General features: G+C 70.7%; 51 protein-coding genes, 2 rRNA genes and 3 pseudogenes (2 of these 56 running past the window's edge). 19 read left to right on the top strand and 37 right to left on the bottom strand.

Annotation, left to right across the window (positions count from 1 at the left end):
* Positions 1-257: the final stretch of a hypothetical protein gene (locus tag OG552_RS21120; RefSeq protein ID WP_329135215.1), read on the top strand. 532 nt of this gene lie to the left of the window's left edge; the window shows 257 of its 789 coding nt (coding positions 533-789); the start codon falls outside the window, past its left edge; its stop codon occupies positions 255-257.
* An 86-nt stretch (positions 258-343) separates the two neighbouring features.
* Here the strand turns inward: OG552_RS21120 and OG552_RS21115 are convergent, their stop codons facing one another.
* The 3 genes from OG552_RS21115 to OG552_RS21105 are packed head-to-tail and all read right to left on the bottom strand — an operon-like array spanning position 344 to position 3,286.
* The gene (locus OG552_RS21115) at positions 344-976 is read right to left on the bottom strand and encodes a hypothetical protein (protein ID WP_329135213.1); all 633 of its coding nucleotides are present in this window, start codon (positions 974-976) and stop codon (positions 344-346) included.
* Positions 973-2,586, bottom strand: coding sequence for a sensor histidine kinase (locus OG552_RS21110; RefSeq protein WP_329135212.1), 1,614 nt, complete (start codon positions 2,584-2,586; stop codon positions 973-975). Before OG552_RS21110 ends, OG552_RS21115 begins: the two co-directional genes overlap by 4 nt.
* Positions 2,587-2,596: 10 nt before the next feature.
* On the bottom strand, positions 2,597-3,286 hold the full coding sequence (locus OG552_RS21105) for a response regulator transcription factor (protein ID WP_329135210.1): 690 nt from the start codon (positions 3,284-3,286) through the stop codon (positions 2,597-2,599).
* Between the two features lie 236 nt (positions 3,287-3,522).
* Between OG552_RS21105 and OG552_RS21100 the strand changes: the two genes are divergently transcribed.
* Positions 3,523-4,428 (top strand): DUF3152 domain-containing protein, encoded by a 906-nt coding sequence (locus OG552_RS21100; RefSeq protein ID WP_329135207.1) that lies wholly within the window; start codon positions 3,523-3,525, stop codon positions 4,426-4,428.
* Positions 4,429-4,514: 86 nt separating this feature from the next.
* Here OG552_RS21100 and OG552_RS36470 read toward each other — a convergent pair.
* The 6 genes and pseudogenes from OG552_RS36470 to OG552_RS21080 form a co-directional block, all read right to left on the bottom strand.
* A pseudogene (locus tag OG552_RS36470) lies at positions 4,515-5,195 on the bottom strand (polysaccharide lyase family 7 protein); the annotation flags it as partial.
* A 51-nt stretch (positions 5,196-5,246) separates the two neighbouring features.
* A pseudogene (locus tag OG552_RS36465) lies at positions 5,247-5,702 on the bottom strand (ricin-type beta-trefoil lectin domain protein); the annotation flags it as partial.
* Between the two features lie 450 nt (positions 5,703-6,152).
* Positions 6,153-6,566 (bottom strand): DUF3592 domain-containing protein, encoded by a 414-nt coding sequence (locus OG552_RS21090; RefSeq protein WP_329135203.1) that lies wholly within the window; start codon positions 6,564-6,566, stop codon positions 6,153-6,155.
* 165 nt (positions 6,567-6,731) lie between these two features.
* Positions 6,732-7,703 (bottom strand): hydroxymethylbilane synthase, encoded by a 972-nt coding sequence (gene hemC, locus OG552_RS21085; protein ID WP_329135201.1) that lies wholly within the window; start codon positions 7,701-7,703, stop codon positions 6,732-6,734.
* Positions 7,700-8,179: an NUDIX domain-containing protein gene (locus tag OG552_RS36460; protein WP_443070985.1), complete on the bottom strand. Its 480-nt coding sequence runs from the start codon at positions 8,177-8,179 to the stop codon at positions 7,700-7,702. The genes hemC (OG552_RS21085) and OG552_RS36460 overlap by 4 nt, the downstream gene beginning before the upstream one ends.
* Positions 8,176-8,367 (bottom strand): hypothetical protein, encoded by a 192-nt coding sequence (locus tag OG552_RS21080; RefSeq protein WP_329135199.1) that lies wholly within the window; start codon positions 8,365-8,367, stop codon positions 8,176-8,178. Before OG552_RS21080 ends, OG552_RS36460 begins: the two co-directional genes overlap by 4 nt.
* A 243-nt stretch (positions 8,368-8,610) precedes the next feature.
* Between OG552_RS21080 and OG552_RS21075 the strand changes: the two genes are divergently transcribed.
* Positions 8,611-9,672: a helix-turn-helix transcriptional regulator gene (locus tag OG552_RS21075; RefSeq protein WP_329135197.1), complete on the top strand. Its 1,062-nt coding sequence runs from the start codon at positions 8,611-8,613 to the stop codon at positions 9,670-9,672.
* Positions 9,673-9,878: 206 nt separating this feature from the next.
* A complete protein-coding gene (locus OG552_RS21070; RefSeq protein ID WP_329131283.1) occupies positions 9,879-10,670 on the top strand; it encodes an IS5 family transposase in 792 nt (263 codons plus the stop codon).
* On the opposite strand, the gene OG552_RS21065 is transcribed toward OG552_RS21070, so the two are convergent.
* Complete coding sequence (locus OG552_RS21065) at positions 10,627-11,130, bottom strand: hypothetical protein (RefSeq protein ID WP_329131284.1); 504 nt, start codon at positions 11,128-11,130, stop codon at positions 10,627-10,629. The two genes, OG552_RS21070 and OG552_RS21065, sit on opposite strands and share 44 nt — an antisense overlap.
* A 158-nt stretch (positions 11,131-11,288) precedes the next feature.
* On the opposite strand from OG552_RS21065, the gene OG552_RS21060 reads away from it, so the two are divergent.
* Both OG552_RS21060 and OG552_RS21055 read left to right on the top strand, forming a co-directional pair.
* Positions 11,289-11,513: a hypothetical protein gene (locus tag OG552_RS21060; RefSeq protein WP_329135195.1), complete on the top strand. Its 225-nt coding sequence runs from the start codon at positions 11,289-11,291 to the stop codon at positions 11,511-11,513.
* Positions 11,510-12,037: a GNAT family N-acetyltransferase gene (locus OG552_RS21055; protein WP_329135193.1), complete on the top strand. Its 528-nt coding sequence runs from the start codon at positions 11,510-11,512 to the stop codon at positions 12,035-12,037. Before OG552_RS21060 ends, OG552_RS21055 begins: the two co-directional genes overlap by 4 nt.
* A gap of 124 nt (positions 12,038-12,161) precedes the next feature.
* Here the strand turns inward: OG552_RS21055 and OG552_RS21050 are convergent, their stop codons facing one another.
* The 6 genes and pseudogenes from OG552_RS21050 to OG552_RS21025 all read right to left on the bottom strand — a co-directional run bounded on the left by OG552_RS21050 (position 12,162) and on the right by OG552_RS21025 (position 16,259).
* Positions 12,162-12,461 (bottom strand): hypothetical protein, encoded by a 300-nt coding sequence (locus tag OG552_RS21050; protein WP_329135191.1) that lies wholly within the window; start codon positions 12,459-12,461, stop codon positions 12,162-12,164.
* Positions 12,462-12,799: 338 nt separating this feature from the next.
* Positions 12,800-13,423: a hypothetical protein gene (locus OG552_RS21045; protein ID WP_329135189.1), complete on the bottom strand. Its 624-nt coding sequence runs from the start codon at positions 13,421-13,423 to the stop codon at positions 12,800-12,802.
* A gap of 76 nt (positions 13,424-13,499) precedes the next feature.
* Positions 13,500-13,907, bottom strand: a pseudogene (locus OG552_RS21040) (RtcB family protein); the annotation flags it as partial.
* Positions 13,908-14,056: 149 nt separating this feature from the next.
* Positions 14,057-14,443, bottom strand: coding sequence for a type II toxin-antitoxin system death-on-curing family toxin (locus OG552_RS21035; RefSeq protein ID WP_329140969.1), 387 nt, complete (start codon positions 14,441-14,443; stop codon positions 14,057-14,059).
* 22 nt (positions 14,444-14,465) lie between these two features.
* Positions 14,466-14,663 carry a hypothetical protein gene (locus OG552_RS21030; RefSeq protein ID WP_329135187.1) on the bottom strand — a complete coding sequence of 66 codons (198 nt, stop codon included), beginning with the start codon at positions 14,661-14,663 and terminating at the stop codon, positions 14,466-14,468.
* A gap of 339 nt (positions 14,664-15,002) precedes the next feature.
* Positions 15,003-16,259, bottom strand: a complete 1,257-nt coding sequence (locus OG552_RS21025) for an RtcB family protein (RefSeq protein WP_329135185.1) — start codon at positions 16,257-16,259, stop codon at positions 15,003-15,005.
* Between the two features lie 300 nt (positions 16,260-16,559).
* Between OG552_RS21025 and OG552_RS21020 the strand changes: the two genes are divergently transcribed.
* From OG552_RS21020 to OG552_RS36455, 4 genes are all read left to right on the top strand, one after another.
* Entirely contained in the window at positions 16,560-17,435 is an 876-nt protein-coding gene (locus OG552_RS21020) for a hypothetical protein (protein ID WP_329135183.1), read from the top strand.
* 192 nt (positions 17,436-17,627) lie between these two features.
* The gene (locus OG552_RS21015) at positions 17,628-18,455 is read left to right on the top strand and encodes a DUF3558 domain-containing protein (protein WP_329135181.1); all 828 of its coding nucleotides are present in this window, start codon (positions 17,628-17,630) and stop codon (positions 18,453-18,455) included.
* Positions 18,456-18,623: 168 nt separating this feature from the next.
* Entirely contained in the window at positions 18,624-20,228 is a 1,605-nt protein-coding gene (locus tag OG552_RS21010) for a DUF2637 domain-containing protein (protein WP_329135179.1), read from the top strand.
* A 151-nt stretch (positions 20,229-20,379) separates the two neighbouring features.
* Positions 20,380-23,946 (top strand): discoidin domain-containing protein, encoded by a 3,567-nt coding sequence (locus OG552_RS36455; RefSeq protein ID WP_443070984.1) that lies wholly within the window; start codon positions 20,380-20,382, stop codon positions 23,944-23,946.
* Between the two features lie 39 nt (positions 23,947-23,985).
* On the opposite strand, the gene OG552_RS20995 is transcribed toward OG552_RS36455, so the two are convergent.
* The gene (locus OG552_RS20995) at positions 23,986-24,756 is read right to left on the bottom strand and encodes a TetR/AcrR family transcriptional regulator (RefSeq protein WP_329135177.1); all 771 of its coding nucleotides are present in this window, start codon (positions 24,754-24,756) and stop codon (positions 23,986-23,988) included.
* 122 nt (positions 24,757-24,878) lie between these two features.
* Between OG552_RS20995 and OG552_RS20990 the strand changes: the two genes are divergently transcribed.
* The gene (locus OG552_RS20990; RefSeq protein WP_329135176.1) at positions 24,879-25,871 is read left to right on the top strand and encodes an alpha/beta hydrolase; all 993 of its coding nucleotides are present in this window, start codon (positions 24,879-24,881) and stop codon (positions 25,869-25,871) included.
* A gap of 59 nt (positions 25,872-25,930) precedes the next feature.
* On the opposite strand, the gene lysS is transcribed toward OG552_RS20990, so the two are convergent.
* Positions 25,931-27,661 carry a lysine--tRNA ligase gene (gene lysS / locus OG552_RS20985; RefSeq protein ID WP_329135175.1) on the bottom strand — a complete coding sequence of 577 codons (1,731 nt, stop codon included), beginning with the start codon at positions 27,659-27,661 and terminating at the stop codon, positions 25,931-25,933.
* A gap of 150 nt (positions 27,662-27,811) precedes the next feature.
* On the opposite strand from lysS, the gene argS reads away from it, so the two are divergent.
* Both argS and OG552_RS20975 read left to right on the top strand, forming a co-directional pair.
* A complete protein-coding gene (gene argS / locus OG552_RS20980; protein ID WP_329135173.1) occupies positions 27,812-29,596 on the top strand; it encodes an arginine--tRNA ligase in 1,785 nt (594 codons plus the stop codon).
* A 115-nt stretch (positions 29,597-29,711) separates the two neighbouring features.
* Entirely contained in the window at positions 29,712-30,587 is an 876-nt protein-coding gene (locus OG552_RS20975; RefSeq protein ID WP_329135170.1) for a DUF4253 domain-containing protein, read from the top strand.
* 43 nt (positions 30,588-30,630) lie between these two features.
* Here OG552_RS20975 and OG552_RS20970 read toward each other — a convergent pair whose 3' ends face one another.
* Positions 30,631-31,452: a helix-turn-helix transcriptional regulator gene (locus OG552_RS20970; protein ID WP_329135168.1), complete on the bottom strand. Its 822-nt coding sequence runs from the start codon at positions 31,450-31,452 to the stop codon at positions 30,631-30,633.
* 151 nt (positions 31,453-31,603) lie between these two features.
* Between OG552_RS20970 and OG552_RS20965 the strand changes: the two genes are divergently transcribed.
* Positions 31,604-33,043, top strand: coding sequence for an aldehyde dehydrogenase family protein (locus OG552_RS20965; protein WP_329135165.1), 1,440 nt, complete (start codon positions 31,604-31,606; stop codon positions 33,041-33,043).
* Positions 33,044-33,324: 281 nt separating this feature from the next.
* Here OG552_RS20965 and OG552_RS20960 read toward each other — a convergent pair whose 3' ends face one another.
* The 8 genes from OG552_RS20960 to OG552_RS20925 form a co-directional block, all read right to left on the bottom strand.
* Positions 33,325-33,867, bottom strand: a complete 543-nt coding sequence (locus tag OG552_RS20960; RefSeq protein WP_329135164.1) for a hypothetical protein — start codon at positions 33,865-33,867, stop codon at positions 33,325-33,327.
* A gap of 70 nt (positions 33,868-33,937) precedes the next feature.
* The gene (hemB, locus tag OG552_RS20955) at positions 33,938-34,924 is read right to left on the bottom strand and encodes a porphobilinogen synthase (RefSeq protein ID WP_329135162.1); all 987 of its coding nucleotides are present in this window, start codon (positions 34,922-34,924) and stop codon (positions 33,938-33,940) included.
* Between the two features lie 165 nt (positions 34,925-35,089).
* Positions 35,090-36,766: a uroporphyrinogen-III synthase gene (locus tag OG552_RS20950; protein ID WP_329135160.1), complete on the bottom strand. Its 1,677-nt coding sequence runs from the start codon at positions 36,764-36,766 to the stop codon at positions 35,090-35,092.
* Positions 36,763-37,746: a hydroxymethylbilane synthase gene (hemC, locus tag OG552_RS20945; RefSeq protein ID WP_329135158.1), complete on the bottom strand. Its 984-nt coding sequence runs from the start codon at positions 37,744-37,746 to the stop codon at positions 36,763-36,765. Before hemC (OG552_RS20945) ends, OG552_RS20950 begins: the two co-directional genes overlap by 4 nt.
* The gene (locus OG552_RS20940; protein WP_329135156.1) at positions 37,743-39,098 is read right to left on the bottom strand and encodes a glutamyl-tRNA reductase; all 1,356 of its coding nucleotides are present in this window, start codon (positions 39,096-39,098) and stop codon (positions 37,743-37,745) included. Before OG552_RS20940 ends, hemC (OG552_RS20945) begins: the two co-directional genes overlap by 4 nt.
* On the bottom strand, positions 39,095-39,805 hold the full coding sequence (locus tag OG552_RS20935; RefSeq protein ID WP_329135154.1) for a redox-sensing transcriptional repressor Rex: 711 nt from the start codon (positions 39,803-39,805) through the stop codon (positions 39,095-39,097). Before OG552_RS20935 ends, OG552_RS20940 begins: the two co-directional genes overlap by 4 nt.
* 131 nt (positions 39,806-39,936) lie before the next feature.
* Positions 39,937-40,638 (bottom strand): 3'-5' exonuclease, encoded by a 702-nt coding sequence (locus OG552_RS20930; protein WP_329135152.1) that lies wholly within the window; start codon positions 40,636-40,638, stop codon positions 39,937-39,939.
* Between the two features lie 336 nt (positions 40,639-40,974).
* Positions 40,975-41,232 (bottom strand): glutaredoxin family protein, encoded by a 258-nt coding sequence (locus OG552_RS20925; RefSeq protein ID WP_329135150.1) that lies wholly within the window; start codon positions 41,230-41,232, stop codon positions 40,975-40,977.
* 83 nt (positions 41,233-41,315) lie between these two features.
* On the opposite strand from OG552_RS20925, the gene OG552_RS20920 reads away from it, so the two are divergent.
* The 3 genes from OG552_RS20920 (at position 41,316) to OG552_RS20910 (ending at position 44,978) form a co-directional block, all read left to right on the top strand.
* A complete protein-coding gene (locus OG552_RS20920; RefSeq protein ID WP_329135148.1) occupies positions 41,316-42,317 on the top strand; it encodes an HAD family hydrolase in 1,002 nt (333 codons plus the stop codon).
* Positions 42,318-42,695: 378 nt separating this feature from the next.
* Entirely contained in the window at positions 42,696-43,499 is an 804-nt protein-coding gene (locus tag OG552_RS20915) for an ECF subfamily RNA polymerase sigma factor, BldN family (protein ID WP_329135146.1), read from the top strand.
* A gap of 204 nt (positions 43,500-43,703) precedes the next feature.
* A complete protein-coding gene (locus OG552_RS20910; RefSeq protein WP_329135144.1) occupies positions 43,704-44,978 on the top strand; it encodes a DUF5667 domain-containing protein in 1,275 nt (424 codons plus the stop codon).
* 112 nt (positions 44,979-45,090) lie between these two features.
* Here OG552_RS20910 and OG552_RS20905 read toward each other — a convergent pair whose 3' ends face one another.
* The 7 genes from OG552_RS20905 to OG552_RS20875 form a co-directional block, all read right to left on the bottom strand.
* The gene (locus OG552_RS20905) at positions 45,091-46,290 is read right to left on the bottom strand and encodes a lysophospholipid acyltransferase family protein (protein WP_329135141.1); all 1,200 of its coding nucleotides are present in this window, start codon (positions 46,288-46,290) and stop codon (positions 45,091-45,093) included.
* Positions 46,291-46,355: 65 nt separating this feature from the next.
* On the bottom strand, positions 46,356-47,393 hold the full coding sequence (locus tag OG552_RS20900; protein ID WP_329135139.1) for an NAD-dependent epimerase/dehydratase family protein: 1,038 nt from the start codon (positions 47,391-47,393) through the stop codon (positions 46,356-46,358).
* A gap of 160 nt (positions 47,394-47,553) precedes the next feature.
* Positions 47,554-47,652 (bottom strand): 30S ribosomal protein bS22, encoded by a 99-nt coding sequence (locus OG552_RS20895; RefSeq protein ID WP_003948845.1) that lies wholly within the window; start codon positions 47,650-47,652, stop codon positions 47,554-47,556.
* 137 nt (positions 47,653-47,789) lie between these two features.
* The gene (locus OG552_RS20890; protein WP_329135137.1) at positions 47,790-48,005 is read right to left on the bottom strand and encodes a helix-turn-helix domain-containing protein; all 216 of its coding nucleotides are present in this window, start codon (positions 48,003-48,005) and stop codon (positions 47,790-47,792) included.
* A gap of 127 nt (positions 48,006-48,132) precedes the next feature.
* Positions 48,133-48,957, bottom strand: a complete 825-nt coding sequence (locus tag OG552_RS20885) for a phosphatase (RefSeq protein ID WP_329135135.1) — start codon at positions 48,955-48,957, stop codon at positions 48,133-48,135.
* A 180-nt stretch (positions 48,958-49,137) separates the two neighbouring features.
* On the bottom strand, positions 49,138-50,310 hold the full coding sequence (locus OG552_RS20880; protein WP_329135132.1) for an acetoin utilization protein AcuC: 1,173 nt from the start codon (positions 50,308-50,310) through the stop codon (positions 49,138-49,140).
* Positions 50,279-51,613 carry an MFS transporter gene (locus OG552_RS20875; RefSeq protein WP_329135130.1) on the bottom strand — a complete coding sequence of 445 codons (1,335 nt, stop codon included), beginning with the start codon at positions 51,611-51,613 and terminating at the stop codon, positions 50,279-50,281. Before OG552_RS20875 ends, OG552_RS20880 begins: the two co-directional genes overlap by 32 nt.
* Before the next feature lie 121 nt (positions 51,614-51,734).
* Here OG552_RS20875 and OG552_RS20870 point away from each other — a divergent pair, with 121 nt between their 5' ends.
* Positions 51,735-52,439, top strand: a complete 705-nt coding sequence (locus tag OG552_RS20870) for a TetR/AcrR family transcriptional regulator (RefSeq protein WP_329135128.1) — start codon at positions 51,735-51,737, stop codon at positions 52,437-52,439.
* Positions 52,436-53,584, top strand: coding sequence for an FAD-dependent oxidoreductase (locus OG552_RS20865; protein WP_329135126.1), 1,149 nt, complete (start codon positions 52,436-52,438; stop codon positions 53,582-53,584). Before OG552_RS20870 ends, OG552_RS20865 begins: the two co-directional genes overlap by 4 nt.
* 52 nt (positions 53,585-53,636) lie before the next feature.
* On the opposite strand, the gene OG552_RS20860 is transcribed toward OG552_RS20865, so the two are convergent.
* The 3 genes from OG552_RS20860 to OG552_RS20850 all read right to left on the bottom strand — a co-directional run.
* Entirely contained in the window at positions 53,637-54,287 is a 651-nt protein-coding gene (locus OG552_RS20860; RefSeq protein ID WP_329135125.1) for an HAD family hydrolase, read from the bottom strand.
* A gap of 83 nt (positions 54,288-54,370) precedes the next feature.
* A 5S ribosomal RNA gene (gene rrf, locus OG552_RS20855) occupies positions 54,371-54,487 on the bottom strand.
* Between the two features lie 93 nt (positions 54,488-54,580).
* Positions 54,581-57,329: ribosomal RNA gene (locus OG552_RS20850) — 23S ribosomal RNA — on the bottom strand (it continues 393 nt past the right edge of the window).

Genomic DNA, 57,329 nt, shown 5'->3' with positions numbered 1-57,329 from the left:
CCGCCGAGCGCGATACGGTGACGCGTCCGCTGGGCGGGCTCGGGGACCGCGCGTTCCTCTCCACCAGCGCCAACCGCCGGACGCTGGAAGTCCTGCACGGCGGCGCCGTCTTCACGCTCGACATCAGCTCTTCCATCGTCCTGGCCGGCACCGCGGACCCGTCGGGCGGGTCGGCTGCGCCGCCGGCCGACGGTGCCGGTGTCGACGCGGCGCTCCCGGCGACCATGCGGCACCTGATGAGCGTGCTGTCGCGCTGACCGCGGCGGCCGGGGCTCAGGCGGGCGGTGCGTCCTCGGCGGCCGTGGCTCAGGCGGGCGGGCGGTGTGTCTTCGCCGGCCGGGGCTCAGGCGGCCGGGCAGCTGTCCGCCGAGCGGGTCACCCGCCATCCCTCGCCGACCACGCTGACGGTCACGGCGCCCGGGTCGGCGATCCGCGGGGCGCCCGGAGCGGTCGGCACCGCGGTGGGAACGGCCTTCCCCGGGACGGTTTCACTCGGGAAGGTCCTCCTCGGGACCGCGCCGAGGCGGGTCGGTGCGGAGTCCGCCGCCTTCCCGGACGCGGTATCCGGGCCTGCGGTGAAGGCCGCGCCGGCCGTGCAGACGAGTTGCAGCACCGCGATCGCGCCGAGCCGGGGGGCGTCCTTGGGCAGGGTGACAAGGACGCCGCCGGAGGTCGTGAAGACGCTCGGCGGGGCGGAGAAACGGGGCAGCTCGGTGCCGAGCTTCGGCTGCTCGTACTCCTCGGGGCCGCCCAGCAGCAGGGCAACGGCGGTGGCCGGGTCGACGGGAGCGGCCGTACGGCGGGGGACGGCGACGAGGGTGGCGTCCTCGCCGCGGGCGACGAAGTAGAGGGTGGTGGCCGGAGACATCCCGGTGGCGGGCGCCCCGGCCTGGATGACGCCGGAGGGCGGGACACCGCAGGCGGTCAGGCCCAGCAGGACGGCGAGCCCGAGCCACTTCAGCAGCGGGCCGGTCATGACAGGTCCAGCGGGAATTCGACGGTGAAGACCGCGCCGCCGCCCGGACGGTTCGCGGCCCGGACGCTGCCGCCGTGCAACTGGACGTTCTCGGCGGTGATCGCCAGCCCGAGCCCGCTGCTCTCGCTGCGGGTCCTGGTGGTGTCCGCCTTGTAGAAGCGCTCGAAGATCTGCGGCAGCGCGCCCGGCGCGATGCCGGGGCCGTTGTCGGTGACCTCGATGACGACCCACGCCCCTTCCGGTCCTTCGTCCCTGACGCCGAGCGAGAGCCGTACCGGCGGCGCCCCGTGCCGCAGCGCGTTGCCGACGAGATTGGCCACGACCACGTCGAGCCGGCGCGGATCGACCCTTGTCCGCAGCGCCGCGGGCAGCTGCGTCTCCACCTCGCCCAGCCAGCCGCGCGACGCCAGCGTGCGCCGTACGGACTCGGCCAGGTCGATCTCGTCCAGGTTGAGCCGGGCGGCGCCTGCGTCGAAGCGGGAGATCTCCATCAGGTCGTTCACCAGCCGGGCGAGCCGCCCGGTCTCCTGGCTGATCAGCCGCACCGCGTCGGCGGTCTCCCGGTTCAAGTGCGGCGCCTCCTCGTCGAGTACGTCGGTGACCGCCGACATCGCGGCCAGCGGGGTGCGCAGTTCGTGGGAGACGTCCGCGACGAATCTGCGGGCCTGCGCCTCCAGCCGGCGCAGCTCGGTGACGGACTGCTCCAGCGCGGCCGCGGTGTCGTTGAACGACCGCGACAGGTCGGCGAGCTCGTCGGAGCCGTTGACCGCCAGCCGTACGTCCAGGTGCCCTTCGGCCATCCGCCGGGTCGCGCGGCGCAGGGCGCGTACCGGCCGCAGCACCCCGCTGGCGGCGAGCAGCGCCAGCAGGACGGCGACCAGCAGCGCGGACAAGGTGGCGTGCTCGATGGCGGTGATCATCGCCCGTACGTACGCCTGTTCCGTGCTCTGCGGCACGATCAGGTAGAACACGACCCCGGAGAGCGCCGAGACGCTGGTGTCGTTCCCGCCGTAGGCGACCGGCAGGCCGACCACGAGGACCGGCTGCCCGTCCGCGTCCACCCGCTGGAAGACGGCAGCGCGCCGGGTGGCGACGGACTCGCGCAGTTCCGGGGTCAGTTCGGCGAAGGCGTCCGCCGGGGCGGCGAGCGCGCGGGTGCCGCCGTAGGTGGCGAGCACCTGCCAGCCCTGCGACTGGTGGGCCCGGGCCACCGCGGACACCAGATTCTGCAGGTCGTTCTGGGTCGGGGCGGGCGGGATGCCGGGGGCCAGGCTGTCGATGCTGTCCCGGAACTGCTTGATGACGGCGTCCTGGCTCTGCTGCAGCACGCCGGTCCTGGCCTCGCGGAAGGCGAGCAGGCCGGTGCTCAGGGCGCTGACCACGGCGACGATGGCGAAGCCGACGACGAGGCGGAAGCGGAGGCCGCGCAGGGCGAGCAGGGTTCTGGCGGCGAGGCTGGGTTCGGCGGGGGTGGCGTTGATGGGAGCGCCGTTAATGGGGGTGCCGTTGGCGGGGGCCGGGCCGGCGGGGGCGGTTGACGCGTGCGCGGCGGGTGCCCGGCCGGTGGGGGCGGGGGCCGGCCGGCCGGGGGTCACGGTGCGGGGGGTCATCGTGCGGGGCTCACTGGGAGCGGAAGCGGTAGCCGAAGCCGCGTACGGTCTGGATGTAGCGCGGGTCCCCGCCCAGCTCCCCGAGCTTGCCGCGCAGCCGCTTCACGCAGGCGTCCACCAGCCGGATGTCCCCGTGGTAGCTGTGCTCCCAGACCGCTTCCAGCAACTGCTGCCGGCTGAGCACCTGTCCGGGCGCCGCGGAGAGCGTCAGCAGCAGCCGCAGCTCCGAGGGGGCGAGCGGGACGCGTTCGCCGTGGTGGGAGACGACCAGCCCGGCCCGGTCGATGGTCAGGTCGCCGTGGGTCTCCGGCCGCGGCCGGACCGCCTCGGACGGGGACGGGTTGAGCCGGCGCAGCACCGCGCGTATGCGGGCGTCGAGCACCCGGGCCTGGACCGGCTTGACCACGTAGTCGTCCGCGCCGGCCTCCAGGCCGACGACCACGTCCACGTCGTCGCCCCGGGCGGTCACCATGATGATCGGGACCTGGTCACGCTCCCGGATCCGCCGGCACACGTCGAGCCCCGCGATGCCGGGGAGCATCAGGTCGAGCACGACCACGTCGGGGCGGAAGGAACGGAGCCGTTCCAGGCCCTCCTCGCCGGTCCCGGCGGCGCAGACGTCGTGTCCCTGGTGCCGTAGCGCGAGCTGTACGCCCTTGCGGACGGCAGGGTCGTCTTCGACGAGGAGGACTCGGGACATGCGGCCAGTATGCGCGAGCGGGGTGAAGGGGTGACCGGAAGATGCAGCTCAGGGGGCAGCCGTTACAGAAGGATCACACTCGGGCGGGGGCGGGTACGTCGGACGGGGCGGCAGCGCGGCGGGAGCCGGGTGAGGGCGGGGTCGGGGCGGGGCGGCGGCCCGGGGCCGGTCGGCGTTACCGTCTCGTGACCCTTTGCGCCACGGGCGATCACCTCGGGCCTCCACCGTGAACGGTCATGCACTCCGCACCGAAACCGCGCTCCGCCTCGCACGCGCACCCTCGCAGACGTCCCCGCCGAGCCGCCCTGATCGGCACCCTGCTGGCGCTCGGCCTGCTCGGCACGGTGATCGTCTTCTTCAACGGCGGGCGGACCGACGCGGCGAGCACGTCCGCGGCCGGCGCGGTGCCGACGGGCCCGGCGACTTCTCCGGCCTCTCCGGCCTCTCCGCTCTCTCCGGCCTCTCCGGCTTCTCCGGCTTCTCCGGATTCGGTGAGCCCGCGACCGTCCGGTACCGGTGCGGCGCCCGGCACCTCCTCGCCGGCGCCGTCGCGGAAGCCCACTCCGCCGGGCGCCGGGCCCACAGCCGGCAACGGGAAGTTCCGTACCGCCCGGGCGGCGGGCACCTCCGTCGGCCGGGGGACGGTCCGCCGTTACAAGGTCCAGGTCGAGGACGGCAGCGGTGTCCCGGCCACCGCCGCGGCCGACGAGATCGCCGGCATCCTCGCCGACCCCCGCGGCTGGACCGCCGACGGCCACGACGCCTTCCAGCTGGTCTCCGGCGGCAGCTACGACTTCGAGATCAAGATCGCCACCCCCGGCACCGTGGACGCCATCTGCGGCGCGGCCGGCCTGCACACCCACGGCGAGGTCAACTGCGATGTCGGTGACCAGGTCGTGGTCAACCTCAAGCGCTGGAACACCGGCTCCCCCGAGTTCCCCGGCCCGCTCCACGAGTACCGCGCGCTGATCATCAACCACGAGGTCGGCCACCGTATCGGCCACGGCCACGAGGGCTGCCCCGGCCCCGGCCGCCCGGCCCCCGCGATGATGCAGCAGATCGACGGCCTCCACGGCTGCACCCCCAACGCCTGGCCCTACGACCGCCAGGGCCGCTACCTCTCCGGCCCACCCGTCCCGTAGGCCGAAACGGCTCGGGGCGGGTGGGCCGGGTGGCGGGTGGCCGCGGGTGGGGGGATCCGGGGTGCGGACACCCGCCGGGTGGGGGGTCAGCTGTGGGAGACGGTGAGGGTGTAGAAGGCGACGCGGGCGCCGTTGGTGGTGCTGTCGGAGGAGGACTGGTTGTAGGAACCGGCCTTGAAGTACTGCTTGTAGGGGTTGAAGGAGGACGGGATCGCGTAGTGCGTGGTGGTGCCGTTGACCGTCAGGTCGATCGTGTTGCCGCCGGAGACACCGATCGTGTAGCTCCACTTCGTGCCGACCGCGACGTGGCCCACCGGGTGCGTCGTCTGGCCGCCCGAGGGCGAGTTCTCGACGCCCGCCACGATGTCGCCGTTGGAGTGGTAGTACAGCTCGATCAGCGGCTTGGTGGACGTGCCGCCCGAGCCGAGGTGGATCTGCCCGACGCAGACGTTCGACGTCACGGACACCACGCGGAGCGACGCGTTGAGCCGGTGCGTACCGGCCAGCGACCAGTCGGCGGCGCTGCCGTTGGTGTTCATCTCCCGCAGCTCGGACCGGGCGTAGTTGGAGTTCGGCGTGGTGACGCCCTTCTCCGGCGCCCAGAACGTCATCGCGCCGTCGGACCCGTCGGTGTAGAAGTACTGGTCCTGGAAGCCGCCCGCCCCCTGCAGCCGCGACGACGAGATCGTGGTCGGCGAGCCCGGCGACCCCACCGGCTCCTGCAGCTCCCAGACCGACAGGTTGAAGTTGCCGCCGGGCGCGACCGACGTGTTGAGCCCGCCGGACGGAGGTGTGCTGCCGCCGGGCAGCGTCCACAGCTGGTTGGACGCCCCGGTGCAGGTCCAGATCTGGAGCTGGTTGCCGTTGGCCGTGGACTTGTCGGTGACGTCCAGGCACTTGCCCGACGCGGTGTTGACCAGTTCGCCGTTGCTCACGGTCCACTGCTGCGCACCGGTGCCGTTGCAGTCGTAGAGCTGGACCTTGGCGCCGCTGGCGGTCGACGCGCCGGTCACGTCCATGCACTTGCCCAGCGCCCGGATCGAGTTGTCGGAGTTGCCGACCGTCCAGTTCTGCGCGCTGCTGCCGTTGCAGTCGTACGTCTGCACGTGTGTGCCGTTGGCCGTGGACGCACTGGCCACGTCGACGCACTTGCCGCCGAGCCCGACGATGGGGCCCGCGGTTGCCGCGGAGGCACTGCTGTTGCCGAGCACGCTGAGCGTTCCGGCGACGCCTGCGGCAGTGGCCACCGCGAGGAGCTTGGTGCGACGTTTCATGTGGGGTCCTTAGACACGTAGTGGGGGAATGGTCTAGTCCAAGGGTGCGCCACTGTTGAATAACATGCCGGTGCCACGGCGTCAACGGGCCCTGTCGTTCGGTGGGTTCGCGTGAGCGGGGGGCCTGGGCGGTGAGCGGGGGGTCCGCCGGGGCGGGGCGGGCGCGTTCGGCGGCCGGGCGAACAGGTGGACGGCCGCGTGTGGCGGCCGGGTGGGGCCGCCAAACCGGGGGTCCCCGCCCCCCCGAACAACGCCGCCACCTGAACCGGTCGGAACGCAGGGCCGTCCGCGGGCCGGCGCCGCACCGAGCCCCGCTCCATCCACCCACCCGCACAAGGCAGTTGCCACCCCGCGGCCCCGCCGTGGCCGAGCGCGCAGTTCCCCGCGCCCCTGACGGGGCACCGGCCACGCGAACGGTCGACCCGGCACGGACCGGCCCGGTCACAGCTACTACGCCGGGACCAACGAGACGAACACCGCGCAGAAGGCGACCACCGCGCCCAGGAAAGCTAGCGCGGCCACGGTGCTCGCCGCGGTTCTGGCGCCCCGTGGCGGGATCGCCGTGGCCTTCCCCGGCCGGGCGGCGGTGTAGTGCACGGTGACGTAGTCGCCCTCCACGACGGTTGCTGGACCGTTCCGCTCCTCGAAGCGGACCTGAAGGCCCTCGGCGGTGGTGAACCCGTACACATGGTGCCGCGTACTGCCGTTCTCACCGTGCGTGCGGTACGCCCGCAGGCACCGCGCCTCCGCGGTGAGCCCGCTGCGCCACGCAGCGCGCAACTCCATCGCCCGCCGTACCACCCGGTACGCCGTCCCCACCGCCATGACCGCGATCAGCGCGGGCACCGCATGCAACAGCCCCATCCCGCTCCCCCGTTGCTCCCCCGCCCGCCCCAACGGCCCGGCGTACGCGGGTACGTACCCGCGCAACCCGCACTCCCAGCTCAAGAGAACCTCTGAACTCCCGCACGGCCAGGCCCGCGTCGCAGAAGAGCCTCCCAAGCCAAGTTGGGGCTCCGGGCCTGGGCGTCAGTACGGATTGCCGGCAATGATCCCCCGCGCCCCCTGGCGCAGCAGTTCCGCGGAGACGCGAGCGCCGAGAGTGCCGGGGTCGTTGCTGCTCTCGCCCCAGATGTGGGCGTGGACGAATTTGGCGCCGTCCCGGGAGAAGACCATCCCCCGCAGGGAGAGTTGACCGTCCGGCTCGGTGACGCAGTGACCGGCGATGGGGCTGTTGCAGTGGCCCCTCAGGCCGTGGAGCATCACGCGCTCGGCGGTGACCTCGGTCATCGTCCTGTCATGGTTGAGACGACTCAGCAGACCGGCCACGGAGCCGTCGTCGTGACGGCACTCCAAGCCGAGAACTCCGGCACCGACAGCCGGGAGCATCTCCTGCACGGTGAAGACCTGGCGACCTCGGTGGGACAGCCCCAGCCGCTCCAGGCCGGAGGTCGCCAGGATCATGGCGTCCAGCCTGGTGTCGATCTTCTTCTTCCCGTCGAGTTTCTCGATGCGCGTGCCGACAGCTCCGCGTACCCGAACGACATTGAGGTCCGGTCGCACACGATTGACCTGAGCTTTGCGGCGAACAGCCGAGGTGGCAACGGCGGCACCGGGCGGAAGGTCGTCGAGCCTCTGCATCTCGGAGCCTTCCGGGAACAGGAGCACGTCGCGTACGTCGTCGCGCGGCAGGTAAGCGGCGAAGACCAGGCCCTGGGGCATGGGTTGGTCGCCCGGCACATCCTTGACGCAGTGGACCGCCATATCCACTTCTCCACGCTGAAGCATGGTGTCGATCTGTTTGACGTACAGACCCTTGCCGCCGAGCTGAGCCAAGTCCCCCTGCCACAGGTCCGCTTCGGTGGTCACCGGCACCAGTTCGACCTGGATCTCCGCCTCCTCTTTGCGCAGGAGGTCCGCGACCATATGGGCCTGGGCCAGGGCCATCGGGGAGCTGCGGGTGCCGATCCGCAGAGTGCGGTCGGCCGGGAAGTTGTTCATGGGGTCCTCTCGTTCCTGGTCTCAAGGTAGAGCGTTGATCCGGGGAGTTGGAGCGGCCCGCGGACGCGCCGGGCTACACGCGGGTGCAGGATCTCCAGAGCCGTATCCGGACGGACCCAGGCCCAGCGAGTGATCTCGCGACGTTGCAGCACAATCCCCTCAGCGTCCGCTGTGGACAACCGGGGACCCGCGAAGACGAGCGCGAGCCGGGCCCGGCGGCCGGGGGTCACGGCCTCCAGCCACTCGACTGCCATCAAGTCGGTGGTCCGTATGTCCGTCGCGAGACCCAACTCCTCCTGGATCTCGCGCCGCGCGGCCTCCACCGGGGACTCCCCGGCCTCCACAAGGCCGCCAGGAAGGGCCCATTGACCTTCAGGGCGCCGAGCCGGATGGACGACGAGAATTCGGTCGTTCTCGTCCGTGAAGAGGACCGAAGCTGTGATCGGATGACCGGAGGCCGGCCCCTCAGGACTCATCGGCCGACTCCGCGTTCCAGCGGCACGGTGACGGTGAGCCGTTCCGACGAATCGGCCGCCCACTCCCCGGGCCTTGTGAGGGCGCGGAGCCGATACCGGCCGCCCCGGACATCTGTCACGATGCCCTCCCGCTCGGCGTTCTCGTCCCTTACTTCGTCGCCCACCCAGGCCGCTCCGTTGCGCGTCATTCGTCGGTTCTCCCTTCAGGACACCCCGGACCCCCTTGCCGAACGGCAACCGGTCGATTCCCCAGCGCTCGGTCAGCCTGTCCAACTCGGAGACGACGAGGTCTCCGTTACCGCGTCCGTAGTTGAGTGAACGACAGCTGGTACCTGCGCAGGAGGAAAAGTTCCTCCCGCATGCGGTCGGCCCAGCCGGAAATTCCGGTCGTTCGCCTCTGGCGATGCGGACCCTGTGGCTACGTTTGGTCAGTGGAGGAGAACCGAGTCCTCATCAGCGCCTTACGCGAGGCGGGCTTCACTCAGGCCGAGCTGGCCGAGGCGGTGAACGGCTACCTACGCGAGCACGGCCACGACGGGACAGTCAGCGACCGGACAGTTCGGCACTGGCTGACCGGAAAAACCCGCTGGCCTCACCCCCGTCAGCGCGAGGCGCTGCGGGCAGTATTCGGGTGTACCGCCGAGAAGTTGGGCTTTGCCCGGGCGGGCACACATAGTTCCGCCGACGAACCGGAGCAGCCTGTGAGGCGCCGCGAATTCCTCACCGCCACCACCGGCACGACAGCCGCCATCGTGGCTCCGATGCCCGGCGGCAGGCCGACCGCTGTAGGAACCTCAGAAGTGATCCGGCTCCGCAACGGACTGGATGGTCTGGCCCTGCTCGACCAGGACCGGGGCGGTCACGAGACTCTCGAACAGACCGCGTTGGCGGGAGCGGCGCAGGCCCTGGCTTTCCAGAAGTCGGCGGCCTCTCAACGCATCCGGCAGCGGCTGTTCAGCGTGGCCGCCGACTACACAGCCACCGCGGCCTGGTCGGCGATCGACGCCCGCCACCCGAACCAGGCCCAGCAGCACCTGGAACGTGCGCTCTATCTCGCAGGCATGGCCAACGACCCCACGGCAGAACTGCGCGTCTGGATCTCGGTGGCCATGCTGGCCCGAGAACGCGGAAACTTCGCCCAAGCCGTGGACGCGGCCCTCGCGGCGCAGAGCAACACCATTGCCCGTCGCGACCCCTTCTTCGCTTCCCTTGCCCACGTCCGCACTGCCATCGGGCACTCCATGCTGATGGACCGCCAGGCAGCGTTGCGGTCTCTCGGCCACGCCGAAGTGGCTCTGGGGAAGGCAGATTCGGCGGTGCCGCGGCCGAGTTGGGCGACGTTCTACGGGCCGGCCGAGTTGCACGCGCTGACGGCAATCGTCCAGGACCGGGTGGGCAATCCCGCCAGGGCTGAGGCGGCCGGGCATAAGTTGCTGTTGTCGTTCCGGCCTTGGGGAGTGGGCTTCGAACCGGGGTTCCCGTTTGGGTGGTGACGGCATGGTCGGTGCATAAGGGTGGGGCCTTCTGAACAGTTCGATGGTGTCGAATCAACGAACAACGTCAGGAGGCCCCGGTGTTGGAGTGTTCCGTGTCGATGGCTGGGCCGTCCAGTTCGGTCACTCCGGGGTGTGACTGCCTGGCACACCGGTTCGGAAACGCCGCCGACAACGGGGCCCGGCAGCCGCGTTATCCGTCGGACATGACGGACGAGGAGTGGAAGGTGGTCCGGCCGTTGCTGCCGGTGCCGGGCTGGATGCGGGGCCGCGGCGGGCAGCCGGAGGCGTATTGCCACCGGGCCATACTGGACGCGGTCCGGTATCTGGTCGACAACGGAATCAAGTGGCGCGCGATGCCGGCCGATTTCCCGCCGTGGGACCGGGTCTACGCGTTCTTCCGCCGCTGGCGCGACCGCGGCCTGATCGGGGAGTTCCACGACCGGCTGCGCGACCGGGTCCGCACCCGTGCCGGGCGGGACATCGAGCCGACGGCCGCCGTGATCGACTCCCAGTCGGTCAAGGCCGACGCCGTGGTGGGCTCGGACAGCCGCGGCTTCGACGGCGGGAAGCTGATCAACGGCCGCAAAAGGCACCTGGTGGTCGACAGTCTCGGGCTGCTGCTGGGCGTGATGGTCACCGCTGCGGACGTCGGAGACCGCACCGCCGCGAAGGTCCTGCTCCAGCGGGTGGCCGAGGCGCATCACCGTCTGGTCCTGGTCTGGGCAGACGGCGGATACACCGGCAGCCTCGTCGAGCACTGCCTGGCCGTCCTCGCGCTGGTCCTGCAGGTCGTCAAACGCAGCGACGACCAGAAGGGTTTCGTGGTCCTGCCCAAGCGGTGGATCGTTGAGCGCACCAACGCCTGGCTGATGCGCACCCGCCGGCTGGCACGCGACTACGAACGCCGCACCACCAGCGCGGAGGCGATCGTCTACTGGTCGATGACCCTGCTCATGACCCGCCGACTGGCCCGGCCACACCCTTCGCCAGCGTGAACTGGCCCGGTGAGGGCTCGGTCAGCCATCCCCGCGCGACCAGGCGTTTCGCCTTCGCCCGCAAGGCCTCCACCCGCGCCGGCACCACGTCCATCCCGAACACCGCGGCCATCTCCTGGCAAGTCAAGGGCCCTTGATGAAGCCGGGACCGGTCGGCGAGTGCCTGCACGATCCGCTGGTAGTCCACCGACAGGACCGAACAGGCAAGCCCTTCGCGCCACACAGGCACCTGTGACCTCGATTGCACCGCATCCCGCGAGCTTTGGGAGGCTTCCGCCTGGTCATCGCCGCCGGAAGCCAGCACCGCGTCGACTCGCCTGCGGGCGACCGACCACTCCTGCCATTCCTGCTCGGCCTCGGCCAGCTCGGCCTGGATCCGATCAGCCTCCTCCCGCAGCCCGTCGACCCGACGACGAGCAGCAACCTCGTGCTGTTCCAGCAGTCCGACAACCGACGGCATCCCGGCCTCCCCAGCGAGCGACAACCCGACAGGCCACACCTCCCACCGAACTACCCAACCCATGCCTGACCAGTGAAAACGCCGCCCTCAAATTCGGAACGACAACAGCGACTAAGGCACTGGCCCTGATCCCCGAGGAGTTCCGCCGCAACCGTGCCATGACCCTCGTGGACCTGGCGCTCGCCCAACTCCACCAGCGGGACATCGAGCAGGCGTGCGCCACGGCCTCCCAGATCTTCGACCTGATGTCCGGCCATCCGCTTCCAGGACGGCTCCGGTCCCTACTCGGGGACTTCTACCGGGACTTGATTACTCTGGCGCCGACGGTCACCCTCGCGCGAGAGTGGGGAGACCGCTACCGACTCGAATGGATCAGGGCATGATCACTGCCTCCTTGGACCTGCGGCGCTACACACACGAGGACCTGCCGCAGATCCGGCAGACGCTGATCGACGTGCACGCCGACGCTTACGCCGACGCGATGGACGACCCGTTCAACCAGCGCTTCGCCTGGTTCGTGGACCACTGGGGCAGTAAGGACGGCTTCGCCTGTGTCATGGGCTACGAAGGGGACGAGCCGGTCGGCTACTCCTACGGCGCCCCTGCGACAGAAGGACGGGAATGGTGGCGTGAGCACCTCGACCCTGCCCCCGAGAAATCCCGCACCTTCGCCCTCTCCGAGCTGATGGTCCGTCCGAGGTGGCGCAAGACCGGTGCCTCCGTACAGCTCCACCATGCCCTTCTCGCAAGCCGCGACGAGGATCTGGCGGTGCTCACCGTCGACACCGGCCATCCCAGAGTCCAGGCCATGTACGAGTCGTGGGGATACCGCAAGGTCGGAGAAGACCAGCCCTTCCCCGATTCCCCCCTGTTCGCGGTGATGCTCGCTGAACTCCCTCTGACCTGACTCGGGCCGAGCGCGCGACCCAGGATTCCCGAACTCCCCGAGCCCGCGCTGATCGCGCCCTTGCGGGTCACCAGCAGGTCCATCCCCTCGTACCGCTCCTCGGACAGCCGGGCCGTCCGAACGGCTACGGTGGTTCGGGGTCGGCGGCCTGGTGGAGATTCCACTCGGCGGGCAGGTCCGCGTCGCAGAAGACGCAGACGAATTGCGCCTCCCGGACGATGTTGCGCTCCTGGCACCTCGGACAGCGCCGGAAGACCGCCTCCTGTGTGAGGCCGTCCGGGTGCCGCAGGCCGAGTTGGTCCAGCGCGTCCGCCATCGCCGGCCACGTGGCGACATCGGGGCAGTAGCCGGTCGACTGGTTGCTGACCTCGGCGACCACCCACTCTCCGGCCCTGCGCACGAAGGTCATCTCGCCCGCGCTCAAGACAGGTTCCCCGCCCGCGCACGCCACGTGTTCGCTCCGGCGCGGAGCAAGCCGCAGCCTGCCGTCGACACCGATCACGAAGGTGAACGGCTCCCTCAGCTCCTCCGCGGTCCGAGCCGCAAGCCAGGCGGCGAGATCGCTTCCCGTCCGCATCCCGACGGCCGCGTCTTCCGCCCGGACGGCAGCGCTGAGATCCGCGGGCCCCACGTATGAGAAGCACCGTCTCGACGTGTTCACCTCAGCCGGCTCCGGCCGTTGCCGGCACCAGCCGCGCGGACGGCCGCGCAGAGGTCTTCGTCCGGACCGCACACATCGCCGCTCCCGGTCATCGCGCCCTCTCAGTTGTCGAACCAGACCACAAGTCGGACATTGTCGTCGCCGTGCAGCGAGGCCAGTGCCTCCATGACCGTCCAGACCGGCTGCCACTCTCCGCCCGGCCGCACGGCGTCCCTGCGGCGGATCTTCCGCACACGGAAGACCGTGTCGCCGACGGTCCACTCGGTCCCCTCGGGCCGGCCCTCAACCGGATCACTGGTCGCGTCCGGTGACCCGAGCGCCTCCGCGTGCGCGGCGTCCCAGACGGCTTTTCCCACATACCGCAGCCCCTCGTCCGTGCGCTGGTAGCGGTGCACCCGGCGGTCGGTGGTCTCGGCCGGCTCGTCCCAGTCGACCCGCTTCACCTCGGCGCACGTGATCCAGGTGGCCCCGAACACCTCACCGGGCCACCGCCCGAACTCCGCGCGGACGGTCTCCGACGCGTCGGCGGGCAAGCCCCGCTCCGCGGCGAGCGGCTGGAATCCGGCGTAGTTCCGCACACCGAACAGACATCTGAACGCGTCATAGTTCCGGGTGATGTCGAGGAAGAACATGTCGATCGCGGCCCCCCACGTGGACGCCTCCCCGTCCTCCTCGTGGAAGCGCCACGCGCGGCACTCCACGAACCCGCTGATGTCGGTCCCCACCCCGAGCCTCCCCTCCGAAGAGAGAGGCCGCGTGCCGATGCCCGGCACGCGGCCCCCGCCCCCGATCCACTGACGGTCACCCCTTGACGCAGACGACCTGCTTCAGCTTGGCGACCACCTGCACCAGGTCCCGCTGCTGCTCGATCACCTTGCCGATCGGCTTGTACGCGCCCGGGATCTCGTCCACCACGCCGGAGTCCTTGCGGCACTCGACGCCACGCGTCTGCTCCTCCAGATCGCGGACGCCGAACTTCCGCTTGGCCGCCGAGCGCGACATCTTCCGGCCCGCGCCGTGGGAGGCCGAGTTGAAGGAGGACACGTTGCCGAGGCCGCGCACGATGTACGACTCCGTGCCCATGGAACCCGGGATGATCCCGAACTCCCCCGAGCCCGCGCTGATCGCGCCCTTACGGGTCACCAGCAGGTCCATCCCGTCGTACCGCTCCTCGGAGACGTAGTTGTGGTGCCCGCACATCACGGCCTCCATCAAGTACGAAGGGCGTCCGGTCGCTCCTCTCCGGCATCTCGCCGGGGCCGTAGTGGCTCACCGGCTCAGCCCTGGAGTCGGCACGGCAGGCTCCGTGGGAGAAGCAGGGTGGGTGTCTGCGCTGGAGGCCGTGCGCGGCCCGCGCCTCAGTCCAGATCGCCTGACTCGGAGGCGACGAAGGTCTGGATTCGAGCCGCAATCTCCGGCGTGTTCAGTTGGGACTGCGCCACAGCCAGCACGAACTTCTCCGCGGCATCTTCGTCCAGCGGGTCCCTGAGGGCATAGCCGTTGATATCGAGGAAGACGATGGCAGATGCCCAGCCCGTCCTCTTGTTGCCATCAACGAAGCTATGGTTGCTGGAGATGGAGTGAAGGAGCGCTGCGGCCTTTTCGAACAATGTCGGGTAAGCGTCTTCTCCAAACACGCTGGCCCGCGGTCGCGCGACTGCGCTTTGCAAGAGACCCCAGTCCCGTACACCGACGCGTGCGCCCAGGGTGATCTCTGCGATCTGCAGGACGTCACTGGCGTCCAGATACTCGATGATGGCCAGGCTCCTATAGGTCCGCGAGGCGCCTGTTCAGTCCAGCAGAGATACGCGCGGTGCGCATGGCGGCTGCGGTCACCTTGCGCCGGTGGACCTCGGCAAGGATGGCGTCGTGAGCGAGCGCCTTCAGGCTGGTGTCCTCCTTTGCTGCTTGCTGGCGGAGCGTGGCCATTTCCTCGTCGGTGAATGTCACGTTGAGCGCAGGCATCGTCACTCCTCTCGGGTACCAAATCTGGTACCAGACTACCAGCCTAGCGGACGCCAGCCAGTCTCCCTCCTGACTAGATCCGCAAAACTTCAAAACATGCAGGTCAGAGCCATATCGATGCTTCATCGACCCAGCAGCGGCCCTGGTCCGCCTCCTCCGCACGATGCCACGGGTCAAGCACCCCGCCCACCCGCTCGCAGACACCAGAACGGCAGCCGGCCGCGAGGGCTCATACAGAGCCAGGTGCCAGGCGGCCCCCTTCTCCCTCAGACCCCGTCGGAGGACGAGGGGCCGGGTGCCGATACGTGGCACGCGGCCCCCGCCCTGGTTCGACAACGGTCAGCCCTTGACGCAGATGACCTGCTTGAGTTTGGCGACGACCTCGACCAGGTCCCGCTGCTGCTCGATCACCTTGCCGATCGGCTTGTACGCGCCCGGGATCTCGTCCACGACGCCGGAGTCCTTGCGGCACTCCACGCCCCGCGTCTGGTCCTCCAGGTCCCGGACGCCGAACTTCCGCTTGGCCGCGGAACGCGACATCTTGCGGCCGGCCCCATGCGAGGCCGAGTTGAACGACGCGGCGTTGCCCAGCCCCCGGACGATGTACGACTCCGTCCCCATCGAACCCGGGATGATCCCCCACTCCCCCGAGCCCGCACTGATGGCGCCCTTCCGGGTCACCAGCAGGTCCATCCCGTCGTACCGCTCCTCGCTGACATAGTTGTGGTGACAACTGATGACACCGGGGCGGTACTCCACCGTCCTCATCTGACCTTCGGCGTCCTCCTGGTGGCAGGAGATGACCGGGTCGAAGGTGGGGCGGGCCTTGCGCAGCTCGCCGCGGACGACGTCCTGGAGGAGGGACATCATGACCGCGCGGTTGTGCTTGGCGTACTCCTGGGCCCAGAAGAGGTCGTTGCGGTAGGCGGCCATCTGCGGGGTGTCGGAGATGAAGACGGCGAGGTCGCGGTCGACCAGGCCCTGGTTGTGCGGCAGCTTCTGCGCCTCGCCGATGTGGTGGTCGGCCAGCTCCTTGCCGATGTTCCGCGACCCCGAGTGCAGCATCAGCCAGACCGCGTCCTCCGTGTCCAGGCAGATTTCGACGAAGTGGTTCCCGGAGCCGAGCGTGCCCATCTGCTGGGCGGCGCGCTCCGCGCGGAACCGCACCGGCTGGGCCAGCCCGTCGAAACGGGACCAGAAGTCGGACCAGCCGGCCGTCGGATGACCGTGCAGCCGGCCCGGGTCGACCGGGTCCTCGTGCCGACCGCGCCCGACCGGAATGGCCTGTTCGATCTTGCCCCGCAGCCGGGAGAGGTCGGCCGGCAGGTCGCCCGCCCGCAGCGAGGTCTTCACCGCGCTCATCCCGCAGCCGATGTCGACGCCGACCGCGGCCGGGCAGACCGCGCCCTGCATGGCGATCACCGAGCCGACCGTGGCGCCCTTGCCGTAATGGACGTCGGGCATGACGGCCAGCCCCCTGATCCACGGCAGCGAGGAGACGTTACGCAGCTGCCGCATCGCCTCGCCCTCGACGGTGGCCGGGTCGGCCCACATGCGGATCGGTACCCGGACCCCGGGCACCTCGGTGTACGACATGACGTTCCCCCTGGAGAAGCCGGAATGACGACCGGAATGACGACCGGACGGACGGATGGACGACCGGACGGACGACCCGAAAGACGACCAGCTGGACGCCGGACGGACAAGCCGGAAACAAGCGGCCGGAAAGCGGCGCGCATCACCCGTAGAACCGCCCCGGCGGGCACAATCCGTGGGGCGTGCGGTAGACATTGTGTCCAGGGCTCGCTCGTGCGCGCCAAAGGTTTACCGCCGGCACCCCCACGGCCGGGTGAACCCGACCCATGAACAGGCAAAGCGCAGGAAGGGGCCCGCTCAGTGCGGTCTACGCGAAGGCTGCCGGTTCCGGCCGCGGCGGCGGTGGGTCTCGTCGCACTCGCCCTCGGCGCGCTCGGCGCGTGTACGCCCGGAGGCTCTGATCCGAGCGCGGCGACGGACAGCAAGTCCGCGGTGGTCGCGGGCGGCGCCGCTTCTCCGCTGCCGCCGGGGAAGTACCAGACACTCCCCCAGCCCTGCGTGTCGGTGAGCCTGGACGCGCTGAAGAAGCTGGTGCCCGGCGCGGCGGACTACGCGGGCACCGAGGCGCTGACGTACGACACCGACCGCCGGGTCGGCTGCGCCTGGCAGAGCGCCGGCACCGACGGCTCCACGCACAAGCTGAGCGTCGACTTCGAGCGGGTGGTCTCCTACGACCCGGGCATCAGTGACGAGGCGCAGGCCGAGCTGGACTTCGACCGGAGGGCTGCGGCGGCCGACATCCCGCTGATGCCGACCGGCACTCCCGGCGGCAGCGTGACGACCCCGGCCACCACCCCGCCGACCGGCCAGACCGCCTCCACCACGCCGGCCACCCCCAGCGGCAGCGGCAGCGCGACCCCGGGCGACGGCAGCCCCTCCGCCAGCGGGACCGGCTCGGACGGCACCGGGGACGCTCCCGACCTCGCACCGCGCCGCCTCGCCGACGTCGGCAACGCCGCCTTCATCAACGACGTGCTGCACACCCCCAAGAACGCGGCCACCGCGCCGAGCGGCCCGAGCCGGGACGTGACCTTGGTCTTCCGCACCGCGAACGTCGTGGTGAGCATCACGTACACCACTGCCGCGCCGCGCGGCGGCACCGACCCCGACAGCGCTGACCTGCAGAAAGACGCCCAGCAGGTGGCCGGCCAGCTGGAGAGCCGGATCGAGAGCTAGGGCGGCGGCCGCCTCCGGGACCCGTAGGGTGGATGGCCAGCCGGTGCCGGAGCCGCATCGGCGTACGCCCGAGCCGCACGGTACAAGCCGCACGAGCCGCCTCGTACGAGCCGCACCGTACAGGCCGCCCCGCACAGGAAGCCCCCACAGGCCGCCCCGCACGAGCCGCAGAAGCAAAGGACCACCGGACCCATGGAACGACGTCGCACCGCCCCGCGCCTGGCCGGCCTGCTCGCCTGCGCGACCGTGCCCGCGATGCTGCTCGCCGGATGCTCTCCCGACTCCGGCGGCGGTTCGGACGACAAGGCGAGCGGCACCGCCTCGAAGACGACGGCCGCGCCGACCCTCGCCCCCGCGAGGTTCAGCACGCTGCCGGGTTCCTGCAAGACGGTGACGAAGAAGACCGTCTCCGCCCTGGTGCCCAAGGCGAAGTCGAGCGGCGGCACGGAGAGCGAGACCTCCGACATAGCGCTGCGCGGCGGCTGCTCCTGGACCGGCAACGGCTCGGACGGCTACCAGTACCGCTGGCTCTCGGTCACCTTGCAGCGCTTCACCTCCTCGACCGAACTGGGCGGCGCCGAGGACCAGGCGAAGAAGCGGTACGCCGACGAGGTCGCCGAGCTGGGCGCGGTCAAGGGCTTCACCACCACCGCGGTGGCCGGCATCGGCGACCAGGCGAGTTCGGTGAGCGGCAAGGCCACCGTGGCCAAGGTGACCTCGCAGAACGACACGGTGGTGGCCCGTACCGGCAACGTCGTGGTCATCGTCGAGTACAACGGCGCCGGCCTGGTCGGCAAGAAGAACCCGAGCGCCTCGACGGTGAACAGCGGGGCGCAGCGGGCCGCGAAGGACGCGGTGGCGTCGGTCTCATCCGCGAATCCGGCGAACCCGTCGGACCCGTCGGACCCGTCGAACTCGACGGACGGCAGCGGCGGTTCGGGCGGCACCAGCGGCAGCACGGGGACCCCGAAGGGCACCGCCACCAGCTCCTCCAGCGACTCCGACGGCCTGTCCGGATAGCGCTTCCGGGGCCGCGGCAAGTAACAACTGCCGGAAGTTCCCGCCCTCCCGCCCGGCTATCCGTACATTTGTCCGACGGACGGATGCCCACGCCTGCGCGCCCGTATGGCAGTCTGGGGCCGCCAGTTCACGGGGGCAGGAGCTTTTCAGCGGCAGGAGGGGTCGCGGGTGGCCGCGATACAGTTGACCCGGATGCACCGGATCTTGGCCGGCATCGTCGTCACGGGTGCGGTGGTCATTGCCGGGATCGGCTTCGCCGGTTCCTACGCCGCCGTGCGCTCGCTCGCGCTGGACAAGGGGTTCGGCTGGTTCGCGAACGTCTTCCCGGTCGGCGTGGACGCGGGCATCGTGGTGCTGCTCGCACTCGACCTGCTGCTGACCTGGCTGCGCATCCCGTTCCCGCTGCTGCGGCAGACCGCGTGGCTGCTCACCGCCGCCACCATCGCCTTCAACGGGGCCGCGGCCTGGCCGGATCCGCTCGGCGTCGGGATGCACGCGATCATCCCGGTGCTCTTCGTGGTCTCGGTCGAAGCGGCCCGGCACGCGATCGGCCGGATCGCCGACATCACCGCCGACAAGCACATGGAAGGCGTCCGCCTCACCCGCTGGCTGCTCGCCCCGGTCCCGACCTTCAAGCTGTGGCGCCGGATGAAGCTGTGGGAGCTGCGGTCGTACGAAGAGGTCATCCGCCGCGAGCAGGACCGGCTGGTCTACCGGGCAAGGCTGCGGGCGCGGTACGGCGTCGCGTGGCGCCGCAGGGCCCCGATCGAGGCGCTCATGCCGCTGCGGCTGGCGAAGTACGGCGTGCCGCTGTCGGAGACCGCCGACGCGGGACTTGAGGCGGCCGGCATCGAACTCAGCTCGCCGGTACGGCAGTTGGAGGCGGTCAAGGTCGAGCCGGTGACGCCGGCCGCACCGGCCGACCAGGTGGAGCAGGCGCCCGCGGCGGCGACCGGTACGGCCGCGCCCGGCGCCCGGCAGCCCGAGGCGGCGGCCGAGCCCTCGCACGAGCAGGGGTACGACCCCGGGTTCGAGGAGCAGCAGGTGTACGACCAGCAGCGGCTCTACGAGCAGCAGATGTACGAGCAGCAGCCGTCGTTCGAGGAGTGGCAGGGCACCCACGACAGCCCGTGGTTCGCCGCCCCCTACGCACAGGCGTACCCGAACCAGCGGCCGCCCCAGCAGCAGGACCCGCAACAGCCGCAGGGACCGCAGCAGTTCGAGCCGGAGCCGCAGCAGCAACCGCAGGTGATGGTCCCCAACGGCCCGTACCGCCAGCGGCCACTGGGCAACCCGGACATCAACGGCACGCCCAACGGCGCCCCGAACGGCGTCAATGGCGCGAACGGCTACAACGGCAACAGCGCCCAGGAGTTCCGCGAGCCCCCGTACGCGGCCCAGCCGCAGTACCAGCAGCCCCAGTACCAGCAAGCCCAGTACCAGCAGCCGCAGTACCGGCAGGCCGCCCAGTCCGCGGCGCCCGCCCAGCCCGAGCCCGAACCCCCCGCCCCCGGCGGTGACTCCGACGCCGAGACGTATCCGGTGGCCGGCCTCAACCTCCCCGACGGCATCCCCGCCTCCGAGGCCTACTTCGGCGCCTACCGCAACCATGTGCTGAGCACCGGGGAGCGTCCGAACAACGCCCGGCAGCTCGCCCGCATCCTGGAGAACGAGTTCGGCGGCACCGCGCCGGAGCAGCGCGAGCTGATAGGTGCCATCCGCGAACTGCGCACCCGTTTCCAGTCCGAGCAGGAGACCGAGCACATCCCGTAGCCCCCCGGGGTCCTCATCCCCTGACCCCCGGGGTCCTCATCCCGGCCCCCCAACGCATAGCTGCCGCACAGGCATTGACACCCCCAACGGCATCCCACAGACTCCCGGGAGAGCGCTCTCCCAGAGTCGACCCCCCACCGTGGAGATGCCCATGAGCCTGCTGTCCGCACTGCTGCGAAGTACCCGCAAGACCCGAAGGCGCAGACCGCTCATCGCGGCCGGCGTCGCGGCCGCCCTCGCCCTCGGCGGCGCCATCAGCTCCACCGCCGGCACCGCGCACGCCGCCGACACCCTGCTCTCGCAGGGCAAGACGGCCACCGCCTCCTCCACCGAGAACGCCGGCACGCCGGCCTCCGCGGCCGTGGACGGTGACGCCGGTACCCGCTGGTCCAGCGCCGCGTCCGACCCGCAGTGGCTGCAGGTCGACCTCGGGGCCACCGACACCGTCAGCTCCGTCACCCTCAACTGGGAGGCGGCCTACGGCAAGTCGTTCAAGATCCAGGTCTCGGACAACGCCCAGACCTGGACCGACATCTACTCCACCACCACCGGGGCGGGCGGCACACAGACGCTTTCCGTAAACGGTTCCGGGCGCTATGTCCGGTTGTACGGAACCGCCCGCGGCACCGGATACGGCTACTCCCTCTGGGAGTTCCAGGTGTACGGCTCCACCGGCGGCACCGGCCCCGGCGCCTGCGGCACGGCCAACGCCGCGCTGAACAAGACCGCCACCGCCTCCTCCACCGAGAACGCCGGCACGCCCGCGTCCGCCGCCGTGGACGGCGACACCGGCACCCGCTGGTCAAGCGCCGCGTCCGACCCGCAGTGGCTGCAGGTCGACCTCGGCAGCTCGCAGTCCGTCTGCCAGGTGGGCCTCAACTGGGAGGCTGCCTACGGGACTTCGTTCAAGATCCAGGTCTCGGACAACGCGCAGACCTGGACCGACATCTACACCACCACCACCGGCCCCGGCGGCGTGCAGACCCTCAACGTCACCGGCACCGGCCGCTACATCCGGCTGTACGGGACGGTCCGCGCCAACGGATACGGCTACTCCCTGTGGGAGTTCCAGGTGTTCACCACCGGCAGCTCCAGCGGCGGGAACGGCGGCACCACCGGTGGCACCACGAGCCCGCCCCCGACCGGCGGCGGCGGTGACTTCTCCGGCACCGTGATCTCCGCCTACAAGCAGGTCACCGCGTCCTCCTACGAGGGCGCCAACGCCCCGGCCGCAGCCCTCGACGGCCGCACCAACACCCGCTGGTCCAGCCTCTACACCGACGACCAGTGGCTCCAGGTGGACCTCGGCAACGTCGGATCGATCAGCGGCATCGTGCTCAACTGGGAGTCGGCGTACGGCACCGGCTACCACATCGACGTCTCCAACAACGGCACCGCGTGGACGCCGATCTACACCACCACCACCGGCAAGGGCGGCATCGAGAAGCTGCCCGTCACCGGCACCGGCCGCTACGTCCGGCTGACCGGCACCGCCCGCTCCTCCGGCTACGGCTATTCGCTGTGGGAGTTCCAGGTGTACGGCACGGTGGACACCTCCACCGCGACGCCGCCGATGCTCTCGGGCCCGACCAAGGCCCCGGCGACGCTGAACCAGTTCCAGCTCTCCGCGCCGGCCGACAAGGCGATGGTCACCAACACCCGCCGTCCCGCGCTCAGCTGGGCGGCCGTCGGCGGCACCGCGCACTACGAGGTGTGGCTCAACCTCAGCCGCACCGACTACGACTTCACCGCGTCGGGCAACCTCCTCGACCTCTACACCAAGGTCGCCGAGGTCACCGGCACCAGCTACACACCGAGCTGGGACATCACCGACCGGTGGACGTACAAGTGGTACGTGGTCGCGGTGAACGGCTCGGGAACCAAGACCACCTCCAACATCCGCACGTTCAGCGTCTATCTGCCCGACATCGAGCAGGTGGCCGACGGCGTCAACGTGATCAACGGCGCCCGGGACCTGAACAAGGACGGCACGATCGAGCCGTACGAGGACTGGCGGCTGTCGGTCGACACGCGGGTGAACGATCTCCTCGGGCGGATGACGCTGGAGGAGAAGGCGTACCAGATGTTCTACAACGTCCAGCAGTACCCGATGTCCGGCTGGCACTTCGGGCCCGCCCAGCCGGCCGACCTGAACAACGTGCTGCTCTCCACCGCGGCCACCCGGCTGGGCATCCCGCCGGTCTCCGCCGGTGACACCACGGCCGGCTACCAGACCACGTACCCGCTGCAGAGCACGCTGGCGGCGGGGAAGGACTATCCGCTCGACTACAAGCTCGGCGACATGCAGCGCAAGGAGGAGCTGGAAGTCGGCGCCCGCGGCACCCTCTCCCCGCTGGCCGAGGTCGGCACCAAGGTGCTCTACCCCCGCATCCAGGAGGGCAACGGCGAGAACGCGGATGTGGCCGCGGCCCAACTGCGGGCGCTGGTCTCGGGCTTGCAGGGCGGACCGGAGCTGAACCCCGGTTCGGTGCTGGCCACCGTCAAGCACTGGCCGGGCGAGGGCGCCGGCGGCGAGGCGGGCATCGTCTACGACGGGGTCACGATCAAGTACCACATGATCCCGTTCAAGGCGGCGATGGAGGCCGGCGCGGTCAACATCATGCCGGGCTACGCGGGCAGTTCGTATCTCGACCCGGGCGGTCCCGGCGCCGGTGACAGCGCCAAGATCCTCACCTACCTGCGGCAGAACCTCGGTTACACCGGTCTGATCACCACCGACTGGCTGCCGTCGGGGGCCTGGATCAACGCGGCCAACGCGGGCTCTGACGTGATGGGCGGCGCCGACCCGGGCGCGCCCGACTTCACCATGGCGAGCTTCGAGAACTCGGTCCCGCTGGCCCGGATCAACGACGCGGTGACCCGGATCCTCAAGCTCAAGTTCGAGCTGGGCATCTTCGACCACCCCTACGGCGACCCGGTGAACGGCCCCTACCGTTTCCACCAGCCCAGCTACACGCAGCTCGCCAACCAGGCGTCCCGCGAGTCCAACACGCTGCTGAAGAACGACGGGGTGCTGCCGGTCAAGCTCAACGCCGGCGACAACATCGTGGTGGCCGGCGACCGGGCCACCGACAGCGCGGCCTGCTGCATCTGGTCGAGCTACTTCCACGCGGACTACGGCTCGCTCGACCAGCTCGACGCGCTGAAGGCGAGAGCAACCCAGGCGGGGGTGAACGTCTACCAGGGCACAGGACCCACGCCGAAACTGGCGGTGGTCTACGTCGGTGAGCCCTCGTACACGCACGCCACCGCCTGGCCGGACACCCAGCCGTATCTGCCGGCCGACCAGGTCGCCCTGATCCAGAACTACAAGAACCAGGGCATTCCGGTGGTCGTCGTCCTCACGCTGCCACGACCCATCGTCATCAGTGACTGGCAGAATCTCGCGGACGCCGTCGTCGTCACCTACCGCGGTGGCGAGGAGGTCGGCCCGGCCACGGCGAGCCTGCTCTTCGGGGACTACACCCCGCGCGGCAAGCTCCCCTGGCAGCTCCCCCGCAGCCTGGACCAGGTGCTCAAGCCGGGCGGCGGCGATGTCCAGGCCGACGCGAACGAGGCGTGGGACCTGCCGTACGACCTCGGCGCGACGGCCGCGGAACGGGCGGACATCCGCGCCAAGATCGACGCGGGCCAGACCGTACCGCCGACGTACGGCAATCCGCTGTACCAGTACGGATCGGGGCTGACGAGCTGGTGACGCCCCACAGCGGGCGGTAACGCACGGCACGTCGAACGGTCAGGGCGGGCCGGGGTCCTCGGACTCCGGCCCGCCCGCACGCCGTCCGGGGGCCTGCGCGCCGGCTGCCCCCTCGCGTTCCTCACGCTCCTCGGCTTCGTCCCAGCCCTCCCGCTCCTCCCGCTCCAGGGCGCGGACCAGCGCCTCCAGGCCGGCCTCGGCGCCGTCCGTGCTCCCGGTGGTGAGCCAGTCGATGAGGAAGCCGCGCATGGCCGCCAGGATCAGCTCGGCGACCTCCAGCTTGCGCCGCTCGGGCCAGTCGGGCGGGCAGATGGAGAGCAGCAGCGGCAGATACTGCCGGGACGCCTCCCGGCCGAGTGCGGCGTAGCGGTCGGGGTCGTACATCGTCAGCCCGATGGCCTGGTCGAGCACCCGCAGCCCGGACTCGGCACCGGTGAGGACCGGCCATATGGCCCGTACCCGGGCGGCCAGCGTGCGCGGTCCCGGCCCCTCGACCGCGCCGGCCAGCACATTGCCGACGCGCCGCTCGCGCAGCCGCAGGATCGCCTGCCGGAGCAGGTCGTCCACGCCGTCGAAGTGGTAGAGCAGCACCTTGTGGGTGGTGCCTGCCGACCGGGCGGCGCGCCGGAGCGAGAAGTCCACCAGACCGTTGGCCGCGAGGTCGTCGGTGACCCGCGCCAGCAGTTCCTGGCGCCGCGCCTCACCGCGGGTGGATCCGGTCGAACGCCGGTAGGCCGCCCGTCCGGGCGGGCCGTGCTCCTCGCGGGGGTCCGCCCCGTCACCGTCGCCGTCACCGTCGCCGGCATCCATCGTCAGTGTCCTCTCCGTGCCGCCGCCCCGTCCGAAGGTATTCCGCGGAGATCCAGGGCGGTGAAGTGATCCACGTGGTTCACTTCACACAGGATGAAGTGTGACCCAACGGGGAGGTCGATGTGCACGGATCCACGGAACGGGAGAAAGTCCGCTTCACGAGCGGCGGCACCGCATGCGCCGCCTGGTACTACCCGGGGACCAACGGCGGGTGCGTGATCATGGCCGGCGGCTTCGCGGTCACCAAGGAACCGGGCACCGACCGCTTCGCCCGGCCGTTCAACGAGGCCGGGTTCGCCGTCCTCGCCTTCGACTACCGCCATCTCGGGGAGAGCGGTGGCCGGCCACGGCAGATCGTCCGGATCAAGGAGCAGCTCGCCGACTGGCAGGCCGCGATCGACTTCGCCGCACGACTGCCGGGCGTCGACCCCGACAAGCTCGCCATCTGGGGCTTCTCGGCCTCCGGCGGCCACGTCTTCCGGGTCGCGGCGCGCAACCCGCAGCTGGCCGCGGCCATCGCGCAGACCCCGAACGCCGACGGGCGGGCCGCCGCGCTCAACATGATGCGCCACCAGAAGCCGCTCGCCGCGCTGCGCCTGACCGGCCGCGGCGTCCTGGACGCCCTCGGGGGCCTCGCCGGCCGCCCGCCGCGGCTGGTGGCGCTCGACGGGGAACCGGGCGAGGTCGCGCTGCTCACCACGCCGGACGCCATCGGCGGCGGCCGGGTGCTCGACCCCGACGGCCGGTACGCCGACTGGCAGCAGGCGGTGGCCGCCCGGTCGGCGCTGCCGCTCGGCTTCTACCGGCCGGGCCGCGACGCGGTCCGGGTGCGGTTCCCGCTGCTCGTCGTGGTCTGCGACCAGGACACCGCGGCGCTCGCACCGCCGTCGGTCGCCGCACAGCGGCGGGCACCGCGCGGCGAGCTGGTCCGGCTGCCCGGCGGCCACTACGCGCCCTTCAAGGAGGCGCACGAGGCGGCGGTCGCGGCCGAACTCGACTTCCTGCGGCGGCACTTGCTGGGCCCCGCGGAGACCACCACCGAAACCACCGACACCGGCACCGACACCGGCACCGACGCCGACACCGACGCCGACACCGACGCCGCGGACACGTAAGCGGCGGCGCGGCGAACGGGCGGCCCGGAGCCGTACAACTGCGGGCCGCCCGACAGGGGTTACGCCGCCGGGCCGCCGCCGAGCAGTTCACGGACCCGGTCCTGGCCCACCGCGAGCAGCAGGGTGGGCAGCCGCGGGCCGGTGTCCCGGCCCACCAGCAGCTCGTAGAGCAGCGCGAAGAACTTCCGCTGCGCCACCTTGAGTTCGGGCGTCGGCTTGGCGTCAGGCGCCAGGCCGGCCTGCACCTTGGGCACCGCGTAGACGTGCGTGGTCAGACCGTCCAGCGACCAGTGCGCGTCCAGCCCGTCCAGCAGCAGTTTCAGCGCGCCCCGGTCGTCCTCCTCCAGCGACGCGAGCCGCTCCGCGTCCGGCAGCGCCCGCACCACCGTGCGCTGTTCGGCCGGCACCTGGGTGGTGATCCAGTTGACCGCCCGGTCCAGCCGCGGCCGTACCTCGTCCAGCGACGCCAGCGGGTGCTCCGGGTCCAGTTCGGAGAGGATCCGCAGCGTCTGCGCCTCGGCGCCGGCCGTGATGTCGGCGACCGACGCGAGCGTGCGGTACGGCAGCGGGCGCGGGGTACGCGGCAGCTCACCGGCCGCGGTGCCGGCCGCCCTGGTGTACGCGGCGAGGTCGCCGGGCAGCGCCGAGCCGTCCTCGACCTTGCGGACCAGCGCGTCCCACTCGTCGTAGAGCCGCTGGATCTCCTGGTCGAAGGCGATCTTGAAGGACTGGTTCGGGCGGCGGCGGGCGTAGAGCCAGCGCAGCAGCTGCGGCTCCATGATCTTCAGCGCGTCCCCGGGGGTCGGCACGCCGCCCTTGGAGGACGACATCTTCGCCATCCCGGAGATGCCGACGAAGGCGTACATCGGCCCGATCGGCTGCTTCCCGCCGAAGATCGGCCCCACGATCTGCCCGCCGACCTGGAAGGAGGACCCCGGCGAGGAGTGGTCGACGCCGGACGGCTCGAAGACCACCCCTTCGTACGCCCAGCGCATCGGCCAGTCGACCTTCCAGACCAGCTTGCCGCGGTTGAACTCGCTGAGCCGGACCGTCTCCCCGTGCCCGCAGGCGCAGGTGTACGTCAGCTCGGTGGTCTCGTCGTCGTACGCCGTGACGGTGGTCAGGTCCTTGCCGCACGCAGCGCAGTAGGGCTTGTACGGGAAGTAGCCCGCGCCCCCGCCGCTGCCGTCGTCCTCCGCCGCCGCGCCGGAGCCCTCCTCGGCCTCCAGCTCGGCCGCGTCCACCGGCTTCTGCGACTGCTTGCCCGGCGCCTTCTTCGTCCGGTACTGGGCCAGGATCGCGTCGATGTCCGCCCGGTGCCGCATCGCGTGCAGGATCTGCTCACGGTACGCACCCGCGGTGTACTGCGCGGTCTGGCTGATCCCGTCGTACTCCACGCCCAGCTCGGCCAGCGCCTCGGTCATCTGTGCCTTGAAGTGCTCGGCCCAGCTCGGGTACGCCGAACCGGCCGGCGCCGGCACCGAGGTCAGCGGCTTGCCGATGTGCTCGGCCCACGAGTCGTCCACGCCGGGGACGCCGGCCGGCACCTTGCGGTAGCGGTCGTAGTCGTCCCACGAGATCAGGTGCCGCACCGCGTGGCCGCGCCGCCGGATCTCGTCCGCGACCAGGTGCGGGGTCATCACCTCCCGCAGATTGCCCAGGTGGATCGGCCCGGACGGGCTCAGCCCGGAGGCGACGACGACAGGTTTTCCCGGGGCGCGGCGCTCCGACTCGGCGATCACGTCGTCCGCGAAACGGGAGACCCAGTCGGCCTCGGTGTTCTGCGCCACGGTCCTCTTCTTCCTGGGGGTTCCTGGAGGTGCTGCTCCGGTCGGGGGCCGGAAGATCCCGGCCCGCCCATTGTCCCAGAAGGAAAAGCGGTGGCGCCCCCGTGGAACAATTGACCACAGTCATCCCCTCCCAGCGAGAAACGGCATCCCATGGCCTCGGTCCCCTCCCTTTCCGCCTCGCTCCAGCAGCGCGTCTCCACCGCCCTGACGGCCGCCGTGCCGTCGGCCGAGGGTGCCGACCCGCTGCTGCGACGTAGCGACCGGGCCGACTTCCAGGCCAACGGGGTGCTGGGCCTGGCCAAGCGGGCGAAGACCAACCCGCAGGCGCTCGCGGCCACCGTGCTCGCCCAGCTGCCCCCCGACGACCTGATCGCCGGGGTCGAGGTCTCGGGCCCCGGTTTCCTCAACATCACCGTCGCGGACGCGGCCATCACCGCCAACCTCGCCCGGCGGCTCGACGACGACCGGCTCGGCGTGCCCCTGAAGCCCGATCCGGGCATCACGGTGATCGACTACGCCCAGCCGAACGTGGCCAAGGAGATGCACGTCGGCCACCTGCGCTCCTCGGTGATCGGCGACGCCATCACCAAGATCCTGCGGTTCGCCGGCGAGCGGGTGATCCCGCGCCACCACATCGGCGACTGGGGCACCCAGTTCGGCATGCTCGTGCAGTACCTGATCGAGCACCCGCACGAGCTGGACCACGGGGGCGACGAGGCGGACGGCGAGAAGCTGGACGGCGAGGAGTCCATGTCGCGGCTCGACCGGCTCTACAAGGCGTCCCGGAAGGTCTTCGACTCCGACGAGGAGTTCAAGGACCGGGCCCGGCGCCGGGTGGTCGACCTGCAGGCCGGCGACAAGGAGACGATCGCGCTCTGGCAGCAGATCGTGGACGAGTCGAAGATCTACTTCTACTCGGTCTACGACAAGCTCGACATCCAGATCGTGGACGAGGACATCGTCGGTGAGTCGGCCTACAACGACATGCTGGTGGAGACCTGCCGGCTGCTGGAGGAGTCCGGCGTCGCGGTCCGCTCCAACGGCGCGCTGTGCGTCTTCTTCGACGACATCAAGGGCAAGGACGGCGAGCCGGTCCCGCTGATCGTGCAGAAGGCGGACGGCGGCTTCGGCTACCCGGCCACCGACCTGTCCGCGGTCCGCGACCGTACCGCCAACCTGCACGCGACCACGCTGCTCTACGTGGTCGACGTGCGGCAGTCGCTGCACTTCCGGATGGTCTTCGAGACCGCCCGGCGGGCCGGCTGGCTCACCGACGACACCACCGTCAAGCACCTGCCGTTCGGCACCCTGCTGGGCAAGGACGGCAAGCCGTTCAAGACCCGGGCCGGCGAGAGAGTACGGCTGGAGGACCTGCTGGACGAGGCGGTCGAGCGGGCCACCGCGGTGGTGCGGGAGAAGGGCGAGAAGATCGGCCTCACCGAGGAGGAGATCACCGCCAACGGCGTGCAGGTCGGCATCGGCGCGGTCAAGTACGCGGACCTGTCCACCTCGCTGGGCCGGGACTACGTCTTCGACCTGGACCGGATGGTCTCGCTCAACGGCGACACCAGCGTCTACATCCAGTACGCCTACGCCAGGACCCGCTCCATCTTCCGGAAGGCCGCGGCCGGCCAGACCGCCAAGGCGCACCCGGAGCTGCCGCTGGCCCCGGCCGAACGCGCGCTGGCACTGCACCTGGACGCCTTCGGCGACACCCTCGCCGAGATCGCCACCGTCTACGAGCCGCACCGCCTGGCCTCGTACCTCTTCCAGCTCGCGTCGCTCTTCACCACCTTCTACGAGCAGTGCCCGGTGCTCACCGCGGAGGGCGGCCCGGCCGAGGTCGAGAACCGCCTCTTCCTCTGCGAGCTCACCGCCCGCACCCTCCACAAGGGCCTCGGGCTCCTGGGCATCCGCACCCCCGAGCGGCTCTGACCGCCTGACGGCACGTCACGGCCCTGGCGCCGGGCCCCGGTCCGGGGTCCGGCGCCCGGGGCCGGCCGGCCTCCCGCAGGGCCGGTTGTCAGTGGGTGGCCCTAAAGTCGCGGGCATGGCGATGCTTCCGAACCCTCTGCCGCGACTCGCGGACGACCCGACCGGGGCCGGTCTCGGCCTGCGGCTGCCCGCCGGCAGCCTGGTGGACGCCACGGACGACGGACCGTGGCACGAACCGCTGCTCTGGTACGGCGACGGGCCGGCCGAATCCGGCACCTGGTCGGAGCTGCTCGCCGCGCGGGCGGTGGGGCTGCAGCCGCTGCTCGTGGAGACCGGCAGGGCGACACCGGGCGGACCGGCCGACTGGGAGCTGATGCCGGGCCGGACCTCGTATCCGGGGGACCACGACGCCGAAGAAGTGCTGGCGGAGTACCTGGAGTATCTCGCCGAGGACGAGGCGGAAGCGGCCGCCACCGCGGCGGGGACGGCCGGGGAGCCGACCGCCGCAGCCGGGGGCGCCGCGTGGCCCGGGCTGACCCCCGCGGCGGCCGTCGCGGCCGATGCGGCCGACGCCGCCGAGACAGCCGACACAGCCGACCCGGACACCGTCGCCGCCGAGGTCATCGCCGGCCTGGTCAGCGACGGCGAGCTGGACAAACCGCACCCCGCCCTGGTGTACGCCCGCCGCAGCGCCGACATACCGGCCGCCATCGGCTGGTCCGGCCCGGTCAACCACGAGGACGACGTGGCGCGGCTCTGTGCCGTCCTGCGGTCGTGGGAGGACCGGTTCGGCATACGGGTGGTCGCGCTCGGCTTCGACACCCTTACGGTCACGGTCGCCGCCCCGCCGCGCACCCTCGCCGAGGCCGAGGCCGTCGCGATGGAGCACTACGGCTTCTGCCCGGACAACATCGACCAGGACAGCGACTCGCTGCGCTCCTATGCCGAGGGGCTGCTGGAGGCGCGCACCTGGCACTTCTGGTGGGACTGAGCCGCCCGCGGACGCTGTCCCACGGGACGCACGGGCCGCACGCTCAGACCAGTTGCTCCCCGAGCACCGACAGGAAGCGCAGCTTCTCCTCGCTGGCGCTGCCCGGCCGGGCGGTGAAGACCAGCAGCGCCTGCGACTGGTCGGGGTCCAGCAGGCTCTGCCCGTACAGCTCCAGCCGGCCGACCCGCGGATGCTCGATCCGCTTCGCGGGGCAGTAGGGGCCCACCACCGGATGCTCGCGCCACAGCGCGGCGAACTCCTCGCTCGCCGCGAGCAGCGCCGCCACCAGCTCGGGCGCGCCCTCCCGGGTGGACACCGCCCGCAGCTGGCCCGCGATGGTCCGGGCGACCGCGGGCCGGTCCGCCGCTGGATGCCGCAGCCGGACCGCCGGGTCGGTGAACCAGCGGTGGGCGAGGTAGCGGTCCATGCCGGTGTACGCGGTCTGGTCGCCGACCAGGGCGCGCGAGAGCCGGTTCTGCGCGAGGGTCTCGCCGAGATGGGTCATGATCTGCGCCGGGCTGTCCGTCATCCGGTCGAAGATGCGGACCATGCCGGGGTTGGGACGCGGGCGGTCGGCGGTCCGCCGCGGGGGTGCGTAACCGGCCAGCCGGAAGAGGTGGTCGCGTTCGTCCGGGGAGAGCCGCAAGCCGCCGGCCAGCGCGGCCAGCACCCGCTCTGAGGGGCGCGGGCCGCGCCGCTGCTCGATACGGCTGTAGTAGTCGGTGGACACGCTGCTGAGTTCTGCGACCTCTTCACGGCGCAGCCCGCCGGTGCGCCGCCGCCGCCCGCGCGGCAGCCCTACGTCCTCGGGCTGGAGGCCCTGGCGCCGGGTGCGCAGGAAGTCGGCGAGTGCTGCCCGGTCCATACGGCCGCTCCTGTCGGTTGCCCGCGGTGCCCTGACGGCTGTCCCGTCCCCGCCAACAGTCTCCTGCCACCGCCGATTCCCCGTGGCGTGACCGGTATCACAGGACACTCTGTCCCTGGATGGGCCCGGGCCGCCTTGTGACCGTGGGGGCATGAACAGCTCCCCGCACAGCGAACCCGTCTTCCCCGCCGCCGCCCACTGGATCGGCGGCGGGCCCGTACCGGCTTCCGGGCCGGTGATCGACGTCCTCAACCCGGCGACCGGCGCGGTGGTCGCCGCGGTCCCGGCCGGTACGGCCGCCGACGTCGACCGGGCCGTGGCCGCGGCAGCCGCGGCGCTCCCCGGCTGGGCCTCGACCGCCCCCGCCGACCGGGCCGCGGTCCTCCGGCGCGTCTGCGAGGGCCTGCAGGCCCGCACCGAGGAGATCGCCGCGACCATCACCGCCGAGATGGGCGCGCCGATCACCTTCTCCCGGATGGCACAGGCCGCCCTGCCGGTCATCTCGGCGACCGCCACGATCGCGGCGGCCACGGACTTCCCGTGGACCGAGGAGGTCGCCACCTCCCTCGTCGTCCGTGAGCCGGTCGGCGTGGTCGGTGCGATCACTCCGTGGAACTTCCCGCTCCAGCAACTGGTCACGAAGGTGGCGCCGGCACTGCTCGCGGGCAACACGGTCGTCCTCAAGCCGTCCGAGATCGCCCCGCTGACCGCGCGGATCTTCGCCGAGGTTGCCGCGGAGGCGGGGGTGCCGGCCGGCGCGTTCAACGTCGTGCACGGCACCGGGCCGGTCGTCGGTGAGGCGATCGCGGCGCATCCGGACATCGCGATGGTCTCCTTCACCGGGTCCACCCGGGCAGGCAAGCGGGTGGCGGAACTGGCCGCGCGGACCGTGAAGCGGGTCGCCCTCGAACTCGGCGGCAAGTCCGCGAACGTGATCCTGCGCGACGCCGACCTGAAGGACGCGGTGACCCGCGGGGTGGCGAGCGCGTGGACCAACAGCGGGCAGGTGTGCGGGGCGTGGACGCGGATGCTGGTCCCCGCCGAGCTGCAGGACGAGGCGGTCGCGCTCGCCCGGGAGGCCGCGGCGGAGTACTCCGTCGGTGACCCAGCGGACCCGGCCACCCGGCTGGGGCCGCTGGTCTCTCCGGCCCAGCGGGACCGGGTGGTCGCGTACATCGAGAGCGGTGTCGCCGACGGCGCGACCCTCGTGACCGGCGGGCCCGCCCCCGTCCCCGGGCTTCCCGGCGGTGCCTACGTCCGCCCGACGATCTTCGCGGACGTCGACCCGGCGTCGGCGATCGCCCGCGAGGAGATCTTCGGACCGGTGCTCGTGATCATCCCGTACGCGGATGACGACGACGCGGTGCGGATCGCGAACGACACGGTCTACGGGCTCAACGGAGGGGTTTTCGGTGACCCCGGCCACGCGATGTCGGTGGCCCGGCGCATCCACGCGGGCCAGCTCGACCTCAACGGTGCGGCGATGAACCTCCATGCGCCCTTCGGCGGCTTCAAGCAGTCCGGCAACGGCCGCGAGATGGGACGCTTCGGGCTCGAAGAGTTCCTCGAACTCAAGTCCATCCAACGCTGACGGCGCCCTCGCGGGCGTGCGGTGCCCTACCAGGGGCGCGAGGAACTGCGCGAGCAACCGGCCACCGGCCGGTGGTCCGGACACGACAGCAACAGCCCCACCCGGCCGGTGACGGAGTACGGCCCCGTCGTGGCCGGTCGCGCAGTTCCTCCCCCAGACTTCGTCCGGGGGTACCCCCAGCGCCCCTAAAAACACCCGCCGCCCGCCAGGGCACCCGAACTCCCGACCCCGCCGAGAAATCCCCCCGCGCGTTCCTGCTGGCCCGCAAGGAAGCGTGACGCTCACTTCACGACGACGACCGTCGACCCGTTCACCGTGTTGTTCCAGATCTTGGCGATGTCCGCGCGGTGGCCACGGACCGCACCGGTGTGCAGCGACGGGTCCGGCTTGGTGACCTTGTCGTCGATACGCGCGGAGAAGGCGACCCAGGTCTCGGCGGTGTACTCGAAGTAGATGACGTGCTCGACCGCCGCCCCGTCGCCGCCGACGACGCTGTCCGGCCGCTTGGTCACAAAGTACGTACCGGGCTTGGCCGACACCGTGCCCGGCACCACCGTGAAGGTGGAGACCGGCCCGGTCGGCGGGATCACCCACACCCGCTGCTGCGACAGCGAGTAGACCTCCCGCTTGCCGGTGCCGGAGTTCGGCGGCACGGGCGGCGGAGGCGGCGGGGTGGCCGGCTTCGACGTGGTGGGGTGCGGGGTCGGCGCGGCGGCCGGGGTGGCTGACGGGCTGCCGCTCGCCTGGATCGCCAGCACGGAGACGACGGCCAGCGCGGCGCCGGTCAGCCCGGTCACCGTGGCCCACGAGGGTATGCCGCTCATGTTCGTCCCCTTCTCCCGGTTCTCCCGGTTCTCCCGGAATCTCCCCCCGGGTTTCCCGGAATCCCCGACGCTACAGGCGCTCGGCGACCTCTGTCGCCCAGTACGTGAGGATCATGTTCGCGCCCGCCCGCCGGATCGACGTGAGCGTCTCCATGATCGTACGGTCCCGGTCGATCCAGCCGTTGGCCGCGGCCGCCTCGACCATCGCGTACTCACCGGAGATCTGGTACGCGGCCACGGGCACGTCCACCGTGTCGGCGACCTTCCGCAGCACGTCGAGGTAGGGCAGCGCCGGCTTGACCATCACCATGTCGGCGCCCTCCGCCAGGTCCAGGGCCAGCTCGCGCATCGACTCGCGGAAGTTGGCGGGGTCCTGCTGGTACGTCTTGCGGTCGCCCCTGAGCGAGGAGTTCACCGCCTCGCGGAACGGGCCGTAGAGGGAGGAGGCGTACTTCGCGGTGTACGCGAGGATCGCCACGTCCTGCTTCCCGATCTCGTCGAGCGCGTCCCGGATGACGCCGACCTGGCCGTCCATCATCCCGGAGGGCCCCACCACGTGGACGCCGGCGTCCGCCTGGACCTGGGCCATCTCGGCGTACCGCTCCAGCGTCGCGTCGTTGTCGACCGTGCCGTCGGCGCCGAGCACACCGCAGTGACCGTGGTCGGTGTACTCGTCGAGGCACAGGTCGGACATCACCACGAGCGCGTCGCCGACCTCGGAGACCACGTCCCGGATGGCGAGTTGCAGGATGCCGTCGGGCTCGGTGCCCTGGGTGCCGACCGCGTCCTTCACCTCGGGCACGCCGAAGAGCATCACTCCGCCGACTCCGGCGGCGGCGGCCTCGGTGACCGCCTTCCGCAGGCTGTCGCGGGTGTGCTGGAGGACGCCGGGCATGGTGGAGATCTCCACCGGGGCGGTGATGCCCTCGCGGACGAACATCGGCAGGATCAGTTCCGCGGGGTGCAGGCGGGTCTCCGCGACGAGGCGGCGCATGGCCGGGCTGGTCCGCAGCCGGCGGGGCCGCGCACCGGGGAATTCGCCGTACCGGCTGCTCATAGCCGCGCTGCCTTTCCGGGTCGGGATGCCATCGCCTTCTACGGTACGCCGGGGCCGGCGGTGCTCTTCCCGACGTGGCGTCGGGGCGACTGGGCCCGGGTCGGGGACCCCGAGGGGGCGCTGGGATATCCCCAGCGCCCCCTCGGGGCACGACGTCGGCGTGCCCTAGACGCGGGTGCGGCGGCGGGCGCCGGGGCGGCGCTCGCTCGGGCGGGTCACCGGATCCCCCGCCTCCTCGGCCGCCTCACGCCGTGCCGTGCCGAAGTCGGCCAGCGCCTGCGCCAGCGCGTGGACGGACGGCTCGGGTGCCATCACGTCGACCCGGAGCCCGTGCTCCTCCGCCGTCTTGGCGGTGGCGGGCCCGATACAGGCGATCACCGTCACGTTGTGCGGCTTGCCCGCGATACCGACCAGATTCCGTACCGTCGAGGACGACGTGAAGAGCACCGCGTCGAAGCCGCCGCCCTTGATCGCCTCCCGGGTGTCGGCCGGCGGCGGCGAGGCGCGCACCGTCCGGTAGGCGGTGACGTCGTCCACCTCCCAGCCGAGTTCCACCAGACCGGCCACCAGCGTCTCCGTGGCGATGTCGGCCCGCGGCAGGAACACCCGGTCGATCGGGTCGAAGACCGGGTCGTACGGCGGCCAGTCCTCCAGCAGCCCGGCCGCGGACTGCTCACCGCTGGGTACCAGATCGGGCTTGACGCCGAACTCGATGAGCGCCGCCGCGGTCTGCTCGCCCACCGAGGCGACCTTGATGCCGGCGAACGCCCGCGCGTCCAGCCCGTACTCCTCGAACTTCTCCCGGACCGCCTTGACCGCGTTCACCGAGGTGAAGGCGATCCACTCGTAGCGGCCGGTGACCAGGCCCTTGACGGCCCGCTCCATCTGCTGCGGGGTGCGCGGCGGCTCGACCGCGATGGTCGGCACCTCGTGCGGCACCGCGCCGTACGACCGGAGCTGGTCGGAGAGGGACGCGGCCTGCTCCTTGGTCCGCGGTACGAGCACCCGCCAGCCGAAGAGCGGCTTCGTCTCGAACCACGAGAGGTGCTGCCGGTGGGCCGTCCGCTCGCCGACCACGGCTATCGCCGCGATCGGGCCCTCGGGGGTCGGCAGTGCCTTGGTGGCCTTCAGCTCGGCGGCGATCGTGCCCAGCGAGGCGGTCCAGGTGCGCTGCCGGGTGGTGGTGCCGGCCACCGTGACCGTCAGCTGGGTGTCGGGCTTGCGCCCGGCGGCGACCAGTTCGCCGGCCACCAGGGCCACCGTCTGCAGGGTGGTGGCGACGACGAGGGTCGCGTCGCTCGCCCCGACCTCGCCCCAGCAGCCCTCGGTGGTGGCGGTGTTCGCGTCCAGGAACCGGACGTTCCCGCTCAGCGGCACGCCCGCGTAGGCGGGGACGCCGAGGGCGGCGGCGACGCCGGGCACCACCTCGAAGGGGATGCCGGCATGGGCGCAGGCGAGCATCTCGGCGGCGGCCCCGGAGTCGAAACCGGGGTCGCCGGCCACCGCACGTACCACCCGCTTGCCGGTCCGCGCGGACGCCATGACAAGCTGTGCGGCAGCAGTGGAAAGGTCCGCGGCGGAGGCCAACAGCTCACCGTCCGCGGTGGGTTGGGCTGTGCCCACGTCAGCGCGGCAGTGCGTGCGGACGACGTCGAGCACAGCGCCCTCGCCGACCAGCACATCGGCGCGGGCCAGCGCCTCGACGGCGCGCAGGGTCAGCAGCCCGGGGTCGCCGGGCCCGGCACCGAGGAAGGTGACGTGACCGGTGACAGCGGTGGCACCGGGCTTGGGTGGGCCGGCGGCACCGGCGGGGTTGGTTGTCGCGACGGCGGCGGGGTTCAAGGTGTGCGCTCCCCCATAAGACCGGCCGCACCCTTGGCGAGCATCTGCACGGCGAGTTCGCGGCCAAGGGCTCGCGCTTCGTCGTCCGATGCCGGTACGGGACCGGTGATGGACATCTGCACCAGCGTGGTGCCGTCGGTGGTGCCGACGACGCCGCGCAGGCGCAGCTCGGAATTCTGCCCGTCGTCCACAAGGTCGGCCAGCGCCCCCACCGGGGCGGAGCAGCCGGCCTCGAGGGCGGCGAGCAGGGATCGCTCTGCGGTCACGGCGGCCCGGGTGAACGGGTCGTCCAGCTCGGCGAGCTGTGCGGCCAGCTCCGGGTTGGAGGCGGCGCATTCCACGGCCAGCGCCCCTTGACCGGGGGCGGGCAGTACGGCGTCGGCATCGATCAGCTCGCTCGCCTCGGCGAGCCTGCCGATACGGTTCAGCCCGGCGGCGGCCAGCACGACCGCGTCGAGCTTGCCGGAAGTAACGTACCCGATGCGGGTGTCAACGTTGCCACGGATCGGGACGGTCTCGATCGTCCGGTGGTGTGACCGTGCCCACGCGTTGAGCTGGGCCATCCGGCGCGGTGAGCCGGTGCCGACCTTCGCGCCGTCCCGCAGCGCCAGGAAACCCGTGCCGTCCTGGGCCACCAGCGCGTCCCGCGGGTCCTCGCGGACCGGGATCGCGGCCAGCACCAGACCCTGCGGGTCGGCGGTCGGCAGGTCCTTCAGGCTGTGCACGGCGAAGTCGATCTCGCCGGAGAGCAGCGCGTCGCGCAGTGCGGAGACGAAGACTCCGGTACCGCCGATCTGCGCCAGACTCTCCCGCGACACATCGCCGTAGGTGGTGATCTCGACCAGTTCGACGGGCCGCCCGGTGACTTCCGTCACCTGGGCGGCGACCATCCCGGACTGCGCCATGGCGAGTTTGCTGCGGCGGGTGCCGAGCCGTAGTGGCGCCGGGTGTGGTTCGTCGCGGCCGCTGGGGGTGTTCATGCCCGCCCTCGATTCGGTTCTGCGGTGCCCTGGGCTGAGCCCGGGGTGTCGGCCCGGCTGACGGCGGCGACCGCCAGCGGGTCGAGGTCGAAGAGTTCCCGCAGCGCGTCGGCGTACCCGGCACCGCCGGGCTCGCCGGCGAGCTGCTTGACCCGCACGGTGGGCGCGTGCAGGAGCTTGTCGACGACACGGCGGACGGTCTGGGTGATCTCCGCGCGCTGCTTGTCGTTCAGACCGGGCAGCCTACCGTCGAGCCGGGAAAGTTCACCCGCCACGACATCGGCGGCCATCGCCCGCAGCGCCACCACGGTGGGGGTGATCCGGGCCGCCCGCTGGGCCGCGCCGAACGCCTCCACCTCCTGCGAGACGATCGCCCGCACCTGATCCACGTCGGCGGCCATGGGCGCGTCCGCGGAGGCCGCGGCGAGCGATTCGATGTCCACCAGGGTGACGCCGTCCAGGTCACCGGCGGCGCCGTCGATGTCCCGTGGCATCGCCAGGTCGAGTACCGCCACCGGTCCCGCCGCCGGCCGGGCGGCCAGCGCGGCGCGCAGGTCGTCGGCGGTCAGCACCAGACCGGTGGCGCCGGTACAGGAGACGACGATGTCGGCGCGGGCGAGTTCCGCCCGCACCTCGGACATGGTGACCGCGCGGGCCGGTGTGCCCTGCTCGGTGAGCGTGCGGGCCAGCCGCTCGGCGCGTTCGACCGTGCGGTTGGCGACGGTGAGTTCCGCGACCCCGGCGCGGGCCAGGGTGGTGGCCGCCAGCGACGACATGGACCCGGCGCCGACCACCAGCGCCCGCTTGCCGCGTACGTCGCCGGTGGCGGGGACGAGCTGGGCCAGGCCGAAGGTGACCAGTGACTGGCCGGCCCGGTCGATGCCGGTCTCGGAGTGGGCCCGCTTGCCGACCCGCAGTGCCTGCTGGAAGAGGTCGTTGAGCAGCCGGCCCGCGGTGTGCAGCTCCTGGCCGACGGCGAGCGCGTCCTTGATCTGGCCGAGGATCTGGCCCTCGCCGACCACCATGGAGTCCAGTCCGCAGGCCACCGAGAGCAGATGGTGGACGGCCCGGTCCTCGTAGTGCACGTACAGGTACGGGGTGAGCTCGTCGAGGCCGACCCCGCTGTGCTGGGCGAGCAGGGTGGACAGTTCGGCGACGCCCGCGTGGAACTTGTCGACGTCCGCGTACAGCTCTATCCGGTTGCAGGTGGCCAGCACCGCCGCCTCGGTGGCGGGCTCCGCGGCGAGCGCGTCCAGGAGCAGCTTGGCCCGCGCGCCGTCCTCCAGGGCGGCGCGCTCCAGCACGGTGACCGGCGCGGTGCGGTGACTCAGACCGACGACGAGAAGACTCATGCGGGCATCACGGCGGGTACGTCACCGTCCGGGTCCTGGCGTCCTTCACCGGCCTTGCGCTGCTCGTGGAAGGCGAGGATCTGCAGCTCGATCGAGAGGTCGACCTTGCGCACGTCCACCCCGTCGGGCACCGACAGCACGGTGGGAGCGAAGTTGAGGATGGAGGTGACCCCGGCGGCGACCAGCCGGTCGGTGACCTCCTGGGCGGCGCCCGCGGGGGTCGCGATCACACCGATGGACACCTGGTTGTCGTGCACGATCGCTTCCAGCTCGTCGATGTGCCGCACCGGCAGGCCGGCCACCAGCCGCCCGGCCAGCGCCGCGTCCGCGTCGAGCAGGGCCGCGACCCGGAAGCCGCGGGAGGCGAAGCCGCCGTAATTGGCGAGGGCCGCGCCGAGGTTGCCGATACCGACGATGACGACCGGCCAGTCCTGGGTGAGTCCGAGTTCCCGGCTGATCTGGTAGACGAGGTACTCGACGTCGTAGCCGACGCCCCTCGTCCCGTAGGAGCCGAGGTAGGAGAAGTCCTTGCGCAGCTTGGCCGAGTTGACTCCGGCCGCCGCGGCGAGTTCCTCCGAGGACACGGTGGGCACCGAGCGCTCCGAGAGCGCGGTGAGCGCCCGCAGGTACAGCGGGAGTCGGGCGACGGTGGCCTCGGGAATCCCTCGGCTACGGGTCGCCGGTCGGTGAGATCGGCCTGTTGCCACGGTGCTCCTGGAGGATGAGCTGGGCTGAGGACGACCACGGTCTTTGGGGCCGCCCCGTGCACGCCAGGCTATGTCTTTGTGAACGCGTGCACAAAGATGGTGTCCGATTTGCCCGGCGGAAGTGACCGGCATCACGCGTGCTCCGGACGGGCGCCGGGCACCGATCGGCGTGCGGAATCGTTGCTTCGCCCGGTCCACAGTGCGTCGGCCGCGGCCAGCAGCCCGGCCGGCTCCGGCCAGCGCAGCGCGGCGGCGGTGGCCAGCTGCGCACCGAAGTCCGGCCCCTCCGCGGCGTACCGCGTGAACAGGGCCGCGGTGGCCCGGGCGTCACCGAGCGCGGTGTGCGGACTCCAGTCGGTGAAGCCGGCCTCGGCGGCGCACGCCCGCAGGCTCAGCCCGTACCGGCCGGGCGAGCCCCCGTTGCGGGCAGCGGCCATCCGCATCGTGCACAGCTCCGGCACCACCGGCAGCCGCAGCCCGATCCGTGCGTACTCCGCGGTGAGGAACGCCCGGTCGCAGCCCACGTTGTGGCCGACCAGCACCCGGCCGCGCAGCAGCCCCAGCAGCCGTACCGCGATCCCGGCGAAGCGCGGCGCCCCGCCCAGGTGCTCCGGCTCGATGCCGTGGATGTGGGTGGGGCCGACCGGCCCCTGCGGGTCGACCAGGGTGGTGAATTCGCCCTGCGGCTCCCGTTCCCGGTCCAGCAGGACGACGGCGAGCTCGATCACCCGGTGCCGGCGCGAGGACGACCCGGTCGCCTCCAGGTCCACCACGGCGTAGCCGTACGCGGACGGGCTGCGGCCCGAGAGCACGTGGTCACACTCCTCACGCATCGCCCCCGGGGTGTACAAATCGACCCCGATGGTAATCGAATGCGTGCGAGTACGGGTAACGCGTCCAAAACGGCCCCCCGCGGCTTTGTGCGCGCTTTCACGTACGGACCCCTGCGGGGTGCCGGACAGGACCCCGGGCCGACCCGGCACCGCCCGGCCCGGGCGGGCACCGGCGGGCGTGAGCCGAATGCGGCAGGTGTCAGGCCGGGTCAGGCCGGCTCAGCCCGGCTCAGCCCGGATCGATTCGGGTCAGCCCGGGTCAGCCCGGGTCAGCCGGATCGATTCGGCGTCAGCAAGCGTCACGGGTCAGCCGGATCCGGTCGGATCGAGTCCGCGTCAGCCGGCCAGTGCCGAGCGGAGCCGCCGTTCGTCCACCCGCCAGAAGGTGTGCTGCTCGCCGTCGACCAGCACCACCGGGATCTGCTCCCAGTAGCGGTCGTACAGCTCCTGGTCCTGGTTGATGTCCCGCTCCTCGACCGCCGCGCCGGTCTCGGCGGCCACCTTGGCCACCACCGCCCGCGCGTCGTCGCACAGATGACACCCGGGCTTGCCGATCAGCGTCACGGTCCTGGTACGGGGGCTGGAAGTCGTCATGGACGCCATTGTGACGCGTGCCGTTCAGGCACCCGCAAAGTGGACGCTCCAGGGTTGCCCCCGCCGGTGGTTATGCTCGCGCTATGGCCGCACCCAGATGGCTCACTTCCCGTAAGCAGCCCGCAACCGAGCGGAGCGTGCTGGCAGGCGAGGCCGCCGCTGAGGCCGCGCTCGCGACGAAGCCCCGTCTCGTGGACATCGAGCTGGCAGCGCAGTCGCTGAGCACGCCCGCGGATCTGCCCGCAGGACAGCCGGCCGAGCTGTGCCCGCAGACGCCCCCGGAACTGACCGAGCCTCAGTTCCCGGTGGCAGGCGACCCGCGCGCCGCCGCCTTCTTCGACCTCGACAACACCGTGATGCAGGGCGCCGCGATCTTCCACTTCGGCCGCGGCCTGTACAAGCGGAAGTTCTTCGACAAACGCGACCTGGTCCGCTTCGCCTGGCAGCAGGCGTACTTCCGGCTGGCCGGCGCCGAGGACCCCGAGCACATGCAGGACGCCCGCGACAGCGCGCTGTCCATCGTCAAGGGCCACCGCGTCGAGGAACTGATGTCCATTGGCGAGGAGATCTACGACGAGTACATGGCCGGCAAGATCTGGCCCGGCACCCGCGCCCTCGCCCAGGCCCACCTGGACGCCGGCCAGCGGGTCTGGCTGGTCACCGCGGCCCCGGTGGAGACCGCCAGCATCATCGCCCGCCGGCTCGGGCTGACCGGGGCGCTCGGCACCGTCGCGGAGTCCGTCGGCGGCGTCTACACCGGCCGGCTGGTCGGCGAGCCGCTGCACGGCCCGGCGAAGGCCGAGGCGGTACGGGCGCTGGCCGCCACGGAGAACCTGGACCTGGCGCGGTGCGCCGCGTACAGCGACTCGGCGAACGACATCCCGATACTGTCCCTGGTCGGCCACCCGTACGCGATCAACCCCGACAGCAGGCTGCGCAAGCACGCCCGCGCCGAGGGCTGGCGGCTGCGTGACTACCGCACCGGCCGCAAGGCGGTCCGGATCGGCCTGCCCGCCGCCGCGGGCATGGGCGCGGTGGCCGGCGGCGTACTGGCGGGTGTCGCGATCCGCCGCCGCGGCCGGTAACCGCGCCCCGCCGAGGGGCAGTCGGGGCGCCACCGGCAGGCCGGGGCCGATCGCCGGCTGATCACTGACCGATCACCGGCCCGTCACCCGGCCAATCGCGGCGAAACGCCCCGTCTGCCACTTTCGGCACACGGCCACAACACGCACTCTCCCCGAGCACTTCACGAGCAGAAGTGGTCAACTACCGTTGCCTGTTCGATAATTGAGCGATCGCCATTCCGAACAGGAAGTGACGGAAACGGCTATTTGAGCAACTCGGTGTAGCGTCGCCTGTACGAAGCGTTATTCTCCTCAGACGCAATCCGGTACCCACACGTCAGCACGACGGGTGAACGGTCCCGTACTGCACGTGATGGAAGTTCTGCCTCTGGGAGTCCCGTGTACCCACACGACGGGGTTGACACCTCCGGCCTGGCTGCGTTGCGCGCACTGGTGGTTGACCGCCTGATGCGCACAGTCCCCGCGTACGCCATGCCCATCCTCGCCACGTCCGGTCCCACCGTCCCCGGCCCGGCCTACGCCCTCGCCGAAGTCAGCACAGCCGCAGGCAGACGCACCCGCAGCAGTTCCGCCCCCGCCGACCGCGACGGGAGCACCCCGGGCGCCCACGCCCGCCGGCCCGCCTCCGACACCGACAGCGGCCGGATGATGGATCTGGTCGAACGCGCCCAGGACGGCGAGACCGAGGCGTTCGGCCGGCTCTACGACCACTACAGCGACACCGTGTACCGGTACATCTACTACCGGGTCGGCTCCAAGGCGACCGCCGAGGACCTGACCAGCGAGACGTTCCTGCGCGCGCTGCGCCGGATCGGCACCTTCACCTGGCAGGGCCGCGACTTCGGTGCCTGGCTGGTCACCATTGCCCGCAATCTGGTCGCCGACCACTTCAAGTCGAGCCGTTTCCGCCTCGAAGTGACCACCGGCGAAATGCTCGACGCCAACGAGGTGGAGCGCAGCCCCGAGGACTCGGTGCTGGAATCGCTCTCCAACGAGGCGCTGCTGACCGCCGTCCGCAAGCTCAACCCGCAGCAGCAGGAGTGCGTCACACTCCGCTTCCTGCAAGGGCTCTCGGTGGCGGAGACCGCCCGGGTCATGGGCAAGAACGAGGGTGCCATCAAGACCCTCCAGTACCGGGCGGTACGCACCCTCGCGCGGCTGTTGCCGGAAGACGCCCGGTGAGGAGCTGTTGTCCCCCATATGGCCCCGGCCCGATCATCAGACCTGCGTAACCCAACCGGACCGGCACTCGTTGCATCACATGCAGACACTTCTGTGCCGCGCGCCGCTCACCGCTTTTCACCCGTTCGGGTGGACGGGCCCGGCGGACGCAACTTCCGGACGGTGCGGGGAGTCGAGTGTGGATGACGAGAGGAGGTGCCGCCCGTGATCGGACAGGCAACGGCACACCGCCGGGCGAACGCCTTCGCCCAGGCCCTTGAGGACGCTGCCGTCACCGAGGGCGCCGGCGGCGTCGAGGACGACGGCGCCGGGGCGCACGGTGTGCACAGCGGTGCGGGGCACGGCGCGCATGCGGCGGCCCGGCACAGCGACCCCGAACAGGCCGGCATGGTGGCGCTCGCCGCGGCCCTCAGCTCACGGCCCCGGCCGGTGCTGAGCAATGAGACCAAGACGGTCCAGCGGGCCCAGCTGATCGCCGCGATGGAGCAGGCCATCGCCGACGGCAGCTTCGAGGCCACCGCGCGCGTCCCGGAACAGCGCTCGGAAGGCAGCGGCCAGGGCAGCCACCGGCTGCGCAAACTCAGCCCGCGCTCCCGGCTCTCCCGGCGGCTCGCGGTCGGCGGTCTCACCGTCGGCGTGGCCGCGGGGGCCTTCGGCGGGGTGGCCGCGGCCAGCACCAACGCGCTGCCCGGCGACCACCTCTACGGCCTCAAGCGCGGCATGGAGGACCTCAAGCTGAACATGGCGGGTGGCGACGCCTCCCGTGGCGAGGTCTACCTCGACATGGCCTCCACGCGCATGCAGGAGGCCCGCCGGCTGATGGACCGCGGGCGGGGCGGCCAACTCGACGACGAGTCGGTCAGCGAGGTGCGCAAGGCGCTGTCGGGGATGCACCAGGAGGCCAGCGAGGGCCACCGGCTGCTCACCCAGGCGTATCAGGAGGACGGCTCGCTGCAGCCGATCGAACTGCTCAACTCCTTCTCGCAGTCGCACCGGCAGAGCTGGACGGACATGCGGGGGAAGCTGCCGAGTCAGCTCACCGACGTCTCGGAACAGGTCACTTCGGTCTTCGCGGCCATAGACGAAGAGGTCGCACCGCTGCAGTCGCTGCTCCCGCAGCCCAAGGCGCACCGCGGCACGTCGGGCTCCGACGACGACAGCGACGGCACGGGCTCCGGGGACGCGGGCAGCGACCCCACGGGCAAGGACACGGCGACGCCTTCCGCATCGGCGTCCACCGGTGCGCAGCCGGGTCAGAGCGACCCGGGCAGCAGCCCGAGCCCCACGCCGTCCGGAACGGCCCCCAACGGCCTCATCGGCGGCTCCGGGAACCTCCTGGACCCGCCCAGCCTCCCCCCGACCTCCCCCACCACACCCCCCACCGGCGACCCGACCCCATCCCACCACTCGATCGTCCTCCCCCCGCTGCTCCCCGGTCTCCTCCCGGGCCTCGGCCTCAGCGACGACGACTCCCACTGACCCCTCCCCACAGCAAAGGCGGTCACCCCCTGATGAGGGAGTGACCGCCTTCCGCCGTGCGCGCGCCTAAGACCTCGGACCGCAGACCGCAGACCTCGGACCGCAGAAGAGATCAGAAGAACACCGACCGCCGCTGCACCAGCAGTTCGTACAGCGTGTGCTGGATCGTTTCCCGCACCTGGTCCGTCAGGTTGAAGACGAGCATCGGGTCCTCCGCCGCCTCCGGCGGATAGGTGTCGGTGGGAATGGGCTCGCCGAACTGGATCGTCCACTTGGTGGGGAGGGGGACGACACCCAGCGGCCCCAGCCAGGGGAAGGTCGGGGTGAGGGGGAAGTACGGGATGCCCAGGATGCGCGCGAGGGTGCGGGAGTTGCCCAGCATCGGATAGATCTCCTCCGCGCCCACCACCGAGCACGGAACGATCGGCACCTTCGTCTTGAGCGCCGTCGCCACGAACCCGCCCCGCCCGAACCGCTGCAGCTTGTACCGCTCGGCGAACGGCTTCCCGAGGCCCTTGAAGCCCTCGGGCATGACCCCGACGACCTCTCCCCGCTCCAGCAGCGACTCCGCGTCCTCCGTGCACGCCAGCGTGTGCCCGGCCTTGCGGGCCAGTTCGTTGATGAGCGGCATCATGAAGACCAGGTCCGCGGCCAGCAGCCGCAGATGCCGCCCGGCGGGGTGCTGGTCGTGCACCGCCACCTGCGTCATCAACGCGTCGACCGGCAGCGTCCCGGAGTGGTTGGACACCACCAGCGCGCCGCCCTCCGCCGGGATGTTCTCGATGCCCTTGACCTCGACCCGGAAGTACCGCTCGAAGAACGGCCGCACCAGAGCCATCAGCACCTGGTCGGTGAGCTCGGCGTCGTACCCGAACTCGTCCACCTCGTACTCGCCGGTGACCCGCCGCCGCAGGAACGACAGCCCCGAGGCGACCTTCCGCTCCCACGGCCCGCCGAGCAGCCGGTCCGCGACCTCACCCAGCGCCGCCGCGACCCCGGGACCGCCCTGCGACGGCCCGGGCGGCTCCTGTCCGGCCGGCGCCGTACGCTCGCCGGCCGCCTGCGCGGGGATCTCCGCCACGGGGCCCTCCACCGCATCCCGAGCCGCCTCCTGTGCCGCCTCCGGTACGGCCTCCGGTACGGCCTCCGGCACCGGCATCAGCGGCGGCTGGACATGCGTCGGCGCCGTGGCCGGCTTCGCCTCGGGCGGAGCCGGTTTACGGCCGCGCGCCCGGGACCTGCCACCGCCCGCGGCGCCGCCGCGCCGCGCACGCGAGTCGTCGCCGAACGGGATGACCTTGGCGTCCGCCATGGTTCCTGCTCCTTCCGCCGCTGCGGGCTGCTCCGTCATACGGCTGTCCGCCGTACGGCCGTCGGTCATCGGCGGTCGGCCGGGATCATCGCGGCGACGCCGTCCACCACGTGCCGGACCCGGTCCGGCGGCAGCAGCCCCGGACCACGGGCGGCGGCGAAGTCCTGGAAGGTCTCCGCGGTGGTGTACGCCGGCTCGAAGCCGAGCGTCTCACGCATCTGCCGGGTGTCGACCACCCGGCCGTGGGTGAGCAGCCTGATCTGTTCCGCCGAGAAATCGGTCACCCCGGAGGTCCGCAGCATCCGCCCCACCCAGGTGACGGCCGGCATCGGTACCGGCACGGTCGGCCTGCCCAGCCGGCGCGCACTCTGCGACAGCAGCAGCACCCCGTCCCCGGCGATGTTGAACGTGCCGTTGTTGTACGTGCCGCGCCTGGCCTCCGTCGAGGCCACCACCAGCACCTCGTTGACGTCGTCCTCGTGGACGAACTGCAGCCGGGGGTCGTACCCGAAGACCGTCGGCAGCACCGGCAGCCCGAAGTACTCCGCCAGCGGGGTGTCCGCGTTGGGCCCGAGGATGTTGGCGAAGCGCAGCACCGCGACCGCCACGTCCGGCCGCCGCCGGGCGAAACCCCGTACGTACCCCTCGACCTCCACCGCGTCCTTCGCGAAGCCGCCGCTGGGCAGCGACTTGACCGGGGTGGTCTCGCTGAACACCGCGGGGTCGCGCGGCGCGGAACCGTAGACGCTGGTGGTGGACTTGACCACCAGCCGCCGTACGGTCGGCGCCTTCTGGCAGGCGCCCAGGAGCTGCATGGTGCCGATGACGTTGGTCTCCTTGGCCTGGGTACGGCCGCCGGAGCCCAGCGGGGTGCCGCTGACGTCGAGATGCACCACGGTGTCCACCGAGTGCTGGGCCAGCACCTTGCCGATCATCGGCTGCCGGATGTCGGCCCGCACGAACGCGGCGTCTCCCATGTCGTGCTCGGGCGGCACAGCGTCGACCGCGATGACCCGCTCGACCTCGGGCTCCCGCTGCACACGACGTACGAACCGGCCGGCGAGCTGCCGCGCGGCTCCGGTGACGAGGACCACCTTGCCCACGATCAGCGCCTCCTAGGGGGGTTGCCGCCACCGTACCGTCACAGCGGCGCACCGCGGTGGCGCCCCGCCACCCGTCCTTCCCCCCACCTACGCCACTGCCCCCCTCGGCGGCCTTTACGGCTGCCGAGGGGGGCAGTGGGAGCGACGACGAACGGCTCGCTTACTTCTTGTTGCGACGCTGCACACGCGTCCGCTTCAGAAGCTTGCGGTGCTTCTTCTTGGCCATACGCTTACGCCGCTTCTTGATGACAGAGCCCACGACTACCCTCGCTTCGGTTTCACTCGGTGCGGGGCGTCCGAGCCCACACGACCTACGTCGGCCAAGCCTACCCGCCCCGAGGGGGCGGGTGTAACCGCGGCCGGCGCTGTCGGTCACCAGCCCGTCACCGGGCCTTCTCAGGCAGATTCCACCCCCACGTAGGACTCGCGGAGGTAGTCGTGCACGGCCTGCTCCGGAACCCGGAAGGACCGACCGACCCGGATCGCCGGCAGATGACCGCTGTGCACCAGCCGGTACACCGTCATCTTGGAGACCCGCATGACCGCCGCCACTTCGGCGACGGTCAGGAACACGACCTCGTTCAGAGGCCGACTTTCAGCTGCTACAGACATGACACACCTGAACCTTCCGCACATGACGCCACCGGCTTCCCCTCCGGCGACTCAAACAGGCATGTGCGCTCCCCCACAGATTAGGGGCGGATGATGCAAGTGGGGAAGAGGAGTTGCGAATGGTTGACTACTGTGAGAGCCACGCTCGATTGAGTACGTATCGGGTCAGCGGGCGGTAGTAATCGGACCGGACGGTGTCATCGAGTGGCACTGCCACCGAAATCCTGCCCTCTGCTTCGGCCACGAACACCGCCGGATCGTCACTGTCCCCCAGGCCGATCGCCTCGAATCCCAACTGCCCTGCTCCGCAAATGAATCCGTGGTCCCCCACCACCAGGCCGGGAAGCACTCCGCCCTGTTCCGCGGCCCCCGCGAGAGCCGCTCTGACCGGCAGCGGCGAGTGGGTGTGCGCCCCCGGCGCGGACTCCGGCGTAAGCGGACCGCCGCCCTCCGCCGGGCGGGCCACAGCGACTCCGGCGACGTAACGAAGGATGTGGCGGCGTACGCCGAACTCGGTCGGGATGTCCACGCCTCGGACGTAGGAGGGGGTGAGAACCACACATCCGGCCGCCGACAGGGCCGCCGCCAAAGATGCGTAGAACCCGAGAAGACGGTGTGGATGTCCTGTGCCCAAGAGCACCGGAATCCGGTCATGCGCCGCCCGGCCCAGCCGCTCGGCGAACGCGTCCAGCGCCGCCACCGTACAGTCCGGGTCGATCACATCCTCCCCCGACGTCTCCCGCGGGTCGGCCGACACCCCGCACCGGTCGGCCATCAGCCGCAGCAGCTCCGCCGCCCCCCACTCCCCCTCGGGCTCCAGCCCCAGGGTCACCCTCGGGTCCCGCGCCGCGAACAGCCCGTACCTGCGCAGGCTCTCCTCGCGCGAGGTGGCCACCCGGCCGGCCACCCTCGCCGCCACCAGATGCGCCCGCAACTCCCCAGCACTCACCACCCCCTAGATGCTCCCGGTCCACCCGGGAGGAGGGTGCCCAAATGCCGAAATTCCCCTCATGTGAGTGACAAGTTCCGCGAGGGGCAGGGTCGCTGGGCGCCAGGACCGGTGAGCGGCACGGGAACCGGCGCCCGAACCGGGCGGGAACACCGGGCCGGAACCCCCGGGCCCGCGGGGAAGCTACGGCAGCAGCCCGTGCAGCGGGAACGCCGCCCGCCGGGTGGCCAGGATCGCCTGGTCCACCCGCGACGCCGGGTCGTAACCGCCGTCCTCGAACGCCGCCCACTCCACCGCCCGCCCGTCCGTCATCCGCAGCGGCGCGGTCTCCCGGGTCCGCGCGTACACCTCGTGCCGCCACTCCTCCGGCACCGCCGTCGACGGATCGATCGGCACCCCCGCCGCGACGGCCACCAGATGCGTCCAGGTCCGCGGCACGACGTCCACCACCGCGTACCCACCGCCGCCGAGCGCCACCCACCGCCCCTGCGCGTGCTCGTGCGCCAGTTCGTGGCACGCCTGCGCCACCGCCCGCTGCGCGTCCAGCGACACCGCCAGGTGCGCCAGCGGGTCCTCGAAGTGCGTGTCCGCGCCGTGCTGCGACACCAGCACCTGCGGCCGGAAGGCGGCGACCAGCTCCGGCACCACCGAGTGGAAGGCCCGCAGCCACCCGGCGTCACCGGTCCCGGCCGGCAGCGCGACATTCACCGCCCCGCCCTCCGCGGCCGGCCCGCCCGTCTCCTCCGGCCACCCGGTCTGCGGGAAAAGCGTCCGCGGATGCTCGTGCACCGAGATCGTCAGTACCCGCGGGTCGTCCCAGAACGCCGTCTGCACCCCGTCGCCGTGGTGGACGTCCACATCGACGTAGACGACCCGCTCCGCGCCCAGCTCCAGCAGCCGCGCCACCGCCAGCGCCGCGTCGTTGTAGACGCAGAAGCCCGCCGCCGCTCCCGGCATCGCGTGGTGCAGCCCGCCGGTGAAGTTCACCGCGTGCTCGCTCCCGCCGTGCCACACCGCCTCCGCGGCGCCCACCGAGAGCCCCGCGATCAGCGCCGACGCCTCGTGCATCCCGGCGAAGGCCGGGTTGTCCTCGGTCCCTATCCCGTACGCCGTGTCCGCCGCCCGCGGATCCGCGGACGCCCGGCGTACCGCCGCTACGTAGTCCGCCCGGTGGACCAGCGACAGCGTCGAGTCCCCCGCGGCGGGCGCCGCCACCACCTTCAGCGCCCCGTCGAGCCCGAACGCCCTGATCAGGCTGCGGGTGAGCGACAGCCGCACCGGGTCCATGGGGTGCCCGCGCCCGAAGTCGTACTGGGTTACCTGCTCATCCCACATCAGCTGTGCGCGGCCGCTCATGGCCGACACCGTACCCAACAGGACCCGCGTCAAAGGTCTTCGCGTAGAGCAAGGTGGCCCCGACCAGCACCATCGGTACGAGCATCGCGCCGCGGTAGCTCCAGGCGCCCCCGATCGCCCCCACCAGCGGGGAACCGATCAGGAAGCCGACGTAATTGAAGATGTTCAGCCGGGCGATCGCCGAGTCGGAGGCGTCGGGGAACATCCGCCCCGCCGCCGCGAAGGTCTGCGGCACGATCACGCAGAGCCCGAAGCCGAGCAGCGTGAAGCCGAGCATCCCCACCCACGGCCCGGGCGCCGCCGCCACCACCGCGAACCCCGCCACCGCCACCACCGTGCCCACCCGCACCACCGGCGCGGCCCCGAACCGCCGGACCCCGAAGTCGCCCACCGACCGGCCGATCAGCGTCGTCACCATGTAGACCGCGTACGGGACCGTGGACAGCTGCTCCGAGCTGTGCAGTACGTCCTCCAGATACTTCGCGCTCCAGTTGGAGACGGTCGAGTCGCCGATGTACGCGAAGGTCATCACCAGGCAGAGCGGCAGCAGCAGCTTCATCACCACCTGCTGGACCGGCGCGCCGGGCTTGGCGGGATCCACCCGGTCGACCCGTTGGACCCGGTCCACCCGGTCGTCATGGCCGGCACCGGCCGTGACGACGGCGCCGACGGCACTGCCGGCGCTGCCGACACCGAGGGCGCCGAGGGCGCCGTCGCCGGCCCGCTGGTCGCGGTACCAGCGGCTCGCGGTGAGCGTCAGCGGAATCAGCACCAGCACGGCCGGCCCGTAGATCGAGAAGAGCGACAGGTGCCAGTGCGCGCCCGACCAGGCCAGACTCGCCCCGAGGATCCCGCCGAGGCTGTAGACCGCGTGAAAGCCGAGCATGATGCTCTGCCCGTACGCCCGCTGCAGGCTGACCCCGAGCATGTTCATCGACGCGTCCAGGCCGCCGACGCACACCCCGAAGAGCGCCAGCGTCACCGCCGCCACCCACAGCTCGTGGCCGGCGCCGAGGGCGACCAGCACCAGGGCTACCACGGGCTGCACCCAGCGCAGGACGACACTCGGCCGCACCCGTTTGACCAGCGATTCCGTCAGCACACTGCCGACCCCGGCGAGGATCGGCACCGCGGCCAGGAACACCGGCAGCAGGCCGTCGCTGATCCCGTAACGGTCCTGGATCGCCGGAATCCTCGTCACCAGCAGCGCGAAGAGGGCGCCCTGCGCGAAGAAGCTCACCGCGAGGGCGGCGCGGCCGTGCCGCAGCTCCTCCGGCGCCGTGATCAGGCGAGCGTCGTCCATGAGCGAGCAGCGTAAACGGCCAGGCTACGGATGAGTAGGTGCGGCGCAGGACGAATCCGGGCCGCCACGCCCGGGGCGCGACGAACTTGTTCGCTACGAACATGTTCGTTAGGGTGAAGACATGCCCACCGCCCCCGACAGCCCGCGCAGCCGCCGCGAACGGCCCGCCAAACCCGCCCTCACCCGGGCCGGCATCATCGCCACCGCCGTCCGGCTCATGCACGCCGAGGGCCTCAGACGCGTCACCATGCGCCGCCTCGCCCAGGAGCTCGACACCGGCCCCGCCTCGCTCTACGTCTACGTCCGCGACACCGCCGAGCTGCACGCCGCGGTCCTCGACGAACTCCTCGACGCGGTCGACCTCACCCCGGCCGGCGGGGACTGGCGCACCCGCCTGGAGGCCGTCCTCACCTCCTACATCCGCGTCCTCTTCCAGCACCCCTCCCTCGCCCAGTCCGCACTCGTCGCCCGCCCGAGCGGCGAGCACTACCTGCGCCTGGCCGAAACCCTGCTCGCCCTCCTCGACGAAGGCGGCGTCCCACCCGGCCGGGCCGCCTGGGGCCTCGACCTGCTCCTCCAGTACGCCACCGCCACCGCCGCGGAACAGGCCACCCGGGACCGTACGGCCGGCGCACAGGAGGAGTGGGACGCCCTCGGCAAAGCCCTGCAGGACGCCCCGCCCCGCACCCACCCGCACCTCGCCGCCCTCGGCGACGACCTCCTGTCGGGCCCGCCCGAGGCCCGCCTGTCCTGGGGCTTCCAGCTGCTCATCAACGGCATCCAGCACACCCCCCGGCCCACAGAATCCCGAGGAGAAACACCATGACCGGCACCCACCACCCCATCGCCGTCATAGGCGGCGGCCTCGGCGGCCTCGTCCTGGCCCGCGTCCTGCACGTCAACGGCGTCACCGCGGCCGTCTACGACCTCGACGCCTCACCCACCGCCCGCGCCCAGGGCGGCATGCTCGACATGCACGAGGATTCCGGCCAGGCCGCGCTCCGGCTGGCCGGCCTCCACGACGCGTTCCGCGCCGCCGTCCACACCGGCGGCGAAGCCCTGCGCATCCTCGACCGGCACGGCGCCGTGGGGATGGAGCAGAGCGACGACGACAGCGGCAACCACCGCCCCGAGATCAACCGCGAGGACCTCCGCCGTATCCTGCTCGACTCGCTGCCGGCCGGCACCGTCCGCTGGAACGCGAAAGCCACCGGCGCCCGCCCGCTCGGCGCCGGCCGCCACGAGGTCAGCCTCGCCGACGGCACCACCTTCACCACCGACCTGCTGATCGGCGCCGACGGAGCCTGGTCGAAGATACGGCCGCTGCTCTCCGACGCCGTCCCCGCCTACACCGGCATCTCCTTCGTCGAGGCCCATATCCGCGACGCCGACACCCGGCACCCGGTGAGCGCCGCGACCGTCGGCGGCGGCATGCTCTTCGCACTCGGCGACGAGAAGGGCATCCTCGCCCACCGCGACGCCGACGGCCGGCTGCACCTCTACTACGCCCTCACGGTCCCCGCCGACTGGATCACCACCAACGGCATCGACTACACCGACACCGAAGCCACCAAAGCCCATCTGCTCGACCACTTCGCCGGCTGGGCCGGCAACCTCCGCGGCCTCATCACCGACGCCGAGGGCCCTTTCGTCCCCCGCCCCATCCACGCGCTCCCCGCCGACCACCACTGGCCCCGCACCCCCGGCGTCACCCTCCTCGGCGACGCCGCCCACCTGATGTCCCCCTTCGCCGGCGAGGGCGCCAACCTCGCCATGCTCGACGGCGCCGAACTCGCCACCGCCCTCCTCACCCACCCCCACGCCACCGAAAAGGCCCTCACCGCGTACGAGGAAGCCCTCTTCCCCCGCAGCCGCGCCTCCGCCGCCGCGTCCGCCGCCAACCAGCCGGTCATCTTCAGCCCGGACGCCCCCAAGCCGCTGCTTGACCAGATGTCCCGCTACCGCCCCTGACCTGCCTGCCGCCTTGTCCGAGGGCTTCGAGTGGAGCGCTACGGGTGGAGCGCTACGGGTGGAGGAGGAGGCCGGGCAGGTCCCGCATGGTGCTGAAGAGGGCTGTGGCGTCGAGGAGTTTCGCCGCCGGGGTCATCGCGGTGTAGCCGAAGACGTCCATGCCGGCCGCGCGGGCCGCCTGGACGCCGAGCGGGCTGTCCTCGACCACGGCACACCGCTGCGGGGCGACGCCCAGGGTGCGGGCGGCATGGAGGAAGAGATCGGGTGCCGGCTTGCCGCGGCCGACGTCCTGGGCGGAGAAGATCCGCTCCTCGGGGAAGTAGGCGGCGAGCCCGGTCGTCCGCAGGGCCACCCGGATCCGCTCATGCGTACCGGACGAGGCCAGGCAGTACGGCACCCCCGCGGCGGCCAGCTTCTCCAGGACCACCCCCACGCCGTCGACCGCCGCCAGCTCCCGCTCGAAGGCCGCGAACACCCGTGCGTGATAAGCCTCGTTGAACCCCTCGGGCAGGCTCTGCCCGGACCGCTCCCGGACCACGTCGTGGATACGGTGAATCGCCGCACCCATGAAGTCGCGGACCGAGTCGTCATACGTCGTCGGGTGGCCCAGCTCCGTCAGGTAGTCCGCGAGGATCTGGTTGGAGATCGGCTCGCTGTCCACGAGGACGCCGTCGTTGTCGAAGATGACCAGTTCGTACTGCACAGCCGCACCCTAGCCGGTGCCCGAACGCAGAAATGCCTCAACCCCCGCGCGAAGGCACGGGGGTTGAGGCATTATCAAAAATTGTTCGGCGGTGTCCTACTCTCCCACAGGGTCCCCCCTGCAGTACCATCGGCGCTGAAAGGCTTAGCTTCCGGGTTCGGAATGTAACCGGGCGTTTCCCTAACGCTATGACCACCGAAACACCATGAAACACACACCAACCCACCCCAAAAACCCAGAGATAGGGGTTGGTGGCTGGTTGTTTCAGAACCACACAGTGGACGCGAGCACACATGGACAAGCCCTCGGCCTATTAGTACCGGTCAGCTCCACCCCTCACAGGGCTTCCACATCCGGCCTATCAACCCAGTCGTCTCCTGGGAGCCTTACCCCATCACGTGGGTGGGAGCCCTCATCTCGAAGCAGGCTTCCCGCTTAGATGCTTTCAGCGGTTATCCCTCCCGAACGTAGCCAACCAGCCATGCCCTTGGCAGAACAACTGGCACACCAGAGGTCCGTCCGTCCCGGTCCTCTCGTACTAGGGACAGCCCTTCTCAAGACTCCAACGCGCGCAGCGGATAGGGACCGAACTGTCTCACGACGTTCTAAACCCAGCTCGCGTACCGCTTTAATGGGCGAACAGCCCAACCCTTGGGACCGACTCCAGCCCCAGGATGCGACGAGCCGACATCGAGGTGCCAAACCATCCCGTCGATATGGACTCTTGGGGAAGATCAGCCTGTTATCCCCGGGGTACCTTTTATCCGTTGAGCGACGGCGCTTCCACAAGCCACCGCCGGATCACTAGTCCCTACTTTCGTACCTGCTCGACCCGTCAGTCTCACAGTCAAGCTCCCTTGTGCACTTACACTCAACACCTGATTGCCAACCAGGCTGAGGGAACCTTTGGGCGCCTCCGTTACCCTTTAGGAGGCAACCGCCCCAGTTAAACTACCCACCAGACACTGTCCCTGATCCGGATCACGGACCGAGGTTAGACATCCAGCACGACCAGAGTGGTATTTCAACGACGACTCCCCCCAAGCTGGCGCTTAGGGTTCACAGTCTCCCACCTATCCTACACAAGCCGAACCGAACACCAATATCAAGCTATAGTAAAGGTCCCGGGGTCTTTCCGTCCTGCTGCGCGAAACGAGCATCTTTACTCGTAGTGCAATTTCACCGGGCCTATGGTTGAGACAGTCGAGAAGTCGTTACGCCATTCGTGCAGGTCGGAACTTACCCGACAAGGAATTTCGCTACCTTAGGATGGTTATAGTTACCACCGCCGTTTACTGGCGCTTAAGTTCTCAGCCTCGCCACACCAAAGCATGACTAACCGGTCCCCTTAACGTTCCAGCACCGGGCAGGCGTCAGTCCGTATACATCGCCTTACGGCTTCGCACGGACCTGTGTTTTTAGTAAACAGTCGCTTCTCGCTGGTCTCTGCGGCCACCCCCAGCTCACACTGCAAGAGTGATCACCAGGAATGGCCCCCCTTCTCCCGAAGTTACGGGGGCATTTTGCCGAGTTCCTTAACCATAGTTCACCCGAACGCCTCGGTATTCTCTACCAGACCACCTGAGTCGGTTTAGGGTACGGGCCGCCATGAAACTCGCTAGAGGCTTTTCTCGACAGCATAGGATCATCCACTTCACCACAATCGGCTCGGCATCAGGTCTCAGGCACCATGTGCGACGGATTTACCTACCGCACGCCCTACACCCTTACCCCGGGACAACCACCGCCCGGGCTGGACTACCTTCCTGCGTCACCCCATCGCTTACCTACTACCCCATCGGGCCGGCGGCTCCACCACTCCCCATCACTCCGAAGAGATCAAAGGCGGCTTCACGGCCTTAGCATCAGAAGATTCAGTACTGGGCGTTCCAAAGCGGGTACCGGAATATCAACCGGTTGTCCATCGACTACGCCTGTCGGCCTCGCCTTAGGTCCCGACTTACCCTGGGCAGATCAGCTTGACCCAGGAACCCTTAGTCAATCGGCGCAAGAGTTTCCCACTCTTGTATCGCTACTCATGCCTGCATTCTCACTCGTGAACCGTCCACCACTCGCTTACGCGGCGGCTTCACCCGGCACACGACGCTCCCCTACCCATCACAACGGGCGTTAACCCTTCACGCTGCAATGACACGACTTCGGCGGTACGCTTGAGCCCCGCTACATTGTCGGCGCGGAATCACTTGACCAGTGAGCTATTACGCACTCTTTCAAGGATGGCTGCTTCTAAGCCAACCTCCTGGTTGTCTCTGCGACTCCACATCCTTTCCCACTTAGCGTACGCTTAGGGGCCTTAGTCGATGCTCTGGGCTGTTTCCCTCTCGACCATGGAGCTTATCCCCCACAGTCTCACTGCCGCGCTCTCACTTACCGGCATTCGGAGTTTGGCTAAGGTCAGTAACCCGGTAGGGCCCATCGCCTATCCAGTGCTCTACCTCCGGCAAGAAACACACGACGCTGCACCTAAATGCATTTCGGGGAGAACCAGCTATCACGGAGTTTGATTGGCCTTTCACCCCTAACCACAGGTCATCCCCCAGGTTTTCAACCCTGGTGGGTTCGGTCCTCCACGACCTCTTACAGCCGCTTCAACCTGCCCATGGCTAGATCACTCCGCTTCGGGTCTTGAGCATGCTACTAAATGTCTAATTAAAGACGGCGCCCTGTTCGGACTCGCTTTCGCTACGGCTCCCCCACACGGGTTAACCTCGCAACACACCGCAAACTCGCAGGCTCATTCTTCAAAAGGCACGCAGTCACGACGATACGCGCAAGCACGCATCGCGACGCTCCCACGGCTTGTAGGCACACGGTTTCAGGTACTATTTCACTCCGCTCCCGCGGTACTTTTCACCATTCCCTCACGGTACTATCCGCTATCGGTCACCAGGGAATATTTAGGCTTAACGGGTGGTCCCGCCAGATTCACACAGGATTTCTCGGGCCCTGTGCTACTTGGGTGGTTCCCAAGAGAGCCGCTGACATTTCAGCTACGGGGGTCTTACCCTCTACGCCGGACCT

Source organism: Streptomyces sp. NBC_01476, from assembly GCF_036227265.1.
In the GTDB taxonomy this organism is placed as follows: domain Bacteria; phylum Actinomycetota; class Actinomycetes; order Streptomycetales; family Streptomycetaceae; genus Actinacidiphila.
This window is presented reverse-complemented; position numbering and strand designations above follow the sequence as displayed.

Coding starts and splice junctions, on each gene's coding strand:
- hemC (WP_329135158.1), bottom strand. CDS start 37,746: ATGAACACCCCCAGCGGCCGCGACGAACCACACCCGGCGCCACTACGG.
- OG552_RS36455 (WP_443070984.1), top strand. CDS start 20,380: ATGAGCCTGCTGTCCGCACTGCTGCGAAGTACCCGCAAGACCCGAAGG.
- OG552_RS21115 (WP_329135213.1), bottom strand. CDS start 976: ATGACCGGCCCGCTGCTGAAGTGGCTCGGGCTCGCCGTCCTGCTGGGC.
- OG552_RS21015 (WP_329135181.1), top strand. CDS start 17,628: ATGGAACGACGTCGCACCGCCCCGCGCCTGGCCGGCCTGCTCGCCTGC.
- OG552_RS21055 (WP_329135193.1), top strand. CDS start 11,510: ATGATCACTGCCTCCTTGGACCTGCGGCGCTACACACACGAGGACCTG.
- OG552_RS21060 (WP_329135195.1), top strand. CDS start 11,289: ATGACCCTCGTGGACCTGGCGCTCGCCCAACTCCACCAGCGGGACATC.
- OG552_RS20890 (WP_329135137.1), bottom strand. CDS start 48,005: ATGTCTGTAGCAGCTGAAAGTCGGCCTCTGAACGAGGTCGTGTTCCTG.
- OG552_RS20925 (WP_329135150.1), bottom strand. CDS start 41,232: ATGACGACTTCCAGCCCCCGTACCAGGACCGTGACGCTGATCGGCAAG.
- OG552_RS21025 (WP_329135185.1), bottom strand. CDS start 16,259: ATGTCGTACACCGAGGTGCCCGGGGTCCGGGTACCGATCCGCATGTGG.
- OG552_RS20920 (WP_329135148.1), top strand. CDS start 41,316: ATGGCCGCACCCAGATGGCTCACTTCCCGTAAGCAGCCCGCAACCGAG.
- OG552_RS21070 (WP_329131283.1), top strand. CDS start 9,879: ATGACGGACGAGGAGTGGAAGGTGGTCCGGCCGTTGCTGCCGGTGCCG.
- OG552_RS21100 (WP_329135207.1), top strand. CDS start 3,523: ATGCACTCCGCACCGAAACCGCGCTCCGCCTCGCACGCGCACCCTCGC.
- OG552_RS20965 (WP_329135165.1), top strand. CDS start 31,604: ATGAACAGCTCCCCGCACAGCGAACCCGTCTTCCCCGCCGCCGCCCAC.
- OG552_RS36460 (WP_443070985.1), bottom strand. CDS start 8,179: ATGAGTCCTGAGGGGCCGGCCTCCGGTCATCCGATCACAGCTTCGGTC.
- OG552_RS20995 (WP_329135177.1), bottom strand. CDS start 24,756: ATGGATGCCGGCGACGGTGACGGCGACGGTGACGGGGCGGACCCCCGC.
- OG552_RS20865 (WP_329135126.1), top strand. CDS start 52,436: ATGACCGGCACCCACCACCCCATCGCCGTCATAGGCGGCGGCCTCGGC.
- OG552_RS20930 (WP_329135152.1), bottom strand. CDS start 40,638: ATGCGTGAGGAGTGTGACCACGTGCTCTCGGGCCGCAGCCCGTCCGCG.
- hemC (WP_329135201.1), bottom strand. CDS start 7,703: ATGAACAACTTCCCGGCCGACCGCACTCTGCGGATCGGCACCCGCAGC.
- OG552_RS21110 (WP_329135212.1), bottom strand. CDS start 2,586: ATGACCCCCCGCACCGTGACCCCCGGCCGGCCGGCCCCCGCCCCCACC.
- OG552_RS20960 (WP_329135164.1), bottom strand. CDS start 33,867: ATGAGCGGCATACCCTCGTGGGCCACGGTGACCGGGCTGACCGGCGCC.
- OG552_RS20875 (WP_329135130.1), bottom strand. CDS start 51,613: ATGGACGACGCTCGCCTGATCACGGCGCCGGAGGAGCTGCGGCACGGC.
- OG552_RS20970 (WP_329135168.1), bottom strand. CDS start 31,452: ATGGACCGGGCAGCACTCGCCGACTTCCTGCGCACCCGGCGCCAGGGC.
- hemB (WP_329135162.1), bottom strand. CDS start 34,924: ATGAGCAGCCGGTACGGCGAATTCCCCGGTGCGCGGCCCCGCCGGCTG.
- OG552_RS20880 (WP_329135132.1), bottom strand. CDS start 50,310: ATGAGCGGCCGCGCACAGCTGATGTGGGATGAGCAGGTAACCCAGTAC.
- OG552_RS20975 (WP_329135170.1), top strand. CDS start 29,712: ATGGCGATGCTTCCGAACCCTCTGCCGCGACTCGCGGACGACCCGACC.
- OG552_RS20940 (WP_329135156.1), bottom strand. CDS start 39,098: ATGAGTCTTCTCGTCGTCGGTCTGAGTCACCGCACCGCGCCGGTCACC.
- OG552_RS20905 (WP_329135141.1), bottom strand. CDS start 46,290: ATGGCGGACGCCAAGGTCATCCCGTTCGGCGACGACTCGCGTGCGCGG.
- OG552_RS21080 (WP_329135199.1), bottom strand. CDS start 8,367: ATGACGCGCAACGGAGCGGCCTGGGTGGGCGACGAAGTAAGGGACGAG.
- OG552_RS21105 (WP_329135210.1), bottom strand. CDS start 3,286: ATGTCCCGAGTCCTCCTCGTCGAAGACGACCCTGCCGTCCGCAAGGGC.
- OG552_RS21090 (WP_329135203.1), bottom strand. CDS start 6,566: ATGGGGCTGTTGCATGCGGTGCCCGCGCTGATCGCGGTCATGGCGGTG.
- OG552_RS21030 (WP_329135187.1), bottom strand. CDS start 14,663: ATGCCTGCGCTCAACGTGACATTCACCGACGAGGAAATGGCCACGCTC.
- OG552_RS20870 (WP_329135128.1), top strand. CDS start 51,735: ATGCCCACCGCCCCCGACAGCCCGCGCAGCCGCCGCGAACGGCCCGCC.
- OG552_RS21065 (WP_329131284.1), bottom strand. CDS start 11,130: ATGCCGTCGGTTGTCGGACTGCTGGAACAGCACGAGGTTGCTGCTCGT.
- argS (WP_329135173.1), top strand. CDS start 27,812: ATGGCCTCGGTCCCCTCCCTTTCCGCCTCGCTCCAGCAGCGCGTCTCC.